Annotated in this window: 46 protein-coding genes and 1 pseudogene (1 of these 47 running past the window's edge); 27 read left to right on the top strand and 20 right to left on the bottom strand. The window is 49.5% G+C overall.

Features of this window, described 5'->3' with window-relative positions:
• On the bottom strand, positions 1 to 622 hold the 5' portion of the coding sequence (locus AC4MRN_RS01375) for a DUF4234 domain-containing protein (protein ID WP_491202279.1). 434 nt of this gene lie to the left of the window's left edge; the window shows 622 of its 1,056 coding nt (coding positions 1-622); it begins with the start codon at positions 620 to 622; its stop codon lies beyond the left edge, outside the window.
• Between the two features lie 144 nt (positions 623 to 766).
• Here AC4MRN_RS01375 and AC4MRN_RS01370 point away from each other — a divergent pair, with 144 nt between their 5' ends.
• Genes AC4MRN_RS01370 through AC4MRN_RS01355 form a run of 4 tightly spaced genes read left to right on the top strand, consistent with a single transcriptional unit; the run spans position 767 to position 3,715 of the window.
• Entirely contained in the window at positions 767 to 1,282 is a 516-nt protein-coding gene (locus tag AC4MRN_RS01370; RefSeq protein WP_491202278.1) for a TlpA family protein disulfide reductase, read from the top strand.
• Positions 1,279 to 1,503 (top strand): DUF4266 domain-containing protein, encoded by a 225-nt coding sequence (locus AC4MRN_RS01365; RefSeq protein ID WP_155015147.1) that lies wholly within the window; start codon positions 1,279 to 1,281, stop codon positions 1,501 to 1,503. The genes AC4MRN_RS01370 and AC4MRN_RS01365 overlap by 4 nt, the downstream gene beginning before the upstream one ends.
• Positions 1,494 to 2,786, top strand: a complete 1,293-nt coding sequence (locus AC4MRN_RS01360) for a DUF3570 domain-containing protein (protein WP_491202277.1) — start codon at positions 1,494 to 1,496, stop codon at positions 2,784 to 2,786. The genes AC4MRN_RS01365 and AC4MRN_RS01360 overlap by 10 nt, the downstream gene beginning before the upstream one ends.
• Positions 2,787 to 2,797: 11 nt before the next feature.
• On the top strand, positions 2,798 to 3,715 hold the full coding sequence (locus AC4MRN_RS01355) for an FAD:protein FMN transferase (RefSeq protein ID WP_491202276.1): 918 nt from the start codon (positions 2,798 to 2,800) through the stop codon (positions 3,713 to 3,715).
• A 15-nt stretch (positions 3,716 to 3,730) separates the two neighbouring features.
• On the opposite strand, the gene AC4MRN_RS01350 is transcribed toward AC4MRN_RS01355, so the two are convergent.
• Positions 3,731 to 4,675 carry a hydrogen peroxide-inducible genes activator gene (locus tag AC4MRN_RS01350; protein WP_073324908.1) on the bottom strand — a complete coding sequence of 315 codons (945 nt, stop codon included), beginning with the start codon at positions 4,673 to 4,675 and terminating at the stop codon, positions 3,731 to 3,733.
• Between the two features lie 138 nt (positions 4,676 to 4,813).
• Between AC4MRN_RS01350 and AC4MRN_RS01345 the strand changes: the two genes are divergently transcribed.
• The 13 genes and pseudogenes from AC4MRN_RS01345 to AC4MRN_RS01285 form a co-directional block, all read left to right on the top strand.
• The gene (locus AC4MRN_RS01345; RefSeq protein ID WP_073324909.1) at positions 4,814 to 5,470 is read left to right on the top strand and encodes a carbonic anhydrase; all 657 of its coding nucleotides are present in this window, start codon (positions 4,814 to 4,816) and stop codon (positions 5,468 to 5,470) included.
• Positions 5,471 to 5,491: 21 nt separating this feature from the next.
• Entirely contained in the window at positions 5,492 to 7,138 is a 1,647-nt protein-coding gene (locus tag AC4MRN_RS01340; protein ID WP_155015149.1) for a SulP family inorganic anion transporter, read from the top strand.
• A 112-nt stretch (positions 7,139 to 7,250) separates the two neighbouring features.
• A complete protein-coding gene (locus AC4MRN_RS01335) occupies positions 7,251 to 8,072 on the top strand; it encodes a MurR/RpiR family transcriptional regulator (protein ID WP_487964543.1) in 822 nt (273 codons plus the stop codon).
• A 101-nt stretch (positions 8,073 to 8,173) separates the two neighbouring features.
• Complete coding sequence (locus tag AC4MRN_RS01330) at positions 8,174 to 9,367, top strand: amidase (RefSeq protein ID WP_491202275.1); 1,194 nt, start codon at positions 8,174 to 8,176, stop codon at positions 9,365 to 9,367.
• 3 nt (positions 9,368 to 9,370) lie between these two features.
• Positions 9,371 to 10,966, top strand: a complete 1,596-nt coding sequence (locus AC4MRN_RS01325; RefSeq protein WP_491202274.1) for a gamma-glutamyltransferase family protein — start codon at positions 9,371 to 9,373, stop codon at positions 10,964 to 10,966.
• Positions 10,967 to 10,969: 3 nt separating this feature from the next.
• Positions 10,970 to 11,788 (top strand): sulfite exporter TauE/SafE family protein, encoded by an 819-nt coding sequence (locus AC4MRN_RS01320; RefSeq protein ID WP_073324914.1) that lies wholly within the window; start codon positions 10,970 to 10,972, stop codon positions 11,786 to 11,788.
• Positions 11,789 to 11,796: 8 nt separating this feature from the next.
• Positions 11,797 to 13,029, top strand: a complete 1,233-nt coding sequence (locus AC4MRN_RS01315) for a pyridoxal-phosphate-dependent aminotransferase family protein (protein WP_491202273.1) — start codon at positions 11,797 to 11,799, stop codon at positions 13,027 to 13,029.
• Positions 13,022 to 14,254, top strand: coding sequence for an allantoate amidohydrolase (locus tag AC4MRN_RS01310; protein ID WP_073324916.1), 1,233 nt, complete (start codon positions 13,022 to 13,024; stop codon positions 14,252 to 14,254). Before AC4MRN_RS01315 ends, AC4MRN_RS01310 begins: the two co-directional genes overlap by 8 nt.
• Before the next feature lie 13 nt (positions 14,255 to 14,267).
• Complete coding sequence (locus AC4MRN_RS01305; protein WP_073324917.1) at positions 14,268 to 14,633, top strand: AraC family ligand binding domain-containing protein; 366 nt, start codon at positions 14,268 to 14,270, stop codon at positions 14,631 to 14,633.
• A 311-nt stretch (positions 14,634 to 14,944) separates the two neighbouring features.
• On the top strand, positions 14,945 to 16,306 hold the full coding sequence (locus AC4MRN_RS01300; RefSeq protein WP_491202272.1) for an adenosine deaminase family protein: 1,362 nt from the start codon (positions 14,945 to 14,947) through the stop codon (positions 16,304 to 16,306).
• A gap of 3 nt (positions 16,307 to 16,309) precedes the next feature.
• Positions 16,310 to 17,665 (top strand): uracil-xanthine permease family protein, encoded by a 1,356-nt coding sequence (locus AC4MRN_RS01295; RefSeq protein ID WP_491202271.1) that lies wholly within the window; start codon positions 16,310 to 16,312, stop codon positions 17,663 to 17,665.
• 364 nt (positions 17,666 to 18,029) lie between these two features.
• Positions 18,030 to 20,510: a TonB-dependent siderophore receptor gene (locus AC4MRN_RS01290; RefSeq protein WP_491202270.1), complete on the top strand. Its 2,481-nt coding sequence runs from the start codon at positions 18,030 to 18,032 to the stop codon at positions 20,508 to 20,510.
• Positions 20,511 to 20,560: 50 nt separating this feature from the next.
• A pseudogene (locus tag AC4MRN_RS01285) lies at positions 20,561 to 21,676 on the top strand (cupin domain-containing protein); the annotation flags it as partial.
• 102 nt (positions 21,677 to 21,778) lie between these two features.
• Here AC4MRN_RS01285 and AC4MRN_RS01280 read toward each other — a convergent pair.
• Positions 21,779 to 22,786, bottom strand: coding sequence for an adenosine deaminase (locus AC4MRN_RS01280; protein WP_491202269.1), 1,008 nt, complete (start codon positions 22,784 to 22,786; stop codon positions 21,779 to 21,781).
• Positions 22,787 to 23,039: 253 nt separating this feature from the next.
• Here AC4MRN_RS01280 and AC4MRN_RS01275 point away from each other — a divergent pair, with 253 nt between their 5' ends.
• Entirely contained in the window at positions 23,040 to 24,368 is a 1,329-nt protein-coding gene (locus AC4MRN_RS01275) for an NCS2 family permease (RefSeq protein WP_370243761.1), read from the top strand.
• Between the two features lie 52 nt (positions 24,369 to 24,420).
• On the opposite strand, the gene puuE is transcribed toward AC4MRN_RS01275, so the two are convergent.
• Positions 24,421 to 25,320, bottom strand: a complete 900-nt coding sequence (gene puuE / locus AC4MRN_RS01270; RefSeq protein ID WP_370245986.1) for an allantoinase PuuE — start codon at positions 25,318 to 25,320, stop codon at positions 24,421 to 24,423.
• Entirely contained in the window at positions 25,317 to 25,970 is a 654-nt protein-coding gene (locus AC4MRN_RS01265; RefSeq protein WP_155015162.1) for a TetR family transcriptional regulator C-terminal domain-containing protein, read from the bottom strand. The genes puuE and AC4MRN_RS01265 overlap by 4 nt, the downstream gene beginning before the upstream one ends.
• Positions 25,971 to 26,270: 300 nt before the next feature.
• On the opposite strand from AC4MRN_RS01265, the gene xdhA reads away from it, so the two are divergent.
• The 7 genes from xdhA to AC4MRN_RS01230 are packed head-to-tail and all read left to right on the top strand — an operon-like array spanning position 26,271 to position 34,285.
• Positions 26,271 to 27,713 carry a xanthine dehydrogenase small subunit gene (xdhA, locus tag AC4MRN_RS01260; RefSeq protein ID WP_491202268.1) on the top strand — a complete coding sequence of 481 codons (1,443 nt, stop codon included), beginning with the start codon at positions 26,271 to 26,273 and terminating at the stop codon, positions 27,711 to 27,713.
• On the top strand, positions 27,706 to 30,045 hold the full coding sequence (xdhB, locus tag AC4MRN_RS01255) for a xanthine dehydrogenase molybdopterin binding subunit (protein ID WP_491202267.1): 2,340 nt from the start codon (positions 27,706 to 27,708) through the stop codon (positions 30,043 to 30,045). The genes xdhA and xdhB overlap by 8 nt, the downstream gene beginning before the upstream one ends.
• Entirely contained in the window at positions 30,029 to 30,907 is an 879-nt protein-coding gene (gene xdhC / locus AC4MRN_RS01250) for a xanthine dehydrogenase accessory protein XdhC (RefSeq protein ID WP_491202266.1), read from the top strand. The genes xdhB and xdhC overlap by 17 nt, the downstream gene beginning before the upstream one ends.
• The gene (gene uraD, locus AC4MRN_RS01245; protein WP_370243749.1) at positions 30,897 to 31,430 is read left to right on the top strand and encodes a 2-oxo-4-hydroxy-4-carboxy-5-ureidoimidazoline decarboxylase; all 534 of its coding nucleotides are present in this window, start codon (positions 30,897 to 30,899) and stop codon (positions 31,428 to 31,430) included. Before xdhC ends, uraD begins: the two co-directional genes overlap by 11 nt.
• A complete protein-coding gene (uraH, locus tag AC4MRN_RS01240; protein WP_073324930.1) occupies positions 31,427 to 31,750 on the top strand; it encodes a hydroxyisourate hydrolase in 324 nt (107 codons plus the stop codon). The genes uraD and uraH overlap by 4 nt, the downstream gene beginning before the upstream one ends.
• Positions 31,750 to 33,066 carry a guanine deaminase gene (guaD, locus tag AC4MRN_RS01235; protein ID WP_491202265.1) on the top strand — a complete coding sequence of 439 codons (1,317 nt, stop codon included), beginning with the start codon at positions 31,750 to 31,752 and terminating at the stop codon, positions 33,064 to 33,066. Before uraH ends, guaD begins: the two co-directional genes overlap by 1 nt.
• On the top strand, positions 33,053 to 34,285 hold the full coding sequence (locus tag AC4MRN_RS01230) for a urate hydroxylase PuuD (protein WP_490402892.1): 1,233 nt from the start codon (positions 33,053 to 33,055) through the stop codon (positions 34,283 to 34,285). The genes guaD and AC4MRN_RS01230 overlap by 14 nt, the downstream gene beginning before the upstream one ends.
• Positions 34,286 to 34,353: 68 nt before the next feature.
• Here AC4MRN_RS01230 and AC4MRN_RS01225 read toward each other — a convergent pair whose 3' ends face one another.
• The 3 genes from AC4MRN_RS01225 to AC4MRN_RS01215 form a co-directional block, all read right to left on the bottom strand.
• The gene (locus AC4MRN_RS01225) at positions 34,354 to 35,649 is read right to left on the bottom strand and encodes a diguanylate cyclase (protein WP_155015166.1); all 1,296 of its coding nucleotides are present in this window, start codon (positions 35,647 to 35,649) and stop codon (positions 34,354 to 34,356) included.
• A gap of 132 nt (positions 35,650 to 35,781) precedes the next feature.
• Positions 35,782 to 37,137, bottom strand: a complete 1,356-nt coding sequence (locus AC4MRN_RS01220; RefSeq protein ID WP_491202264.1) for a sensor histidine kinase — start codon at positions 37,135 to 37,137, stop codon at positions 35,782 to 35,784.
• Between the two features lie 6 nt (positions 37,138 to 37,143).
• Entirely contained in the window at positions 37,144 to 38,307 is a 1,164-nt protein-coding gene (locus tag AC4MRN_RS01215; RefSeq protein WP_491202263.1) for an FIST signal transduction protein, read from the bottom strand.
• A gap of 212 nt (positions 38,308 to 38,519) precedes the next feature.
• Between AC4MRN_RS01215 and AC4MRN_RS01210 the strand changes: the two genes are divergently transcribed.
• Entirely contained in the window at positions 38,520 to 39,647 is a 1,128-nt protein-coding gene (locus AC4MRN_RS01210) for an HDOD domain-containing protein (protein WP_073324936.1), read from the top strand.
• Positions 39,648 to 39,654: 7 nt separating this feature from the next.
• Here AC4MRN_RS01210 and mobA read toward each other — a convergent pair whose 3' ends face one another.
• The 12 genes from mobA to AC4MRN_RS01150 all read right to left on the bottom strand — a co-directional run bounded on the left by mobA (position 39,655) and on the right by AC4MRN_RS01150 (position 55,712).
• On the bottom strand, positions 39,655 to 40,242 hold the full coding sequence (mobA, locus tag AC4MRN_RS01205; protein WP_073324937.1) for a molybdenum cofactor guanylyltransferase: 588 nt from the start codon (positions 40,240 to 40,242) through the stop codon (positions 39,655 to 39,657).
• Between the two features lie 13 nt (positions 40,243 to 40,255).
• On the bottom strand, positions 40,256 to 41,473 hold the full coding sequence (locus tag AC4MRN_RS01200; protein ID WP_491202262.1) for an alginate export family protein: 1,218 nt from the start codon (positions 41,471 to 41,473) through the stop codon (positions 40,256 to 40,258).
• Positions 41,474 to 41,554: 81 nt separating this feature from the next.
• The gene (locus AC4MRN_RS01195) at positions 41,555 to 42,403 is read right to left on the bottom strand and encodes an ABC transporter ATP-binding protein (RefSeq protein ID WP_073324939.1); all 849 of its coding nucleotides are present in this window, start codon (positions 42,401 to 42,403) and stop codon (positions 41,555 to 41,557) included.
• Positions 42,404 to 42,432: 29 nt separating this feature from the next.
• Entirely contained in the window at positions 42,433 to 43,356 is a 924-nt protein-coding gene (locus AC4MRN_RS01190; RefSeq protein WP_370243735.1) for an ABC transporter permease, read from the bottom strand.
• A 97-nt stretch (positions 43,357 to 43,453) separates the two neighbouring features.
• Positions 43,454 to 44,779, bottom strand: coding sequence for a CmpA/NrtA family ABC transporter substrate-binding protein (locus AC4MRN_RS01185; RefSeq protein WP_370243772.1), 1,326 nt, complete (start codon positions 44,777 to 44,779; stop codon positions 43,454 to 43,456).
• A 558-nt stretch (positions 44,780 to 45,337) separates the two neighbouring features.
• Entirely contained in the window at positions 45,338 to 46,330 is a 993-nt protein-coding gene (locus AC4MRN_RS01180; protein ID WP_491202261.1) for a glycosyl transferase family protein, read from the bottom strand.
• Positions 46,311 to 47,225: a uroporphyrinogen-III C-methyltransferase gene (gene cobA, locus AC4MRN_RS01175; protein WP_491202260.1), complete on the bottom strand. Its 915-nt coding sequence runs from the start codon at positions 47,223 to 47,225 to the stop codon at positions 46,311 to 46,313. The genes AC4MRN_RS01180 and cobA overlap by 20 nt, the downstream gene beginning before the upstream one ends.
• On the bottom strand, positions 47,209 to 49,947 hold the full coding sequence (locus tag AC4MRN_RS01170; protein WP_491202259.1) for a nitrate reductase: 2,739 nt from the start codon (positions 49,945 to 49,947) through the stop codon (positions 47,209 to 47,211). The genes cobA and AC4MRN_RS01170 overlap by 17 nt, the downstream gene beginning before the upstream one ends.
• A gap of 15 nt (positions 49,948 to 49,962) precedes the next feature.
• Positions 49,963 to 50,316: a nitrite reductase small subunit NirD gene (gene nirD / locus AC4MRN_RS01165; protein WP_073324945.1), complete on the bottom strand. Its 354-nt coding sequence runs from the start codon at positions 50,314 to 50,316 to the stop codon at positions 49,963 to 49,965.
• 10 nt (positions 50,317 to 50,326) lie between these two features.
• Positions 50,327 to 52,870, bottom strand: coding sequence for a nitrite reductase large subunit NirB (gene nirB, locus AC4MRN_RS01160; RefSeq protein ID WP_491202258.1), 2,544 nt, complete (start codon positions 52,868 to 52,870; stop codon positions 50,327 to 50,329).
• A 272-nt stretch (positions 52,871 to 53,142) separates the two neighbouring features.
• Positions 53,143 to 54,843, bottom strand: coding sequence for a bifunctional protein-serine/threonine kinase/phosphatase (locus tag AC4MRN_RS01155; RefSeq protein ID WP_491202257.1), 1,701 nt, complete (start codon positions 54,841 to 54,843; stop codon positions 53,143 to 53,145).
• Between the two features lie 5 nt (positions 54,844 to 54,848).
• On the bottom strand, positions 54,849 to 55,712 hold the full coding sequence (locus AC4MRN_RS01150; protein ID WP_491202256.1) for a formate/nitrite transporter family protein: 864 nt from the start codon (positions 55,710 to 55,712) through the stop codon (positions 54,849 to 54,851).
• A 476-nt stretch (positions 55,713 to 56,188) separates the two neighbouring features.
• Between AC4MRN_RS01150 and AC4MRN_RS01145 the strand changes: the two genes are divergently transcribed.
• Complete coding sequence (locus tag AC4MRN_RS01145) at positions 56,189 to 57,475, top strand: nitrate regulatory protein (RefSeq protein ID WP_073324949.1); 1,287 nt, start codon at positions 56,189 to 56,191, stop codon at positions 57,473 to 57,475.
• Positions 57,476 to 57,671 lie beyond the last annotated feature (196 nt).

Genomic DNA, 57,671 nt, shown 5'->3' with positions numbered 1-57,671 from the left:
GTTCATCTGTGATCACCGTATTGGTAGCTAATGGCGCCACCTTTGCAAGAAACGGGGTTAATACCATGTTGTAACTTAAAAACACCATAAAAGGCACACCCAATACAACAAACGGCCATTGCCACCAGGCATAGCCACCGAAGTATCTGCGCCGAGGATTAGCCACTGCGTCTCGCAGGCTATCCATGCGCTTATTCAGCAACGCAAAACACCCTGCCCAAAGCAATAATCCGAACAAAACCCAACCAACTGAAATATCGATTTTGCTGGTGATGGCAAAAAACAAACCAATGCCACAAGTTAGAATTAGCCACAAACGGTTTGTCCAGTCACTCCACCCCTTCAGGTTTTGCGCTTGCTCCGCCTCTTCAATGGCGCTCAGTAAACGGGGCAACATAAAAACCTGGGCTAAAAATACCAAAGGCACCAAGAACCAGGCCAACGGGGTAAATTCTTTGTTGAAGGCCCGTTTTAAGTCTCGGGTGGCGGTAACGCACCAAAAGCAGGTGTAAATCCCAAATGTGCAAAAATGCAGTAGAAATTCCAGCGCAATATGGCGACCGGGTTTTAGCGCAGGCAGGCTTTCAGTCTCCGTCACCGGGGGCAAAACTGTGTCAGTCACGTCTGACATCCTTATCATTATTAACCACTTATCGAGTTATACCAGATGCCCGTTGCGATGAAAACACAAATCACCTCAAGCTAAGTTTTCCTTAAGTTTCGCCCTTTACACTGCAACACAGTGTGAAATTCGAGGAACTACTTAATGCGTCATTTCCCCCGCATTACCCGAAAACTGTGTTTACCTGTGCTTATTGTCGCAACACTCCTGACCCAGGGTGTCATGGCCAAACAACCAGCGCCTGATCTTCTGCTCACCACCGCAACTGGGCAACATAAACTGTCTGATTATCAGGGACAGGTCGTCTATCTGGATTTCTGGGCCAGCTGGTGTAAGCCCTGTCAGCGCTCTTTCCCGTGGATGAATGCCATGCAGCAAAAATACGCTGGTCGTGGCTTTACCGTTGTGGCCATTAATGTCGATACCGACCGTAAACTTGCAGACCAATTCCTTTCAATGTTGCCTGCCACTTTTCCCGTGGCGTTTGATCCCGAAGGGACCGCCCCTGCACTTTACAAAGTGCCGGGTATGCCCACCAGCTATCTCATTGACCACACAGGCCAGTTACGACTGGCCCATCAGGGTTTCCACATACAGAAACAAGATCAGTATGAGCAGGAAATCGTTGCCCTTTTAGAAGAAATGGAGTCATCACAATGAAGCGTAAAACATTATATGTTTCGGTGTTAATTGCACTTAGCCAACTCGGTGGTTGTGCCTCATTGGGCGTGCAGCCCTGGGAGCGGGACCTGTTGGCCAAAGACGAAATGGCGCTGGGAGCCGAAGGCATCGACCTTGGGTTAGATGACCATATTTATTTCAGTAAGGAAGCAACCAGCGGTGGTCGTTCCTTTGCGGGAGGTGGCTGCGGATGCAACTAAATCATAAAGGCTCAATTGCTACTGCACTGGCGGGCGCAACATGTGCGCTGCTTGGACAATCTCCGGCACACGCAGACACCGATTCCTCCGTGTTAAAAGACTGGAAGTTCGACACTGCGATTTTATATTACGGTGAAACGGATCGCGTGAGCCTGGCAGAAGGCGTGATCAGCGCAACGAAAACGAATAATGATGACAGTATCTTCAACGTAAAACTGGTACTCGACACCCTGACCGGCGCGTCTGCTAACGGCGCAGTTCCCCAACCTACAGTCCAGACCTTCTCACGGCCATCCGGTAAAGACTCGTATCAGGTAGCAGCGGGCGAAACCCCTTTGGATGATACTTTCAGGGATACCCGCGTTCAGGTCGCTTCGTCATGGATGCAGCCTTTTGCTAAAACCTGGCGCGGTACCGCCGGTATCAATGTTTCTCGCGAGTACGATTACATGTCACTGGGCGTAAATGGCTTATTGGAAAAAGACTTATTCCAGCGCAATACCACGCTATCGGCCGGTTTGTCTTATCAGTTCGACAGCATTGACCCCGTTGGTGGCAAACCCACGCCATTGTCGAGCATGCTTATCCCCAGTGACAATTCAGATTCTGACGAGGATACGGGTCAGTACAGCAAAAATGGCAGTGACAACAAAACAACAATGGATTTGCTGTTTGGTGTCACCCAGGTGATTAACCGGCGCATGCTAATGCAATTCAACTTCGGTCTGAGTGTTGTTGACGGTTATACCACAGACCCCTACAAAGTGCTGAGCGTCATCGATGCTAATGGGGTAACACAGGACATAATCTATGAAAACCGTCCCGATACGCGCACCAGGCATTCATTTTTCTGGCAGACCAAATACGCACTGGATAGTGGCGTGGCAGACGTGTCGTACCGTTTTGCAACGGATGACTGGGACATAAACTCCCATACCATCGACTCGAGACTGCGCTTCAATTTATCGGATCGCAGCTACATTCAGCCCCACTTTCGCTATTACCAACAATCGGCTGCGGACTTTTATCAACCGTTTGTGAATCAGTCGGCTCCGTTGCCAATGTACGCCAGTGCAGATTACCGAGTTGGCGAAATGACTGCATATACGGTGGGTCTGAAGTACGGTCGCAAACTCGACAACGGACATGAATGGGCTGTTAGGGCTGAGTATTACCAGCAGGACCCGAAAAATGCCGGATTCGACCAACCCGGTGTCCTCGCTGATTTGGACCTCTACCCCAGCGTAAAAGCCGTTATACTGCAGTTTAACTATCATTTTTAGTGACAACAATAATGGCTGAACAACTGCATCCGGCGGCATTACCGCCGGTCACTATTTCACCAAAAGAGGGCTTTTTCCTGGGTGAATTTGACGCTATGGCCAGCCCCTGCGAGCTGCTCATAGAGACGCAAGACACACATATCGCCCGCTCAATCGCAGCACTGGCGGCACGGGAAGCCAAACGCATTGAACACAAATTCAGCCGTTATCGCCCGGACAGTGTGGTTTCACATATCAACTGTGCTGACGGAGCGGCAGTTGAGATAGATGACGAAACTTACCGGCTGCTTAACTTTGCTAATACCTGTTTTTCATTGAGCAACGGCCTGTTTGACGTGACCGCCGGCGTGCTGCGTAAGGCCTGGCGATTTGATGGCAGCGATAACGTGCCGGAAGAGGACACGGTCACGCCGTTACTGGCGAACATAGGGTGGCAACGCACACAACTAACGGAAACCCACTTCACCCTGCCGCCTGGCATGGAAATCGATTTGGGCGGTATTGGCAAAGAATACGCTGTAGACAAGGTTGCAGGCAGCATTAAAGCCAGCTACCCGGGTATTTCGACTGTGGTTAACTTTGGTGGAGACATTCAGGTCACCGAACGTCGCAGACTGGATAAACCCTGGTTGATTGGCATCGAAAATCCAGTATTAGCCAGTGATGCATCTACCATAGTCAAAATCTATCAGGGAGGGTTGGCAACCAGCGGTGATGCTCGCCGCTTCCTACTTAAAAACGGCAAACGCTACAGCCATATTCTGAATCCGTTTACGGGCTTTCCGTTAGAGAACCCGCCGCGCTCTGTTACCGTCGCTGCTGACAACTGCACGCAAGCGGGCCTGATAGCTACCCTGTCAATGTTACAGGGAGCCCAGGCCAAATCATTTTTAACCTCGCAGCGCGTGACCCACTGGATATACGACTGACGGTTTACACGCACCTCAGTCTTCAGATACCTGTACCGCATGGCCGAGAGTCTGCGTAATAATCTGGCGAATATGATTGCCCAATTCTCGAAAAAATATGCGTCCGGGGGCCGTATTCCGCCATATCAAATTATGCTGCCGTTCGATGGGTTTATCTTTCAGCTCGCACACGTGCAGTTCATCAGGTCTGTGCAATTCTGAGTGCACATAAAGCCCGGGTAGAAAAGATACGCCCATGCCCATCACCACCATCTGACGCAAGGTATCCAGACTGGTACCCTCGTAGTCGCGTGCTAGCTGCGCGCCGATTTCACCGCAGATGTCTTGTACCTGGTGATGAAAATGGTGGGTATCTTCCAAGGCCAGCACGGTTTCTCCACGTATTTGCTCAGCATCCACAAACTTTGTGCCCGCCAATGGATGGTCACTGGGCATAACGAACTTTAGGGGCTCAACAAACAGCTTAGAAACGATGAGTTGCGATGACTCCTGAGAGGACGGTGATATAATTAAGTCGTAGTCACCATTAAACAAACCTTGTATAAGCTGCGAGGGTGCCGCTTCACGCACGTAAAACTTTAACTTCGCGTAGCGTTGGTGCAGCTCCGGCAGAATATAAGGCAGCAAATACGGTCCCAGTGTGGGAGGAATGCCCAGGCGATAAGTGGTTTGCGCGCCACCGGCCAGATCTTTGGCTTTCTCCTCAAAACGCACAGAGGCCTGCAGCGTTTCTTCAGCGAAGGGCAGCAACACACGCCCTTCCGGCGATAACAAGGTGCCACTTCGCGATCGTTCAAACAACGCGATCCCCAGTGACTTCTCCAACGCATTGATTTGCGCCGTCAGGGTTGGCTGGCTAATGCCTAACACCTGAGCGGTACGCCGATAACTGAGATTTCGCGCCAATGCCACGAAATAACGCAGTTGTGTATTGGTTGCGCCTTTTGAACTGGATGCCATATCTAACCAAACATGTATAAAAATAAATCCACTTATAGAATTAGACTATCACGAAGTAAGGTATTTTTCTATTAGCCTATCAGGTAAAACTAAGATGTTGTTTTAAAAATGTGAATAAAATTATTTAGGAGTGACAAAATGGAACACGTAATTTCTGGTGTCGCTAAATTTCAGAAAGAAGTTTTCCCCAATAAAAAAGCCGCTTTCCAAAAATTAGCTAACGGCCAAAATCCGGAAGTCTTATTCATTACTTGCGCGGATTCTCGCATCGACCCAAACCTGGTTACACAAACCGAGCCGGGTGATCTGTTTATTTGCCGTAATGCCGGTAACGTTGTACCGCCTCACAGTAACCAAACAGGCGGCATGACGGCTTCTATCGAGTTTGCTGTTGCGGCATTAGGCGTAAGCCACATCGTTGTATGTGGTCACTCTGACTGTGGTGCAATGAAAGGCGCTATCAACACAGAAGCCCTGTCTGCCCTGCCTCATGTTAAAGAATGGCTTGGTCACTGCCGCGTAGCAACCGAAGTGGTTAAAGAGCGTTGCGGTTGCAGTGAATTAAACGCCCAGGAACACTTACAACTGGTTACCGAAGAAAACGTAGTCCAGCAAATGCAGCATCTGCGCACTCATCCTGCAGTTGCGGCAAAAATTGCTACTGGCCATGTAAAACTACACGGCTGGTTCTACAACATCGAAACCGCGGCCGTTACTTGCTACGACGAAGAGTCAGGTAAGTTTGCGCCAATGAGTGAAACCTACGCAGAAGAAATGCTGGCGACCAGCGAATAACGAAATCAGTAGGGAACAATTATGAAAAATTTACTAACCAATGTTAGAGGCGACCTTACCGGCGGTTTAACCGCTGGTATTGTTGCCTTGCCGTTGGCCCTTGCCCTCGGCGTAGCCTCGGGCGTTGGCCCGATGGCGGGTTTGTACGGTGCCATTGCCGTGGGCTTCTTCGCTGCCCTGTTTGGTGGCACACCGTCACAAATCTCCGGGCCTACTGGCCCAATGGTCGTTGTTCTGGCCGGCTTGTTTGCCAGCTTGTCCGGCGACGTCGAACTTATTTTTACGGCCGTCATGCTGGCTGGTATTTTCCAGATAGTGTTTGGCTTTTTGGGTGTGGGTAATTACATCCGCCTGGTGCCCTACCCGGTTATTTCCGGATTCATGACCGGCATCGGTGCCATCATTATTATACTGCAAATCGGGCGTCTGCTGGGCCACGAGCCACCGGGCGGCACCTTGGGTGCGCTGGGTTATTTACCTACAGCACTGGCCGACATTAATTTCTCTACCCTGATTTTAGGTGTAGGTACACTGGTTATTGCTTACAAATGGCCTGCCAGCCTGGGTAAATATATCCCAGGTGCTCTGGCTGCGCTGATCATTGGTACGCTGGTAAGCCTGTTTGCCTTCGAAGTGCCGGTTCTGGGTAACATTCCTACGGGTCTGCCAAGCCTTCATTTACCTGTGTACAACCAGGAAAAACTGCTGCTTGTACTTGAAGCTGCATTTATTCTGGCCGTGCTGGGCGCTATCGACAGCCTGTTAACATCACTGGTTGCCGATAACATGACACGTACACGTCACGACAGCAGCCAGGAGCTGATTGGTCAGGGTATCGGTAACACGGTATCGGGTCTGATTGGCGGTATTGCAGGCGCAGGTGCAACCATGCGTACGGTTGTAAACATCCGTAGCGGCGGTAAAGAGCGTCTTTCAGGAATGATCCACGCGCTGGTTCTGTTAGCTATCGTATTGGGATTAAGCCCGCTGGCAAGTGTGATCCCTCACGCTGTACTGGCTGGTATTCTGGTAAAAGTAGGTCTGGACATTGTTGACTGGAGCTACATCAAACGTGCTCACACGGGTCCACGCTGGGACTTTGCTCTGATGCTGCTGGTATTGGGCCTGACCGTATTTGTTGACCTGATCACGGCGGTAGGTGTGGGTGTTGTACTTGCAGCGCTGGCCTACGTTCGTCAAATTGCACAGCTGCAAATCGATGAACTGCGCAAGATCCCTGACACCCTTAACGATCCGAAAGAAAATGCCTTACTTGAAAAAGCGAAAGGCAAAGTGAGCATTTTCAGTTTTGGCGGTCCGTTGAGCTTTGGTGCAGCAGCTGACCTAGGTCACCATGTGCGTGAGCACGTGAAGCCAGGCTCACAGGTACTCATACTGGACTTTTCGCGCGTGCCTACTATGGACGTTTCAGCGGCGATGGCTGTTGAAACCGTGACGTCCGATGCGAAAGCATCTGGCCGAAAACTGTATGTTAGCGGTGCCAGCGAAGAAATCCTCACGGTATTACACAAAATTAATGCCTCATGGCCTGAAGTTGATACCTATCCATCATTAACGGAGGCGCTTGAAGCGGCGACGACATTGTTGGAGGAATCAGGCTCAAAGGAAGACAAGCGTCTGAATAAGCAGGCGCTATCTCACGCATAATCGCAACACCTGTATTAGGCGCATCATAATGATGCGCCTAAATGTCTTGACACATTCCCCTCTCCGTCCGCTACACTAACTACGTGTCTTTTTTACGTTTATTGGCTTATAAGTGTCTGAAAACAACGGTGTGCTAGCCAGAATCAAAGATAAATACGCAGAACTGTCTCCCTCTGCCCGAACCATTGCAAATTACCTGCAACAGTTCCCGCTGACCATTATTAGCGACTCCACGTCAGAAATTGCCGCTAAAACCAATACGTCAAAGGCCACGGTGAGCCGCTTGTTCAGACAGCTTGGCTATGCCTCGCATCAGGATGCCAAACAGGACGTGGTACTGCAGCGAGACGCGGGTATCCCGGTGAAACAAATCCTTGATCAGCACGATTACGTTGCTGCTGAGCTGGGCAATTTACAACGCACCCTTGAGGCTATTCCAGCGGAACAAATCAATCAGGTTGCCGAGTTACTGGCTAACGCTCCCAGGATCACGCTGATTGGCTATCGCAACAGTTATCCGGTAGCCCTGCACTGCCGCCAGCAGCTCAAACAGATTCGCCCGAACGTACGTTTGCTGCCTCAACCGGGTCAAAGCCTGAGTGAAGACATCATGGACCTGTCAGCCGATGAAATCATACTGGTATTTGGCTTTCGCCGACGTCCACGTATTTTTGCCCGCATGATGGAAGCCCTGCCCCCGGAGCGAACGCTATTATTCACGGACCCCACCGGCCAGGTATACCAGGACAGAGTAAAACACTTATTATTGTGTCAGTTGGGTAACCAGTTTGCCTTTGACAGTTATGCTGCCCCAATGAGTCTGGTATCGGTTATTTGCAATCAGGCTTACACCTTATTAGGCGATGAAGGTGATCGTCGTGTCTCTACCATTACGTCACTCTATGCTCAAATGGGTGAACTGGATCCCGAATAACCCACTTGTTAACGAAATCACATAAATTTAACAAACGTTTCACTTGACTTAACCTTGAAACGATTGTTTCATAGAGCTATCCCCCTGCAACATTTCAGCTCATGAAACACCATAGCGTAGAATCGCCATTTGTTTGGGTGCCTGACACTCAGTACAACAGTCAAACCAGCGTGCCATCGACCCACGATAAGGCAGGTCAACCCTTGTCTGGTCAACGCCTCGCCGTTAAAGATCTGTTTCATATTGCAGGTCTACAAACTACCGCCGGCAATCCGGATTGGGCGGCAAGTCACGACATAGCCAAAGAAACCGCTTCTGCTGTTAGCTTATTATGTAATGACGGAGCAACGCTGGTTGGCAAAACCATTACCGATGAACTGGCTTACAGCCTGAATGGCCAGAATATCCATTACGGCACGCCCGTCAATCCGGTCACACCAGACCGTTTGCCAGGCGGCTCGTCCAGCGGTTCAGCGACGGCGGTGAGTGCCGGATTAGCGGATATTGGCTTAGGCACAGATACCGGTGGCTCTATTCGTGTCCCTGCCAGCTACAACGGCTTGTTCGGATTACGTCCTACACACGGGCTGGTTGACACTGACGGTTTGGTCGCGCTTGCGCCCGGATTTGATACTGTAGGCATCATGACGAGGGATCTGAACACACTGGCGACGTCAATGCAGAGTTTTCTGGCAACGAAACCCCAGATCGCGCTTACTTCACCTGCGCTGCGTCCATTAAACGCCGCCATTCAACGGGCTGAACATGGTGCTCAAATTAACGCCTGGCTGAAAACGTGCTCCCTTGAACAGCAGGCTGCTGAAGACGCAGAGCTTGAATCACTCGCGTTATCTGAAGCGTTTCGCGTGCTCCAGGGGAACGAGATTTGGCAACAACACGGCGAATGGATAACCCGCCATGCACCGGTTTTCGCCAGTGACATTGCCGAACGGTTCAACGCGTGTGCTCAAATCACAACGCATGACGTAACCGAAGCAAAAAGCGTACAACAACGCGTGAAGCAGTGGGCCGAACACACCATTACTTCAAACGCTATTGTTGTATTACCCACAACACCCGGTTGCGCACCGTTACTCAGTACACCAGCGCCAGCCTTGGGTGAATATCGAAAACAACTATTAAATTTAACAGCCATTGCCGGCCTGGCCGGTTTGCCGCAACTACACCTGCCGTTATTCTCCCTGAATGGCGCACCTTGCGGTTTATCGTTCATTGGGCCAGTCAACAGCGACTTAGCGCTGATAGCTTTGGCACAAACCCTACTGGAAAAGTAAAGCATGACAACAACACAATATACTGCATTTACTGCCCCCCACTACGCAGCGTCGACGGTGGGCAACGAAATCCTACAACGCGGTGGCACAGCCATCGAGGCCATGGTTGCCGCAGCAGCCTCTATCGCCGTGGAATATCCTCATATGAATGGCCTTGGCGGTGACGGCTTCTGGCTGATTAGCGAACCCGGTAAAGCGCCCGTTGCAATCGATGCCTGTGGCACCGCTGCCGCACTGGCAACCCCTGCATTTTATGAGGGCAAAACAGCGATTCCCTCTCGAGGCGGACAAGCGGCACTGACCATGGCCGGTGCCGTAGCAGGTTGGCAAAAAGCGCTCGATATCAGTGCTGGATGGCAATCCGCTATGCCACTATCTGAATTGTTGGAAACCGCTATTAGTCAGGCGAGCTGGGGAATCGAAGTGACACAAAGCATGTCAGACGCCAGCTTTAAAACCTATGACGAACTGGCCCACGACGAACACTTTGCTCCTTTTCTGATCAAAGGCAAGGCACTCAAAAAAGGCAAGATTGTGAAGCTGACACAGCTCTCAGCAACCTTGCAACACCTGGCCGACAAAGGTCTGAATGATTTTTACCAGGGTGATATCGCCCATCAGTTGGCCGCAGATTTAGAAGACGCAGGTTCACCCATCCGTCTGGCCGATTTCCAGCAATATCAGGCTCTGCAAGTGTCGCCGCTGTCTGTTACCACAAAACTGGGCAAACTGTATAACCTCCCCGCCCCTACTCAGGGGATTGCGTCTTTGATTATTCTGGCCCTGTACGACCGCGTTGTACACAAAGGTAAAACCGACGCCGATATGGTGCATTTGCTGATTGAATGCACCAAGCAAGCGTTTATCAAACGCAACCAGTTTGTGACCGATCCAAGTCGTCTTTCCGCTGACTTTGACAGCCTGTTAACCGATGACGCGCTGGATGAGATGGCTGCAAACATAGAACTTGAGAGCGCTTTGCCATGGCCTCATGAGGCGAAAACCGGTGACACCATCTGGATGGGCGCCTGTGACAACCAGGGCCGTATGGTGAGCTACATTCAAAGCCTGTACTGGGAGTTCGGCAGTGGCGTAGTAAGCCCGCAAACCGGCATTGTATGGAACAACCGGGGCACGTCATTCAGTCTTGAGCCCGGCCACCTGCAATATCTGCAACCCGGTATGAAGCCATTCCATACGCTGAACCCGGCGTTTGCGGAATTACACGATGGCCGCCGAATCAGTTACGGCACCATGGGCGGTGAAGGTCAACCCCAAACCCAGGCTGCGCTGTTTAGCCGGTATGCCTATCACAATCAGCCGCTGGACAAAGCAATTTCCCTTGGCCGTTGGTTATTAGGGCGTACCTGGGGTGACCAGTCTCACAACCTTAAAGTTGAACGTGATGTGGCTGAATATGTCGGCGATGACCTGATCGGCCGCGGGCATGACATGGTTGTAGTCGACGCCTGTAATGAACTAATGGGCCACGCCGGCGCGGTAGTATTACACCCGGATCACCGCACCGAAGCAGCCACCGATCCACGCAGCGATGGCAAGGCCTTCGCACAACGTTTTCAGCCAGCAGCAGAGGCTTAATTAATGCAAGTGTTATTCGATTTACTCCCCACTATTTTAGCCCTGTTAGCCACAGGTGTTTTCGCAGGCCTGTTAGCCGGTTTACTGGGTGTCGGTGGTGGCATAGTCATTGTGCCTGTCCTGTATTTTCTGTTTCAGGCTCTAGGGGTAAGCGCCGATTCAGCTATGTTGATTGCAACGGCAACCTCGCTGGCAACCATCATTCCAACGTCGGTAAGTTCAATCAAGGCGCACCGGGCCAAGGGCAATGTAGATGTCGAACTACTCAAACGCTGGGGGCCGTTTATATTATTAGGCGTATTGCTGGGAAGCTACGCCGTTACTCAAATCGACGGCGAAGTCCTGACCCTGATGTTTGGTATTATCGCCAGCCTGTCTGCGGTAAACATGTTTGTAGGCAGCAAATCAGCCTGGTTTAACGACCTGCCCGGTGCCATTGGCCAGCGAATCATTGCGGCGTGCATTGGCCTGTTCAGCGCAATGGTCGGTATTGGTGGCGGTACCCTGACGGTGCCGACACTGACGTTTTGTAATTACCCTGCTCACCGTGCGGTGGGTACGGCAGCTGCAGTAGGATTGATTATTTCGCTTCCTGCCGCAATCACCATGTTAGCGCTTGGTCAAACACCCGCTGACGCCCCAACCGGTACGTTTGGTTTAGTTAACCTGATAGGGTTCGCCGCCATTGTGCCGCTAACTGTGCTATTTGCGCCTGTCGGCGCGGGCCTGGCCAGCAAGCTGGATGCCGCCAAACTGAAAAAAGTGTTTGCGGTCGTGTTGCTGATCACCGGCGTGCGCATGCTTGCCCAAAGCTTACTTTAGGAGCAACGATGAAGCCTTTAACTCTTCCTCCACGTTTATTGATGGGCCCCGGCCCGATTAACTGTTACCCACGCGTTCTGCAAGCCATGTCTCATCAGTTGGTCGGTCAGTACGACCCGGCTATGACCGGTTGCATGAATGAAGTCATGTCTCTTTATCGCGATGTGTTTGACACTCAAAACCAGCACACGGTGCTGGTTGATGGGACGTCCCGTGCAGGTATCGAAGCCGTATTAGTGTCGTGCATTGAACCCGGCGATAAAGTGCTGGTGCCTATATTTGGACGTTTTGGTCACCTGTTATGTGAAATTGCCGAGCGAGCCGGTGCCGATGTCCACAGTATTGAAGTGCCCTGGGGTGAAGTATTCGAGCCTGAGCAAATTGAAGCAGCTATAAAGCAAGTGCAACCCAAGGTACTGGCAGTGGTTCAGGGCGATACCTCTACCACCATGTTACAACCGTTGGAACACCTGGGCGAAATCTGTCGCCGCTATGACGTATTGTTTTACTCCGATGCTACCGCATCAATTGGCGGTAACCCGTTCCACACGGATGACTGGGGTCTCGACGCCGTGTCGGTGGGCTTGCAAAAATGCCTCGGCGGCCCGTCTGGTAGTGCCCCAATTACATTGAGCGAGCGCTATGTTGACCTCGTTCGTACCCGCCACCACATCGAAGCCGGTATTCGCGAAGACAGCCACCAGGCAGCAAGAGGCAGCCGCATTCGCTCTAACTATTTCGACATTCCCATGATCCTCGATTACTGGGGAGAGTCACGCCTTAACCACCACACTGAAGCCGCCTCCATGCTGTTTTGTGCGCGTGAATGTGCCATAAATCTGCTGGAAGAAGGTATCGAAGCTAGCATCAAACGCCATAAAACAGCCGGTGATGCCATGCTGGCAGGTATCCAGGCAATGGATTTAATGCCGTTTGGTAACCTGAGCCACAAAATGAATAACGTGGTAGGTGTAGAGATTCCTGACTGCGTTGATGGTGAAGCCATTCGCCAGCAGTTGTTACTGGATTTCAACATAGAAATTGGCACCAGCTTTGGCCCGCTGAAAGGTCGTATCTGGCGCATTGGTACCATGGGTTATAACGCGCGTCAGGACGCCGTTCTGCACACCTTACAATCTCTGGAGACTGTATTGCGTCGCGCCGGACACAAAATGGCACTGGGCGAAGGGGTCGACGCTGCACTGGGTGTATACGCCAGTGCGGGAGCCAGCTATGAATGAGTTTGCTGAGCTGGCCCATGAGGTGCTCAACCGTTGTGACCAACTTGGGCTTATCAGCCAATCTCCGGGTATGGTTGACCGCCGGTATCTGACGCCTCAACACAGACAAGCCAATGACCTGGTAGCGCAGTGGATGCAACAGGCGGGCATGCAAACCTGGCAGGATGCTGCTGGGAATCAATGGGGCCGCTACCAAAGCCACAATGCCGACGCCAAGGCATTTGTGTTTGGTAGCCACCTTGATACGGTACCAAATGGCGGAAAATACGACGGTATGCTGGGTGTAATTGCCCCCCTGGCCGTTATTCAGTTTTGCCACGATCAGGGAATTCGCTTCCCTTTTCACATTGACATTGTTGGTTTCGGTGACGAGGAAGGTACACGCTTTGGCTCTACTCTGCTGGGCAGCCGGGCGCTTACAGGTCGGTGGCAGGAAACCTGGCGTGACCTGCGCGACAAAGATCAGGTTTCACTGCCGGATGCCCTGAAGAACTTTGGTTCGTCATTTGAAAACATCAGCCAGGCCAAACTGGATCCGGCCACATTGCTCGGTTACCTCGAAGTTCACATTGAACAAGGCCCAGTGCTTGAAAACCAATCGCTGCCAGTAGGCTGGGTAACGGCTATTGCTGGCGCCAAACGCTACGACATAAAAGTGAATGGCATGGCTGGTCACGCGGGTACCGTACCCATGCCCCTGCGACAAGACGCCATGACCGCCTGCAGCGAAATGGTGCTGGCCATTGAATCTATTGCGACCGAACACGCAGTGGTGGCCACCGTAGGGCGCATGGATGTAAAACCGGGCGCGGTTAATGTGATTCCCGGAGAGGTGGCGTTTTCACTCGATATACGCAGTGAATATGACGACATGCGCGACAAAGCCCTGGATGCAATTTTGCTTAAACTTCGCGATATTGCTAACCGTCGTCGGGTAGATCTTAACTGGCAGATGACGCACCAGGCCAATGCCGTACATTGTAACCCTGCCTTGTCTCAGACTCTGGCGCAGGCCATAGAGCTAACCGGCATTAAACCGCTGAGCCTCCCGTCGGGTGCAGGCCATGACGCCATGGCAATGGATGCTATTTGCCCGGTGAGCATGCTGTTTGTAAGGTGCAAAGGCGGAATTAGCCACCATCCTGGCGAATCAGTCACCCATGCCGATGTGCAAGCCACGTTGCAAGTACTACAGCGATTTTTGGATTCTTATTCTCAACACTAACAAGGAAAAACACGTGAAAATACCTCGAATTTATCATGATGAGCACGGCAAGAGTCACTTTGGTGAAGCAGATATCCCTCTGACTGATGGAGGCCCAATAGGCTTACTTTCGGAGAAGATACCCGCAGGTTCGATTATTTTTCGCGAAACACCCGCAGATTATAATTTCAAATGGCACCCTGCACCGGCCCGTCAGTTACTGTTTATTTTGAAAGGTCGCGCAGAATTTACTGTGTCATCGGGTGAGCGTCATGTGTTTGGCGCGGGCGACGTTTTGCTGCTTGAGGATACAGAGGGTGAAGGTCATTGCAGTCGCGCTATGTACAATGAAGTGCGCCACTCAATCTTTGTTACCCTACCGGATGGTTTCCCTTATTAATTCCCAACGTCCTCATTGAGAATACCCGGCTGATTCGATATGAATCAGCCTCGCCCTCATATGGTGCACAGCTGAATTTCAGTTGTTGAAACCTGCTATCACCATCTCGTTAATATTTATATATTTCAGACTGTTACGACCAAATACAACAAATAGACCAAGTGGTCAGGTTTTTGCTTCATTGTGGTATCCGGTTAAGTTGTTGTGGGAAGTGGTAAAACATGTGGGGCAAAAAGGTATGTCATTGGGGCGTTCGGCTTTGTTTAGGGCTGGGCCTGATTAGCTGTGCGTGCGTTGCAGCACCTGATGACATGAATAAGTGGTTCCGGGGCTTTAAACAACAGGCATCACACAAACAGCTCTACCAGTTATTGTGGGCACTGCCAAAAGGCGGTGACTTGCATCATCATCTAAGTGGCGCTGGCTTTAGTGAATGGTGGTATGACATTGCCACGTCACCCCAGCGCAATGGCGGCTACGAATACTTCACCAAAACCCGCATCCTGCACTGCAGGGGCTACGGTACCAACGAATTTGGTCCGAATCCGCAGTACCTTTTGTTTCGCACTATTCAGGCATCGTCTTACCAGGCGTTGTCTGATTGTGAAAAGCAGGAATATCAGCCACTCAGTGCGCTGTCGGCAGAACAGAAACAGGCGTTTCTCAACAGTATTCGGCTCGACAAAGCGCACGAAGGCCGCAATGAGTTTTTTGAAACTCACTGGCAGCGACTTAACGAACTGGTGGCCAATCCCCACATTGGTGCCCATATTCTGCTGAAAAATATGCAGGCCTTTGCCAGTGAGGGACTTCAGTACCTGGAAACTCAGGTCAATGTTGACCGTGCGCAAGACAATAAAGGCAACCAGCTATCTCCGGAACAAACACTATCGATTTACTTAGATATGCTGGCAAGTCCCCAAGCCAAAGCCACCGGCGTCACCGTACGTTTTCAATATGCGCTCTTGCGATTTTTACCCAATGCCGAGTCACATCTGGCCTGGATGTACGATTTTGTCGATCAGCACCGTGACATTTACGTAGGCATTAACATGGTGGGTCGCGAAGACAACGACAAAGGCTACCCGTTGCGATTTCTTCCGGCCCTGCGAAGTCTACGCCAACGTTACCCGGCAATTAATCTGGCAATTCACGCTGGTGAAGTCGATGAACCAAACCAGCACGTTAAAGACACCTTGCTACTTGGCGCTCAGCGTATTGGCCACGGCCTGAATACCATTACTGATCCCGACACCCTGCTACTGATGCGGCATGGCCCCTACCTGATCGAAATTAACCTGATCAGTAACAAACTGCTGGAATACACGCCCGACTTGTCAACTCACCCGTTCCCTGAATATTTGCGCACCGATATTCCTGTTGCCCTTACCACTGACGACAGAGGCATGTGGGACAGTACTTTAACCGACGAGTATTTTGTTGCCGTGCATCATTTCAATTTGTCCTGGACAGAATTGGTGTCGTTAGGGGAAAACTCGCTCAAATACAGCTTTTTGTCTTCTGAAGACAAGCGTAAAGCCCTTGAGCAATACCGTCACCGAGTCGCCGAATTCGAAACAGCCATACTGTCGGGGAGCACCGCATTGCCTTCACTTCCGCCTATCAAGGGCTTTATGTGCAACCACTACCCGACACTGTGTGAAAAAGGATAACCCATGTCACAATCTCAGGTTTTATATGGTCTGGAAGACCGCCCCGGCTTTGCAATCAGCCTGACGGCAGCAATCCAGCATGTACTGGCAAGCTTCATTGGCGTGGTCACGCCTACGCTTATAATATCGTCGGTATTAGGTTTACAGACAGAGGTGCCCTACCTCATCAGTATGGCGTTATTGGCCACAGGACTCGGGACATTCATCCAGACCAAAGGTATCGGGCCGGTAGGCAGTGGACTAGTGGCCGTACAAGGTACCAGCTTTGCCTTTCTGAGTGCGCTGATCCTGGTGGGGAGCACGGTAAAAGAACGCGGTGGCAGCAACGACGATATATTAGCTATGATGCTGGGCGTGTGTTTTTTTGGCGCGTTTGTTGAAATAATCCTGAGCCAGTTTATTAATCAGATCAAACGTGTGATTACCCCGGTTACCACTGGCGTAGTCATCATTGCTATAGGCATCTCACTAATAAAAGTGGGCATGACGGACCTGGCTGGCGGGTTTAATGCCGATGCGTTTGGCAGCGTGGAGAATTTATCGCTGGGTCTGGGCGTATTATTAGTGATCATTTATTTTAACGCCTGTAAAAATCACTGGCTGAGGTTATCAGCTATTTTTATCGGCATGGCCATAGGTACTATAGTTGCCTTTTTTATGGGCATGACAAATTTCTCCGGCCTGGTAGATTTGCCCTGGTTCAGCGTCCCTCACCCGTTTAAATACGGCATTAATTTCGAGTGGGACTTGTTTTTACCCATTGCGCTGATTTACTTCTTTACTGCTATTGAAACCGCAGGCGACCTGACTGCCAACAGTTTGTTCTGTAAGCTGCCCATCACAGGTGAGCGCTACCTCAAACGGATCCGTGCAGGCATTTTGGGTGATGGTGTCAACTCGCTGATTGCAGCAATATTGTGCACGTTTCCCAACACCACTTTCGGGCAAAACAACGGCGTGATCCAAATGACTGGCATTGCCAGTCGTAAAGTAGGTTGCTTTGTCGCCGGCGTCTTTATGGTTCTGGGCCTGTTCCCCTTTATCGGTGCATTACTGCAGGTGATCCCGAAACCAGTTCTGGGCGGAGCAACACTCGTTATGTTTGCCATGGTTGCTGTTGGCGGTGTAAAAATCCTCACCAGCGAACCTCTCAATCAGCGAAACAGCCTGATCACCGCCTGCTCTCTGGGTATGGGATTAGGTGTAATGATGGTAGGCAATGTCGTATCTCAATTACCCAGCTGGCTCGGCAACTTGCTCACCTCCCCCGTTACCACAGCCGGACTGACTGCAATTATTTTATCCATTATTCTGCCAAATCAGGCCTCGGCACCTACGCCTGTAACCTCTGAATCGTAAAAAAACACAGTCTTAGCCTGATGCTGCGCGGAGCAGTATCAGGCCATTAACCCTCACCTTCCAGGCTTAAATCGTAAAGAAATAATGACACTGTTGAAGAACTAAACACTGGTCTTACGTTTATGGTGCATTTAGAATCCGCGCCTCACCGCATTGGTGCATTCAGGCATGGATATTAGAAGCTTTAACATTTCGCTTACAATCCCATTCTTTGCCATTGATTTTTTATTCCAAAATATCAATCACTTACACTTAACTCAAATCCTGACCACATGGACAGGATTCTGGCATCAAATCTGCAACACCGCAGCCGTAAAGCTAGAACGTTTATTACTCACAAGAACTCTTATACTCGAGGAACACCATGAAAACCACTAACTTCAGTGTGGCGCCTATCGCGCGTGCCGTCACGACCGGGTTATTGCTTCTCGCCCCTGTAGCGGCTTTCGCACAGGAAACACCCAGTGACGCAGAGATCGAAAAGATCGAAGTCAAAGGCTCACTAGGCAGCTTGCCTGGACAGGACGTTGAAGCCGTTTTCGGATTTGGAAAATCTATTTTAGAAACGCCTCGCTCAGCATCAACAATCAGTGACGAGCAAATGGAGCGTTTCAACGTATCAGATATCGACGAACTGGTTGCATTTGCACCTGGTACGTTTACCCAATCGTTCTTCGGCGTAGCGGGCTCACTTGATATCCGTGGTAATCCTGGTGAGGCTTATTTTCGAGGAGTTAAACGTCTGGATAACCCAGGTAACTACCCTACGCCAATTGGCGCATCAAGCCGAGTTGATATCGTACGCGGTCCAGCATCACCCATTTACGGACCAGCAAAAATAGGCGGTTACTTAAATTTTAATCCCAAATCTGCAAAGGTAAGCCGTGGTAAATACATAGAAGAACCTCAAGGTGCAATTTCCTATACAGCAGGCTCTTGGGATAAAAGCGTATTAACCGCAGAAGTTGGAGGCCCCGGTAAGATAGCTGATAAAGAAATGGGCTACTACATTTATGGTGAGCTTGAAAATTCCGGAAGTTATTACGATAACACCTCAACAGATCAAACTGTGATCCAGGCGTCATTCGATGTCGATTTGAGTGATGAACTAAACATTGAATTTGGTGGTATGTATCATGACTATGCGGGCAACCAAGTCGCAGGCTGGAACCGTCTTACTCAAGACTTAATTGACAATGGTACTTATATCACAGGTACAGCAAAACCATTGGATACCGACGGGGATGGCTCTATTTCTCATCAGGAATACGACGCCGTTGAAGCTCTCATAAATCCATTTATATTCCCAAACACGTCGGGTTGGACTGCGGATGACTTTGATGACCTGATGGCACTGGATAATCCTGGTACCGCCAAACTAAGAGGCAACCAGGTGCTGGTTGCTCCTGATGATCGACTTGAAAACACTGTAACGACATTATATTTCGATGTTGTTTATTACTCTGATTCAAATTGGGAAATCAAAAACCAGTTATTTTACGAAGCCTATGAAAACATCAATGAAAATGCGTACGGATTTTCACAGTTTCATGATAGTTGGGTAGTCGAAGATAAAGTTGTTTTCAGTGCAGATTATGAAATTGATGACTTGTATGCTCAGGTTCAGATTTCACCGTCACTTCGTTATACCGACTTTGAACACGGCGACGATTTTCACCACGAGTTCTTCGACCGTAGAGACCTGACGATGCCATCTTCTGCGCTGGACAGAAGATTACTTTCCACTCGAATTGATGACGACTACACTGATTACTATATTGGTAATTATCTGGATCTTGGTTTTGCAGTAATGACAGACCTGACTTGGGAATGGGGTTTAAACGTCGTATTAGGCGCACGTTACGATTCAATCGACTTAGAAAGTCGCATTCCTACAGACAAATTATTGTTTGGCAACGGCTCAAACTCTTTTATAAGTTTGTCTGAGGATGGTCAATATATTTATGGTTTCGGTGGAGAAACAGATATCACGGCACCAGTTTCAGCATCCAATACCTTGGATGGTGTATCGTGGAATGCGAGTATTTCCTACAAAACGCCAATCGGTTTAATTCCCTACGTAACAGCTGCAGAGCAAACTACGCTCGTTGCCGGACAAGGTGCCGAAATTTGGACCGGTAATATCGAATCAGGTGCAGCAATGGATACATCAGACTTGTTTGAGTTTGGTCTGAAAGGCTCTTTCATTGATGACACTTTGTATTTTGCTCTTGCAATATATGAGCAAGAAAGAACCGACTTTAACGCTCAAATGGTCGTTACTAACAACGTGACCAAAAACGAAGGGGCTGAGTTTGAACTACGCTGGGTAGTAAATGAAAGTCTCGTAGTTACTGCCGGTTATAGCAAAACCGAAGTGACGAACATCACAGCTTTGGAAAATGGCTTCCAGTTCGGTTTCCTGGGCGCAGATGATTTCCCTGACCTTGAAGATCCATCAGCAATTTACGGTGGCCTGCCAATTGGTAACTTCTCCGTTGGCGAAGGTTCATCTAATCCAAACGCTCGCAAAGCCGGTATTCCAGAAAATATTTATTCACTTACTGCGACATATGATTTTCAAAATGGTTATGCAACCAGCTTGAGTGTCATAGACGCTGACTCAACGAAGTCAGGCTTCTCTGGTGCTGTAACATTACCGGCATATACTTTAGTAAACGCTGGTTTATCTTACCAAGATGAAAACTTTGGCGTTAACTTGACAGTGAAGAACCTGACGGATGAGCGCTATTTCCGTTCTAACTTCCCGGACTTGTTCGGTAGCCAAATCGTACTACCAGAACTACCTCGTCACTTTAATGTGAAGTTCTCTTACAAGTTCTAATAAGTTGTGAACAAGTAAATCGTAAAGGCATGCTCTGGCATGCCTTTTTTATGGAGTACAGTATGCGATTATTATCAATTTTAGCCACGTTATTTCTGCTAACCGCGTGCCAGCCGCCGGGACCAGGCCCAGGTGAACACGGCCCCGGTTTCGAGGGCGGTATGCCGCCTCCTATGCCCGCACCGTTAAAAATAAAAGCGGTTGTGGTTACCATGTTCGAAATGGGCGAAGACACCGGCGACAAGCCTGGCGAATTCCAGTTTTGGCGCGAGCGCTATGGGTTAAGCGAGCGATTTGCTTTTCCTCAGTCTTTCCACGATATCTACTTCAACCGGGATAAAGGCGTATTAGGCATCGTGACGGGTATGGGTATAAGCCGGGCGTCATCTGCCATTATGGCACTGGGTCTGGACCCTCGCTTCGACCTGACCCAGGCCTACTGGCTGGTTGCCGGTATTGCAGGTATTGACCCGGAAGACGGATCAATTGGCTCAGCGGTGTGGGCTGACTATCTAATTGACGGCGATCTCGCGCATCAGATTGATGCCAGGGAAATCCCGGAAGACTGGAAAACCGGTTACTTTCCATTATTCGCTAACGCGCCCTACCCTGACAACGGCGGCGAAAATGTCGCCCGCAATGGCGAAATGTTTCAGCTTAACACCCGCCTGATTGACTGGGCGTTTGATCTGACAAAAGACATCAGCTTAAGCGATACACCCGCTATGCAAGCCTTACGTGGGCAGTATATCAGTATGCCGAATGCACAATTGCCGCCTAAAGTAATGCGCGGCGATCACATGGCCGCGTCGACATTCTGGCATGGCAAACTCTTTAACGACTGGGCAAATGACTGGACACGTTTTTGGACCAACGGCAAAGGTAATTTTGTGACCTCGGGCATGGAAGATACCGGTGCCTATCAGTCGATGGTGTATTTAGAGCAGGCCGGGAAAGTGGATAAGTCCCGCTTTATGGTGCTCCGTACCGCCAGTAATTTCACCATGCAGCCTGACGGTTTAACCGCTGCGGAAAACCTGGCAGCTGAGAGCACGGGTGCGGGTTACGCGGGCATGAGGCCATCACTGGAAGCGGCTTTTGTGGTTGGTAGTACCGTGATTGACGACATCGTCTCTAACTGGGATACCTATCAGTCAACACTTCCGGGCAATACTGACTAGCTTCGCCATTAAGCGTCTCTGAGGTTTCAACAAGAAAAAGGCCTGCTTCGCGCAGGCCTTTGCATTTATTGAGCAGTTATTTCGCCGCTATAGCGCGGCTAGCTCATCTATTTTCCTGAGCCAGTGATTTTTCTCATCAGTAGGTAAAAAAGACGCAACAAAACTGTTTTTTACTAATTTAACTAACTGAGATTCGTTCATAGAAAGATGCGTCATAAGTGCGCGATAATTGTCGTTCAGGTAACCGCCAAAATAGCTCGGATCATCCGCATTCACGGTCACACACAGGTCATCGTCGAGCAGTGACAGAATATTGTGATCCTTCATATGGTCGAACACACACAGTTTAATGTTACTTTGCGGGCAAACCGTCAAAGGCATACCTTCATCTTTCAGGCGCTGCATTAACGAAGCGTCTTCAACGCACCGTACGCCGTGGTCAATACGATCAACATGCAGTAAATCCAAAGCCTGCCAGATGTACTCCGGAGGCCCCTCCTCACCCGCATGCGCTACGCATTTAAAACCCAGCGCGCGCGCCGCAGCAAACACCTTAACGAATTTTTCCGGTGGGTTACCCAGCTCCGAACTGTCCAGTCCTACCGCTTTGATCATGGGGTAATACGCTCTCGCCTGATTCAGGGTGTCGATGGCGTCTTTCTCAGAAAGGTGACGCAGGAATGACATGATCAGATAAACCGAGATTCCCCATTTCTGTTTGGCGTCCTGAATAGCCCGTTCAAAGCCGGGCATAAAGACATCAAAGCCAATCCCTCGGCTGGTATGCGTTTGCGGATCAAACATGATTTCAGCGTGTACCACATTGTCATCGTGACAACGGGTCAGGTAGGCCATCATTAACTGATAAAAATCGTCTTCATCCCTCAGGACATCAGCGCCCTGATAATATAAGTCTAAAAAGCTCTGCAAATCCTCGAACTGATATGCCGCTTCAATGTCGGCAATCGAATCATAAGGTAGCGAGACCCCGTGTTTGCTTGCCAGATTCCACATCATTGCAGGTTCTAACGATCCCTCTATATGCAGATGTAATTCCGTTTTTGGCAATGCATGTATTAATTTAATTAAATTCATGAGTTCCTTAATGGCTAACGAGCGCACACATAGTTAGCAATATCACCATTTTGGTGCAATCCTACCCGCTTCTGTGCCAAAATACGCAACAATAAACGGGTTTATTATGACGTTCATCTCGATGAATGAACGCTTTTTGTTATTACTTACGGAGTCTAGCAGATCTCGCACCAACTCATTGACTAAATGGTCAGTTTTTTGCTTGTGTTCCGATAATACCGATTCATAAACAACTACTATAAAGAGAATATCTATGTCTTCCCCGCTGATTGAGCGCCTTTTCAAACTCCAGGCCCATGGCACAACCATAAAAACAGAGGTGATTGCCGGTTTAACTACCTTCGCCGCCATGTCATACATATTGGTAGTGAACCCAGGCATTCTTGGCCTCAGCGGAATGCCAGCTGCAGGGTTGATTACCGTTACCGCACTGGCAGCCTGCCTGGGTACACTGCTGATGGCCTTTATGACAAACTACCCTATCGCGCTAGCGCCGGGTATGGGTCTGAATGCCTTCTTTGCCTTTACTATTTGCATGACACGGGAAGTGCCTTGGGAAGCAGCCCTCGGTATCGTATTCTGGAACGGCATTTTATTTTTGTTACTCACCCTCACCGGGGTACGTACGCTGATAGCAGAGGCTATTCCGCCATCGCTGAAAATTGGTGTGCAGTGCGGTATTGGCTTGTTTATCGCGTTCATTGGTCTGAAAAATGCGGGATTGATTGTCGCCAACCCGGCCACGTTCGTGACTATTGGTGATTTATCAGACCCAGCTGTCATGCTGGCATTGGCGGGTATATTACTTACCGTTGTGCTGGTAATGAAACGCGTCACAGGTGGCATTTTGTTGTCTATCGTATTACTGACCCTGATTGGTACGCTGATCCCCACTGAAACTGGCACGCTTACCGCTACGCCTGATGCCATTGTCGGCATGCCCGAACCAATTAGTGATACCTGGTTTGCAATGGATATTATGTATCCCATTGAACATTTTGCAGAAACCTGGGATCTGATTTTTGCCCTGATGTTCGTCAACATGTTCGATACCATTGGCACGCTGATTGGCGTATCACGTCGCGCAAACCTGTTAAATAAAGAGGGTAAACTGCCCAAAATCGGTAGCGCTATGACAGCCGATGCGACGGCCAGTGTTGTCGGTGCTGCACTCGGCACCTCACCGGTTACCAGTTACGTTGAATCAGCCGCCGGCGCATCAGCGGGCGGCCGAACCGGTCTAACCGCAGTAGTCGTGGCTATTTGCTTTTTATTAGCCCTGTTTCTGACGCCATTGATGAAGGTCATCCCGTTAATGGCCACAACACCGGCACTGGTTATGGTGGGTATTTTAATGATGGAATCTATTCGTCACCTGGAGTTCGATGATCTGGGCGCGACAGCGACCGCCGTCGTTGCATTAATGGCGATGCCACTAACGTTCAGTATCAGTGAAGGTATTGCGCTGGGCTTTATCACTTATGTAGGTGTAAAACTGGGTGCCGGCAAATACAAGGAAATCAGTGTCATCACTTACCTGTTGGCCGGTGTGTTTATACTGCGGTACCTGCTCGGGTTATAAATCGGAATTTACACAAACGGGGCGAAAGCCCCGTTTTTCTTAGCCCTGAGAATTATAGAGGATAGTATGTTTGCCAGTGACGGGCAATCTCTTCCCGGGTACACAGCCACACGTTGTCGTGTCCCTGTACATACTCAACAAAGCGCTTGAGCGCAGCAAACCTTGCCGGGCGACCCACGATACGATTGTGCAAACCAATCGACAACATTTTCGGTTGTGAAGCCCCTTCCTCGTAAAGTACATCAAAGGCATCTTTCAGGTAGGTGTAAAACTGGTCTCCGCTATTAAACCCTTGCGGGGTACCAAATCGCATATCGTTGGTATCCAGCGTGTAAGGCACCATCAGCAACGGTTTGCTGTAATGTTTGTCATAATATGGCAGGTCATCGGCGTAGGAGTCAGCGCAATACAAAATATCATCACGCTCAGCCAGTAACGCCAGTGTATTGGGGCTGGTGCGACCGGTATACCAGCCAGCAGGTTTTTTCCCGGTCAGTGACTCGTGGATGGCAATGGAAGCCTCCATTTGCGCACGCTCTTCCTCAATAGGCATTGACTGATAATGAATCCAACGCATTGCATGACTGGCAATTTCCCAGTTTGCATCGAGCATGGCTTTCAGCGCTTCGGGATGACGCTGCAGCGCCATGGTAACGGCAAAGACGGTGACGGGTATGTTCGCTTCGGTAAACAATTTATGCAGGCGCCAAAATCCGGCACGGCTGCCGTATTCGTAAATCGACTCCATGCTTAAATGGCGATCCGGATAAGGCTGTGCGCCAATAATCTCAGACAGAAAAATTTCAGAGTGGCTGTCGCCGTGCAACACACAGTTTTCTCCGCCCTCTTCATAATTTAAAACAAATTGCACTGCAATGCGTGCGTTCCCCGGCCATTTTGGATGCGGTGGATTAGCGCCATAACCGACTAAATCACGTGGATATTCGCTCATTCCGGTGCCTCCAGGTATTTTTGCGGAACCGCCAACCCACAACCAGTCAGAACCAAATGCACTAGTTGTCGGGTCGCTTCATCAAAATCAACGCGTTTCATGGCTTTGCCACGCAAGCTGCTGATCTGCGCTGAGAAGTCTGCATAATGCTGAGTACAGGCCCAGATATGAAACAGCAGGTAGGTGGGATCGACCGCTTGCATTCTGCCCTGCTCAATCCAACTGTTGAGAATAGCCACGCGGCCATTCATCCACGCCACGTGTTCGTTGCGGAAAAACTTATTCAGGTATGGCGCACCATTCAGCACTTCCATGGCAAAAATTTTGGATGCCAGCGGATGCGTACGGGACATCGTCATTTTCTCAGCAATGTAATCAGCCAGTGATATCGCCGGGTCGTCTTCACTGGTCACCTTGTCGAAGCGGGAGTTCCAGGTCGACATGATGTCCTGTAGCAAAGCGACGTACAAACCTTGCTTAGACTTAAAGTAATAAAGAATATTGGTTTTGGGCAACCCTGCCTCGTCAGCAATTTGTTGCACCGATGTTCCCTTAAAGCCATGTGTTGCGAAGGCTTTTTCAGCAGCGGCCAGAATCTTACGTTTATTCTTGGCACCAATGCTGCCTTCCATTTTTGATTTGCTTACCATCGATACCACTTTTTTTAATTAAACTCGTTCACACCCAGCAAAATCCTGACCAATTAGTCATCATTTTTGCATAATTCAGTTTAAGAGCTGAAAACTGCTCAGAAAGAGATTTTTTATGTCGCGTGAATCGTACCACAAATTTTGAATATGTTTAGCGATATAAACAGACGTGCAGCACGCGTCTGACCAGTAATTCTTTTAAAAAATCTGACCACTTGGTCTACTTTTTGAATGTATTATGCTTATAATGTTAGACAACTCCCGGGGGCGAGCCCCCTACTAGCTGGCTCGGAGCCAACAATGATTGAATTTTTACTTAATAATGAACCGGTTAGCTTAGAAGAATGCGACACAGGGATATCCGTACAGCAATTTCTTCGTCAGCAAAAGCAGCTGACCGGCACCAAAGAAGGCTGTGCCGCGGGCGATTGTGGTGCATGCACGATCGTTCTTGGTGAAATGACTGCAGATGAAAGCGGCTTGCAGTACCGAACCGTGAACAGCTGTATAACACTATTGGCGAATTTACATGGCAAGCAAGTGATCACCGTTGAGCACCTGTCTGATGGAAAGCAGCTACATCCTGTACAGCAGGCATTGGTTGACCATCACGGCAGTCAGTGCGGCTTTTGTACGCCGGGTATCATAATGTCAATGTTTTCGCTGTATCAGAGCGACGCTGAGCCTACCCGCGAGACGGTGAACAAGTCACTGTCGGGAAACTTATGTCGTTGTACGGGCTACCGCCCTATTATTGATGCAACCACAGAGGTGTGCGAGCGTCGCCAGCCAGATGCTTTCTCACAAAAACAGCAACAGACTCTGTCCCAGCTCAAAGACATTCACGCAAAGCACACCGAGGTTTTCGCAAATGGCGTTCATCTGCCTGAAACCCGTGAAGCCATGGCTGGTCTGCTGGCGGCTTACCCGGATGCCCGTCTGGTCGGCGGCAGCACCGACCTGGCGTTAGAGTCAACGCAACAACTGAAGTCACTGCCAGAACTCATCAGTACTCAGCGGATGAAGGATTGTAAACAGATCACTGTAACAGACGAACAGGTATCTGTTGGCGCTGCGTTACCGCTCAGCGATATCGACCCGGTATTGGTTGCGCATTTTCCAGCCCTGCACGAGTTGATAGAGCGCTTTGCTTCCTTGCCGATCCGCAATCAGGCTACATTGGGGGGGAATGTTGCCAATGCTTCGCCGATTGGCGATATGCCCCCTGTTTTACTGGCATTGAACGCCACTATCGAAGCCGACGATGGCCATGAGACCCGCCTGCTACCGGCAAGCACATTTTTTACCGGTTACCGTCAAACCCAACTGCGCAAAGGCGAATGGATCAAAGCAATTCATTTTCCACGCTTGCAGGCGAACACGCAGTTACGTGCCTACAAAGTCTCCAAGCGACACGAAGACGACATTTCTGCTGTCTGTGCAGTGTTTGCTGTTACCTTGGAAAATGGCATGGTCGCGGCGATTAACTCTGGCTTTGGCGGCGTGGCCGCAACGCCAGTAAGTTGTGATGCGCTGGCCGAGCAGTTAATTGGCCAACCCTGGCAGGCTGAAGCCACTCGCCAGCTCGGCAAACGTATTCTTACCTCAGCGTTTAATCCCATTGACGATGTGCGTGCCAGTGCCGCCTATCGCAATCAGGTACTGGGCAATTTATGGCAGCGTTTCTGGTTTGAAACCCAATCAGCATTGCTGGTAACAACACGGGTGCCTCATTATGCGTAAACTAATCGAACAACCACAGCGCCAGGACAATGAATCTCCCCTGTTAAAACCCACGAAGCATGAGAGTGCGATCCGTCAGGTAATGGGCAGTGCGCGCTACGTAGATGACATCCCGGTGCCGGCAGATATTGCCTATGCTTGTGTGGGCGTTACCGATGTAGCCAGCGGTACATTGACGTCTCTTGACCTGACTAACGTAAAGCAGGCCCCTGGGGTAATTGATGTCATCACGGTTGCAGACATCTCTGGTCATACTGACATTGGACCGGTATTCGAAGGTGACCCAATATTAGTAGACAGTGAAGTTAAATTTCACGGTCAGCCCCTATTCGCAGTACTGGCGGCAACAGAAGAGCAGGCACGTGTAGCGGCGACGCTCGCCACATTTACCATTCAGCCGTCAGCTGCAATCCTGACCGCTGAAGACGCGCTGTCTGCCAACAGCACCGTGCGCCCACAACACCAATTTGGTCAGGGTGACGCAGAGCAAGCCCTGAAACAAGCGCCATTGACCGCTGAGGGCACCCTGAGTGTCGGTGGCCAGGAGCATCTCTATCTGGAAGGTCAGGCAAGTCTGGCCTTACCCGAGGAAGATGATCGGGTCATGATTTACACCTCCAGTCAGCACCCCAGTGAAGTTCAGAAGCTCGTCGCTGAAGTGCTCGGCATTAAACTGCATAAAGTGACAGTGGATATGCGACGTATGGGAGGAGGCTTTGGCGGTAAAGAATCTCAGGCCGCACAATGGGCGTGTCTGGCCGCGGTGTTTGCCATGCGTCAACGCAGAGCGGTGAAAATGCGGCTGCCTCGTATGTTGGACATGCAGGTAACTGGCAAGCGCCACCCTTTCGAAAACACCTTTAAAATCGGCTTCGATAACGACGGCAATATGTTGGGCGCAGACATTACTGTTAATGGCATTTGTGGTCACTCTCCAGACCTGTCTGACGCCATTGTTGACCGTGCGATGTTTCACGTCGACAACGCTTATCAGCTAGGCGAAACCGCTATTACCGGAAACCGGTTGAAGACCCACATGGTTTCTCATACTGCCTTTCGTGGTTTTGGTGGTCCGCAAGGCATGATCATGGCCGAGTTAATGATGGATGTCGTTGCCAGGCAAACCGGGCTTGATCCATTAACCGTGCGTATGCAGAATCTGTATAGCGAGTCAAAAGGCCTGACTACCCCCTATGGCATGACGCTAGAGCAGAACATTCTGCCTGCACTGATGACCCAATTAACGGAATCCAGTCAGTATTGGCAGCGCAGAGAGAAAATAACTGCGTTTAATCAGCAAAGCCCGATCATTAAAAAGGGCCTTGCACTGACACCCGTTAAATTCGGTATCTCTTTTACCGCCAAACACCTTAATCAGGCGGGTGCACTGATACACATTTACACCGATGGCAGCATTCAGGTCAATCATGGTGGTACCGAGATGGGTCAGGGCCTCCACACGAAGATAGGTCAGATTGTCGCCCATGAGTTCGGTGTTGAGCTAGACAATATCGAGGTGACTGCCACGCGCACTGATAAAGTACCCAACACCTCGCCTACCGCTGCTTCAAGCGGTACAGACCTGAACGGTAAAGCAGCGCAAAACGCCTGTTTAACCCTGAAGTCTCGTCTGGCTGCGCTATTTGCCGACACACATGGCGTGGCTGAGGAAGACGTCATATTTGCCAATGGTTATGTCACTGCAGGCGCGCACAACATCGCTTTTGCAGAGCTGATTCAACAGGCCTACATGGCGCGTATTTCACTGTCGGCCACCGGTTACTACCGCACCCCCAAGATTTATTATGACCGCGAACAAGGCACGGGCCGCCCGTTCTTTTATTTCGCCAACGGCGCAGCGGTGTCAGAAGTCAGTGTTGACACCCTGACAGGTGAATACACAGTAGATGCCGTGGATATATTGCACGATGTCGGTACCAGTCTGAACCCGGCTATTGATCGCGGGCAAATAGAGGGCGGCTTTATTCAGGGAATGGGTTGGCTGACAACCGAAGATCTGCGCTGGAACCAAGACGGCAAACTGATCAGCAATAATCTTGCTACGTATAAGATACCGGCCGTAGGCGATACCCCGCAACACTTTAACGTGTCGCTGTTTGATCGTCCCAATGCCGAGGATAGCATCTACCACTCCAAAGCGGTCGGCGAACCGCCGTTTATGCTCGCTATATCCGTGTGGTGTGCCATAAAAGATGCGGTGGCCAGCCTGGCAGATTACCAGAATGATCCGGACATCGCGGTGCCGGCGACCCCAGAGCGCGTGCTGTCGGCAATTACGGCATTAACGGAGAACAATGATGCATCAGCCTGAACACACTGTAGCGCCACCTCACTGGCAAATTCAGCGCTGGTTTGAAGCGGTGACTCACTGTGAGCGCACCGCTGAACCCTATGCGCTTATTACAGTATTGACTACCGCAGGCTCTACCCCGCGGGAACAAGGCACCAAGATGGTTGTCACCCCCGACCGACAATTTGACACCATTGGCGGTGGTCACCTGGAATTCAAAGCAATAGCATTGGCGCGTGAGGCGTTGGCAAACGCGGCGCAACAGCGTACCAATCATCAACAATTACACGCGTTTCCACTGGCCAGCGCGCTGGGGCAATGTTGCGGTGGTGCCGTTAAGCTATTAATTGAGACCCATGTCAGCCACCAGCAGGTCGTCGCCCTGTTTGGCGCAGGTCATGTTGCTCAGGCACTTATCCCCATTATTGCTCAACTTCCGGTACAGGTTCGGTGGATAGACAATCGCGAGTCGCTTGTCCCTCAGCATGCGCTGCCAGCCAACGTACAGTTTGTGCTGGACGACTCCCCTACCGGCGAAATTGCCTTATTACCGGCTGACAGCTGGGTAATCATTATGACCCACGACCATCAGCTCGATTTTGAACTTGCTGAGAAAGCCCTTAAACGTCCTGACCTGCCGTATATTGGCATGATAGGCTCTGACACTAAAACTCGTCGTTTCCAACAACGGCTTATGGCGAAAGGCATAGCAGAAAGTCGACTTGGTGATTTTTATTCTCCCATTGGCGAGTCCGCTGTCCCCGGGAAATTACCCATTGAAGTGGCGGTGTCGGTAAGCGCTCAACTGATTCAACGCTTACACAACCCGTCAACCAATTCGACCTCCAGTCAGCAAACGCAACAGGAATATCATGACGCTTGAACAACTCAATAGCATGACATCGCAAGAAGCCTATCAGTGGTTTGAAACCACCTGTAGCGCTTCCAACTGGTGTCATAAAATGGTGGCCAACCGCCCATACGACAGCGTAGAAGCGGTGAAAGAAACGGCTCAGACAATCTGGGCGACTATGGACACCAAGGACTACCTGGAGGCATTTGACGGACACCCGATGATTGGCGATGTAAACAGTTTACGCGCTAAGTATGCCAATACGCAAGCCACCGCCGCTTCTGAACAACAAGGCGCTCAGCATGCCAGCGAAGCGACGCTGCAACAGTTGCATGAACTCAATCACGCATACAAAGACAAACACGGCTTTATTTTCATCATTTGTGCAACTGGCCTGAGCGCAGACACGATGTTGCAAGCCCTTAAAGCAAGACTGCCAAACCAAACGCAAATCGAATTGCAAAACGCGGCCGAACAACAGATTAATATTACGCTACTGCGCATTGGTAAAGGCCTTACTCCAGCGCAGCACAACAGTGGGACTACTTCATGATCACATTATCCAGTCATGTACTCGACACGACTGCTGGCAAGCCTGTAGCAGGACTGCCCGTTACACTCACCTGCCCTGACGGCCGTCAGGTTACCGCTGAAACCGACGCCGATGGCCGTTGCAAGCAGTGGGCTGACATCCAGTTTGAAGACGGGACTTATCAGTTGCGCTTTCATTGCAAGGATTACCTGGTAAGCACGCATGGTGAGTCGTTTTACCCGTTTGTTGACATCCATTTCACCATGGCATCTTCGGGCAATCACTATCATGTGCCCCTGTTGATCTCGCCATTCGGTTTTAGCAGTTACCGGGGTAGCTAGTGTCAGACAAGCAGTTAATTCGCGGTGCCGTTCACCACTTCCCCGTGGCAACGAACGACTACCACACAGATATCGAGCAGTTTCGCGACGGTGCGTTGCTTATTGAGGCAGGTAAAATTGCCGCAACCGGCGAATACCAGGCGCTTCGCGTGCTACACCCTGATGCGTCCGTAACCGATTATCGGGACTGCCTGATCTTACCCGGCTTTATAGACACGCATCTGCACTTTCCGCAGACCGAGATCATCGCTAAGTACGGTGAACAATTGCTGACCTGGCTGGACAATTACACCTTCCCCGCCGAGCAACAGTTCAGCGATGAGGACTACGCAACCAAAATGGCCGATGTGTTTCTGACCGAGTGCTTAAAGAACGGTACGACCACAGGCATGGTGTATACCAGTGTTCACAACGCCTCTGCAGAAGCCCTGTTCCGCGCAGCCAGTGAACGCAATATGCTTACCATTGCAGGTAAAGTCTGTATGGATCGACACTGCCCGGACTGGCTGCAGGATACCGCAGCATCGGCGCAGGCCGACAGTGCAGCCCTGATTGATGCCTGGCATGGTAAGGGGCGTAATTACTATGCGTTGACGCCGCGTTTTGCCCCCACCAGCACACCGGCCCAAATGGCGGCGCTGGGTGAACTGGCTCAACAGTACGACGACGTATTTATTCAAACGCACCTGTCTGAAAACCACGACGAAATCGCCTGGGTAAACACCCTGTATCCGGATTGCGAGGATTACCTGGCGGTGTACGAGAAATACCATATGGTGCGCAAACGCGCGGTGTTTGGCCACTGCATTCATTTGTCGGACAGTGAGTGGCAGCGCATGGGTGCTCAGGGTGCTATTGCCGCATTTTGCCCGACCTCAAACTTATTCCTGGGCAGTGGTCTGTTTGATATGGCCAAAGCTAACCAGTTTAACGTGCCGGTGACTCTGGCTACCGATGTTGGCGGCGGCACCAGTTTCAGTATGCTCAAGACCCTCGGCGAGGCCTATAAAATCTGTCAGCTAAAACAGTATAAGTTGTCAGCGCTGGAAGGCCTTTACAAGCTCACCCAGGGCGCAGCAGTCAGCCTGGGATTAAGCGATAAAATTGGTAACTTTAATACCGGCAGTGATGCCGACTTCGTTGTATTGAATCCGCGTTTCGATACGCTTACTTCACTGCGAGTTGACGACCCGACTTCGGCAGAAGATGCGCTCTTTGCGTTGACCATGCTGGGTGACGATCGGGCAACTGTCGCAACCTGGGTTGCAGGAAAACCCGTTTACCAAAAACAGGAGTGTTCAGATGCCTTGGCTTGATTGGCTATCTTTGTTTGTTCGCTGGTTTCACGTTATTGCCGGGGTAGCCTGGATAGGCGCATCATTTTATTTTATATGGCTCGACAACAGTTTAGAGACCCCGCCTGAATGGAAGAAAAAGCAGGGGATCAAGGGTGATCTGTGGGCCGTGCACGGCGGTGGCTTTTATGAAGTAGCCAAATACGCTTACGGGCCGCAGACCATGCCCAAAACCCTGCATTGGTTTAAGTGGGAAGCTTACTCAACCTGGCTCAGTGGTATCGCATTGCTGATCATTGTGTACTACTTTGCTGCCGCGGCTTACTTAATCGACCCTGCAGTAAAGAGTATGAGTGAGGCGGAAGCTATATTGCGTGGCATCGCCTTAATTGCAGGCGGCGCCATTATCTATGAAACAGCGTGCCGGACCAAACTGGGCAACTACCCAAAGGTGTTTGCCATTGCGTTAGTGGTAATGCTGGTTGTAGTGAGCTATCTGGCGACCCATTGGTTTAGTGGACGCGGTGCCTATATTCACGTGGGTGCGCTGATCGGTACCATCATGGTTGCCAACGTGTGGCTAAATATCATGCCCGCCCAGCGCAAAATGGTGAATGCCGTCGCCAATCAACAGCCGATAGATCCTGCCTGGGGCGCGGGAGCAAAGCTTCGCTCAGTACACAATAACTATCTGACGCTGCCCATACTATTTATCATGATCAGCAACCATTACCCTATGACATACCAGCATCCGCAAAACTGGCTGGTATTAGTTGCTCTCATGGCGGTGGCAGCCTGGATTCGTCACTTTTTTAACTTACGTCACGTGGGTAAAGTGAAGCCGTCAATTCTGATTTCAGGTGCGATTGGTATGCTGGCCATTGCGCTTTGGGTGTCGTGGCCGCGAACTGCGCCGGTAGTTACTGCACATAGCGAGTCTAACGCTGCGGCGGAAACAACCGAACCGACCAATGCCCAGCCACAACCTGTAACCGAATTGGACAAGCAGGTTATGGCTTTGGTAGAAACACATTGTCAGGGGTGCCACGCGAGTAGCCCTACCGATGATATTTTTCGCGTTGCACCATTAGGTGTGAAGTTTGATAACTGGGAGCAAGTCACCAGACAAGCGCCGCAAATCATACATCGCACTACAGTGACCCGCGATATGCCGTTTCTGAACAAATCCAATATGACGGATGAAGAACGGGCGGTAATTGCCAGTTGGGCACAGCAATAGTAACAACAGCCATTTTACTGTAGTTTGCGGAGCATAAACGCCCGCAAACTGCAGCCTGAAGCTGTTAATTACTCACAAGTCATGGGCTTTTTCACGCCCTTGACCTGGTACATGCTCTGATCCGCCTGCTCTATCCAGCTTTGGATATCTTCAAATTGCGGTAACCACTGAGATATACCAATTGAACAATAAATCGCAACGCTTTCGTTTTGATCACTTTTCACCTCAAGCGGCGTTTCGAATAAGCGGTTTAGCACCACCTGTGCTTCGTGTTCTTCGGTATCTCTTAGCAGCAACAAGAATTCATCACCACCGTAGCGCCCGACAGTATCATTTGAACGCATGGTCGACGTAAGCCGCTCTGCCAACGCTTTTAACGCCAAATCACCCACATGATGTCCGTATTTATCGTTAATGGTTTTAAAGTCGTCCAGGTCAATAAACGCGAGTGTGGAAGTGGTTTTACCATTGACCCGTGATAGTCGTTTGAGTTCATCTTCTACCTGACTCAAGCATTCCCGACGGTTGTCTATCCCCGTCAGGCCATCTGTTCGAGACAGCACATTGAGTTTATGGTTTGCCGACTTGAGGGCTTCCTGAAGGTGTTTATCTTTGCTGATGTCATCGGCTGTGATAACGACGCTGGTTGTTTTGCCTTCCAAATCGCGAATTAACTGACCTCGCTCTCGAATATACCGCAATGAGCCATCGTCGCGCATAACCCTGTATTCATGAACCCAGGGCTCGTCAATGTGGTTGGCGTAGTGTTGCTTTATACGGTCGCGATCGGCGACGTGAATGTGTCGAATAAAACTGGCCGGGTCGTCATACATTTCCTTACCCGCACGTCCCCAAATTTGGGAGTAGCCTTCATTCAGATAGATTAATTGCTTTAAGTCAGGCGTTGTAACCCAAACAACCATGCGATCTGACAATGCGCTGACGATCAATCGAAAGGTTTCCTGGGACTGCTGGTACCGGGCTTCAAAGCGTTTTTTCTCATCGATGTCTTCGACCACAGACACAAAATACTGGGGTTCACCCTGTTCGTCCCGCACAAGCGTAACGGTGAGCTTTCCCCATATCGTCTGACCATCCTTATGCACATAGAGCTTTTCCATTTGATAGGAATCATAAAACCCATCAATCAGTTCGCTGACGTGTTGTAAGTCGTTGTCTAAAAAATCGGGGTGGGTAATATCCTGAAAATCGAGTTTTACCAACTCCTCCTGGCTGTATCCCAGAAAACTACTCAGGGCTTTATTCACGCGTATAAAATCGCCTGCCGGGCTTACATGCGCTAACCCGATACCACATTGTTCAAACGTTGACTGAAATACATCTGATTGAACCACTTCTGCCATGAATTCCTCCGCTCTGTTGAGCTATTGCAAAAAACTAAAGACCTATCTTCAATTTCTTGACATCCTTTTTTAGTAATCGATCCCGTTTTGTATTCAATACTGCTTGTTAGATATACGCTTGCCCCAAAGCATTTAAGCTTCATTAATAAGTGGCAACCGAATTAAAAAACATGTACCGGTTGGCCCGGTTGACTCTAGCAATAACTCGCCACTGTACTGCTCGATAATGGCCCTTGAAATAGATAACCCCAGCCCGGTACCCAAACCGACAGCTTTGGTCGTGAAAAAGGGATCAAAGATACTGGCCTGGACCTTTTCATCGATACCTGTGCCATTGTCTTTGATTCTGCATTCAATGTGCGCCGAATCTTCGGTCACTGCAATATTTATCTGACCAGAGCCCTGATTCACGGCCTGAATAGCATTCGTCACAATGTTAATTATGACCTGTGCCAGCTGATTGGCATTGGCGTTAACGGTTGCCGACTCCAAATCAGTATCAAAGTAGATATCAACAATATTTTTGGCCTGAGTTCGGACAATTGTGAGTGCCTGTCGAATGACGGCAAGGAAGTCCAGTGATTTTGTGGTCTTCTCGTCCGGGTGTGAGAAAGCTTTCAGGTTTTGAATGATATCAGTGGCCCGACGCATACCATCCAGAGACTCATCAACCAAATCCACGGTATCGGTCAGAATGTAGTCCAAATCCGCTGATTTAAATTGCGATTCCAGCTCAGAAGTTGCACTGCTAGCTTGTCTGGCGAATTGCTCAATGCGGGACACGTAATCATGTAAACTCGACAAATTGCTGTTAATAAAGCCCAGAGGATTGTTGAGCTCATGGGCAACGCCAGCCGCAAGTTGCCCGAGCGCCGCCATCTTTTCCTGATGGATCATACTTCGCTCGATTCTGGCACGTTCAGCCAAAAGCGCTTCTTTTTCGGTCATCAGACGCCGTTTTTCGAACTGGGACAAGGTGTTGGCAACGAAAGCACTGAATGAAACAAACACTTCTTCGTATTGCTTTGAAAAAGCACCAATCTGACATTCAGAAATAAGCCAGATGTATTCGGCTTGTGCCGTATTAATAGGGTGAATTAGTACTGATTTGGCTTCAGGCAACCATTTCCCTATCTGAGACTGCCAATCCGGAACAAGATTTACATTCGACAGATTCACCGTATGGTCAAAGAAGTTGGTCAAATCACAAAATCGCAGGGGCCCGGACTCACCTTTATTGTGCCGTCGACACACTGGTACAACGGTACTTTGCTGCACGTCGTGTTGGGCAATAAGTATCTGATCACAAGGCAGGATGTTACTTATCACATCAAATAACCTGGCGAATACTTCGTCATGGTTTTCAGAACACAGTATTGCGTCCAACCCTTCCAGCATCAGCCGATTGATTTTCTTGAAGCGGCTTAACTGAGCGTTCTCATAACTGAGTTGTTGAATGGTTTCGTGGAGTCTTTCTATATCTGTCACGTGACTTTATCCAAACACCGTAGCCGAAATCATCAAATTTCCATGCCGACTCTTGCCATCGGGGAAACACCCTTGCTCACCAAACGTAAAGGCAACCAAAAACGGCAGACCTTGTGCTTTTTTAAGTATAGACGCGTGAATCGTTTCCAGCTGATCTTTTACAGCCAACATGCAGCCACCACAGAACACCAACAGTAACCCTTTCGGTCGGGTTTCGTAATTCAGTTCGTGAGTCCGCAATACCACTTCAGTCACTTCAGCTGCCCGGGAAATTAAATTGTGCTGTTCCCCCTGCATGAGGGTAAGTATGTCACCTTGTTTTACCGTTGCGAACAGTTCCAGACTGTTGTCATCGTTCAACTTTGAAGGATGACTCAGAAGCGGGATAGGATCTGACTTACAGCCCTTATGCCGGCCTAACGGGAAATAAGTACTGTCCGACAGAATACTGCCAGGTTTAAGCGGTGGATGGCCGTATTCTTGCAGCCAATGATTATACACCTCGCCTGCAGGCTTGTTGTCTAAGGTGTAAATAACTCGCCCTTCAACAGCTGTAACCTCAGCCTGGGTTTGCGTAGAGGTATACCCTGAGCTGAAATAACAGGATATCGGCTCCTCGGTATACATGGCGGCAATGACAAGCCCGTTGCTATACAAATGCTCACCATCAAACTGCACCCATTTACCTTCGATAGCGTTGTCTGCACTCGAACCACCAAAAATAGGAACCGAGTTACCCAGCACAGTTTGTACCCCGTCCAGTACGGCTTCTTCCTGTCCGGGAGCCTGAATGATCCAAACCAGACTGGGCATTTCTCCGAGTCGATTAGCCCGCTGCATCGCAGTGACAATGGTTGCTCCTGCTAACTCAGTTGCATTGCCATTGCTAATATCACACGACGCAACGCCAATTGCCCCCTGAGTATTTTGCAATGACATAACGTGGACAAAGCTGTCGCCCAGATCGGTTCCCAAATGGCTCATGGCCCCTAAACAACTGGAAGACGCAATCCAGTTAGTTTTATCTGATACTGCATCTGATAACGCAGTAATTGCATTGACATCACCAAAGGCTATATTTAAGTCAGCGCTGTTAACATCATTATTGTGTAGTTCATCGGCAAATTGCTCTGTGTCAATCAATCCAATGCGCCTAACATTTATTTGCATACTGCAGACTCCACATCACGTCACAAATGTCGCATTTGACACCTTAATAACATGCAATTTTCAATTTATATTGATTTATATAGGTTAATGTCGGTAAACTTGCAATATAATTTGGTATATATATTTATAACTTAAAAAGCCAGAAGCAGTAAGTCAGGACGAATAGTTTGGCCGGATGCCATCACAGATTCTGGGCAGGCAGAGCAATTGTGATGAATAAAAATTATGCAGTATTCATTGATGATGACGATTTAATGCTGAAAGCCATTCGGCGGACGGCAAAGCGATTGTTTCCTGACTGGCAGGTTTCTTTAATAGAAGCACCAAAAGAGTGGCAAGCGAAAATTGATACAGCCCCATCTCCCGATATTGTTTTCTGCGATTATCGCATGCCACAAATTACAGGCGCTGAAATCCTGAAAAGCGTCGCCAAAAACTATCCCTTGGCAATTCGTGTGTTAGTTACTGGCGATACCAGTGATGAGGCCATCGTAACCTGCAATCAGGTAGCACACACGTTGCTGGCTAAACCGTTTACCGACGAGCAGCTTATCGAATTCCTGGAACACGTTGCGACACTGAAGGCACTCAACCTGTCGACGGATGAACGACGTCTGATATGCCAGTCCAGCCAGATACCAGTATTACCTGATGTAGTAACACGCTTGCGAGAAGCATTGGCAAATGATCAGAGCGATCTCCCTCACCTTGCCGATATTGTTAGTAAAGAGCCCATTATCGCTGCCCGATTACTACAGATGGCAAATTCTGCTTATTTGGGTTACCACCGGGCCACCGATTCACTCGAAGAAGCCATAGCCAGAATTGGCACACAATTGCTGCACGCCATGACAATGAGTTTTTCAATTGAAAAGGCCACTGAGCATCTGCTTACCGCTAACGCCCACCAACAAATTTGCCAGTATACGGAGCAATACGCGCAAGTGACTCGACGTGTTTTTATGAGGCTGTCGAACAACAAAGCTCAGACTGAACGCGCATTTATCTGTGCGGTGCTGAGTGGCATTGGCAGATTAGTCATGGCAGCACTGGCTGAGTCTGATCGCTCTGCTTACGACGAGTTTTGCAACACCCACAAGCAACCCGCCATGTTAATCAGCGCCTTTTTACTTACGCTATGGTGTTATCCGGATAATTTGCATGAAGAGTTATTGCAGGTACAAGCTAGCCCAGTAAATCCTGACATCAGCATTGCTCAAACGTTATTGTTAACACAACAATATCTTTGTCATAGAGATGACAATGAAGCGATGGAAGAGTGGTTGTCCACCCTGCCTGCTGTTTATGCCGAGGCGTTTAGTGCTGAGGGAGAAAAGTAACCTTTTACTACGCTGACAAGCTTTCAGCTACGGCGCGGGTATTCACATTAATCAACTCTTTGTTGTGTCCGGTAAACGGTATTGAACGTGCATTACAACACGCCAATACAGCACGCAAAGCGACACTGGGTTTGTCGTTAATTAATGTCTTAAGTCTAGGTGTGAATTGACGGGAAATAGGAATGGCAACCGGAAAATAAGCGTTGTCATAAAAACATGCTCGTTGAGTGTGTTTAGCCGTTTCCAACAATTTCTCAAGGCTTTTGACTTCCAGGCATGGCATGTCGACAGGCAAAAATAACGCGGTTCCCGTAAAAGATTCCGCTAACTGCAACAGCACATCGGCGATGGCCCGCCCGGGACCGTGAAGCGTTGTTTGTTCCTCAAAGGTGCCATACGGTCCTCCCAGCACATAGTGCGCGTGAAGGGGCGCTGTATCCAGTAGTTGCCGGGCGATATCGAGCATGGCACGCCCGTTTATGCTGACAGTGGATTTGTCCTGTCCCATTCGGGAAGACAATCCCCCTGCCAGAATAAAGCCCAGCTGTCTGTACTGCAGTGTCGACGTGTCCTGAACACCAGATACAGCGCACATGATGACCCCTAAATTAGAACTTGGTACCAATCCATACCCACAGTTTATCAGTATCGACCTTACTTGCTAAGTCACCTTGTGAGTAGTTTGCATATTTGGCACCGAAGCTATACTTATCTGCGAATTTCGTCGTGTACTGAATGTTAATTTCGCTCCCCAGATCGTCAACCGTGCTGGTTGATTCATCGGCACTGAAATCGTGGTAAACGAATAACCAGTTACCACCGGCAAATTTCGTTGCTGCACTCACGTAGAGATCTTGCAGACCCTGGCCTGGTGTACCTAACCATTGATCAGACCAACCGTTGAATTTATGCAAGGTTGCCAGTGGTGTAGCAAAACCATACATGCCGTCGTCTGAGCCAAGTACTTCATATCCCAGTTTTGCAGTAATACCTGAAAAGCTCGCGCCGCCTTCCAGCATTAGGTAAGAAGCTGAGTAGTCGGTTGCTGCCGTTTCACTTGATTGGGTAGCAAATTCCGCGCTGTACAACCACTTCATAGAGTCAGCCTGATAAGCACCACTGTAGCTCACACCATAGGTATCCAGGCTGTTGTCTGTGTCGTTATCTACTTCCAGCAGGTAAGCATAAGCAGTCAATTTGCCCATATCTGACTTGTAGCTTACGTTTAACAGGTGATCGCTTGAATCAATGTCAGCCGCTTCACCGAAGATGCGATTGCGCTTAGTCAGGTAAGCGTAAAACGCGTTTAGTTTTTCGCTCGCTTTGTAGTTAACCGAGATGGCATCATAGGTCTGCCAATCCTGACGCCAGCCTACGTGACCAACAAAACGGTGACCGTCTAAGGCAATAATCTGGCGACCCGCCTTAACTGTTACGCCGTCGCCTTTATACTGCAAATATCCCTGGTTCAGTTCTGTGGTTTCCGGATCAGCAATCACTGAGTACTGACCAGGGTTATAACCTGCCGGACCTACAGTGTAGTCGCCCTGACCCATTACGATGGTCACATCTTCTAAATCAGCTTTAAAAGAGAATCCTTTGTAGCTGCCAGACTCATAGCTCAGCAAAGTACGCAGTGTCAGCGCACTTGCATCTTTTAAGGCGTTGTCTTGTGAAACACCTTCATAGCGAAGATTAAAACTGGCAGATGCCTTAGAATCAGACCATGCATCATGCAAGCTTTCAGCTGATGCGACTGGCGACAACGCAGACGCAATAACCAGGGAGAGTACTGCGCGTTTAGTTGAAAAAAGTGTCGTGTTCATAGTGTTTTCCTAAATTTAGAGTGAGATTGCCTAACCCAGCCCCGCGGGGCCGAGCTAACTCAATGTTTTTATTAAAATTCTTTACGCAGCGTTAGATTTCTTGGAATCGCTGCTTTTTTTATCCGATTTGCGGCTGGAAACAGTTTCCACCTTCTTCTGTTTTTCGTACAGGAAGGTCAGAACCTCATGTCGGTAATGGTTGTATTCCGGATTATCAGCCAGCGCCAGACGGTCGCGAGGTCGCTCAAGTTTCACATCCAGCACCTCACCCACCGTAGCAGCAGGCCCGTTGGTCATCATGACTATCCGGTCAGACAGCAGTACCGCTTCATCCACATCGTGGGTGATCATGATCACGGTATTACCCAAATCAGCGTGAATTTCCATTAATGAGTCTTGCAGGTGAGCACGTGTCAGCGCGTCCAGTGCACCAAAAGGTTCATCCATCAGAAGTACTTTTGGTTCCATGGCCAACGCACGGGCTATACCCACACGTTGCTTCATACCACCTGAGATCTCAGAAGGAAGCTTGTCCAGTGCGTGGGTCATATGCACCAGTTCAAGGTTGTGTAAAACCCAGTCGCGGATTTCTTTTTTGGACTTATTTTTCTGAGTTTGCTTAACCGCCAACTCAACGTTTTTATACACCGATAACCAGGGCAGCAAAGAGTGGTTCTGAAATACCACTGCGCGCTCAGGCCCAGGCTCTCTTACTTCTGCGCCGTCCAAAATTACCCCGCCAGTTGTCGCGGTATGGAGTCCGGCGACAATATTCAGCACCGTAGACTTACCACAACCAGAGTGGCCGATAAGTGAAATGAACTCCCCTTTCGCGATTTTCAAATTCACGTCAGTTAATGCGGTAAACGGGCCTTTTGGGGTAGGAAAATCAATTCCAACCTGACTCAATTCCAAATGTCTAGATTGCATGGTTATATCCTCTCAATACCAAGCGCGGCTTAACGAAGCACCGCATTTTTATCCCAACTCACCAAGCGCTGAACTGAAAGCATCAGGCGGTCAAGCAGGAAACCGATAATTCCGATCGTGATAACAGCGACCATGATTCTGGCCAGTGATTCAGAACTACCATTTTGAAATTCATCCCACACAAACTTGCCAAGTCCGGGGTTTTGCGCCAACATTTCAGCCGCAATCAATACCATCCAGCCTATGCCCAGAGAAAGACGCAGACCGGTGAATATCATTGGGATTGAAGCAGGTAGCACAATTTTTTGTACATGGCTTAACGGTTTCAAACGAAGAACTTTACTCACGTTCACCAGGTCCGAGTCAATGTTTGACACCCCTACTGCCGTGTTGATCAGGGTTGGCCACAAGCAACACAATGACACGGTAAACGCAGAGGTGATAAACGACTTGGAGAACATGGGGTCTTCGCTCACATAGACGGCACTGACCACCATCGTCACCAATGGCAGCCAGGCCAACGGAGAAACCGGTTTAAAGATTTGAATCAGAGGGTTCATTGCCGAGTAAGCAGAACGGCTTAGACCGCACAAAATACCCACAGGAACCGCGACAATACTTGCAATAACAAACCCTACCATCACGGTATACAAACTTGTCCAAATCTGGTCAAAGAATGTGGGAGCACCTGTGAATGGGCGAATTTTAGGCTCGTAGCTCGGATCTTTAGCAATCCGGGCGGCATTGCGCTCCTCCTGACGGGCGTAAAAAGCATCTGCTTTCTCACGCTGTGCAGAATGTTCGTCGATGAGCGTCATAGACTGTTCCCATACCTGCGCCGGGCCAGGGAACTGGCCCAGTGAAGTATCGATGGTCTTAGCAACGCCATTCCATAGGGCCAGGAACAGGAGTAATCCTACTACCGGCATTAATAATTTCGGTACGTTAGACATAACACTCCCAAGTACATTTTTGCTTCGAATCTGGCCAATTTGACTAACAACGCTTGCTGATTTACTCATCAATGTAACCCTCTTTCATGGACACGGCTTATAGAACCGTGTCGCCTTTCAGACCGATGCTGAACTGTTCCAGGTACGCATTAGGTTTGGTACCGTCGAACGTTACGTCATCGATAAATTCAGTTTGCGGTGGCTTAAAGCCGGTTTCGGTTGCAAACTCAGGGAAGTCCGCCAGTGAGGCTTTGCCTTCAGCAATCAACGCTTTCGCAGCCTGGGCATAAATGTCAGGGCGATAAACTTTCTTGGCAGTTTCTTTGTACCAGTCATCAGACTTCGCTTCTGAGATCTGACCCCAGCGGCGCATTTGCGTCAGGTACCAGATTGCATCGCTGTAGTACGGATAAGTCGCGTTGTGACGGAAGAACACGTTAAAGTCAGGCACTTCGCGCTTGTCGCCTTTTTCGTACTCAAAGGTACCGGTCATGCTGTTTGCAATAACGTCTTCATCCGCACCAACATAGCTGCTCTTAGCCAGGATTTTCACGGCTTCAGGACGGTTTGCATTGTTGTTCGCATCCAGCCACATTGCAGCCCGGATCATCGCTTTTACCACGCGAATGTGTGTGTTCGGGTTTTCGTCAGCCCAGGCTTTGCTTACACCAAATACTTTTTCCGGGTTGTTTTTCCAGATTTCATAGTCAGTGATAACCGGTACACCAATACCTTTGAATACCGCTTGTTGGTTCCAAGGCTCACCTACGCAGTAGCCATAAATGGTACCGGCTTCCATAGTCGCGGGCATTTGTGGTGGAGGCGTTACAGACAACAGAGCCTGTGCGTCAATCTGACCAGACGTATCACCTTTGTGAGGCGCATAGTAACCAGGGTGAATACCACCAGCAGCTAACCAGTAACGGAGTTCGTAGTTATGGGTAGAAACCGGGAATACCATACCCATTTTGAAAGGCTTACCCGCACTGGCGTAGCTGTCTACAACCGGCTTCAGGTAATCAGCTTTAATTGGGTGAACAGGCTTGCCATCCTTTTGCGGAATGTGCTTTTCCATTTCTGCCCAGATATCATTCGAAACAGTAATACCGTTACCGTTCAGGTCCATACTGAACGCTGTGATAATGTGAGACTGCGTACCAAAACCAATTGTTGCACCCAATGGCTGACCTGCCAGCATGTGCGCGCCGTCCAGCTGACCGTCGATGACACGGTCAAGCAACACTTTCCAGTTCGCTTGCGCTTCCAGTGTTACATACAGGCCTTCGTCTTCGAAGTAACCTTTTTCATAAGCAATAGCCAGAGGTGCCATATCGGTCAGTTTGATGAAACCGAACTTCAGCTCTTCTTTTTCCGGCCAGCCAATGTCTTCCGCATTTGCGACACCAGACACTGAAGAAGCCATTACTGACGCAGCAATTACCAGTGAAGAGGTAATTTGTTTAAGCCTGGTTTTTAGTTGTTTGTGTAACATGTGCGTTCCTTAAACCAAAAAAAAAGCCCACCAGTAATGACTCATCATTACTGGCGGGCTTCGTTGCCTGTTTTCTGCTCTCTCATAAAGCAGAAACGAAAATAAGTTGTGTGCTTTAGCGTGCTAGCATTCGCTGACTTTACTAATACATAATTGGTGCCAAAATTTATAAATCAAACAAAGTCATAGACTTAACATTTTATCAACATATTTTGATTGACATTATTTGTGTCACGACGGTGCGTTTTGTACAAAAGCTGTGCAAAAAGACCAGCGCAAAGCAGAGGCAATGGATCAACATGGGGCGTGAGTTTGCACCGCGATCGCACGATCAACGTGCAAAAAATCGCGATGAACGTCCAGAATATCATCAAACCGTAGCGGGAACAGTCGCCAGGCAGGTTAAATTTGATGACGAATTTAGCACGGGATACAAAGCAAACTGCCGCAGTAAGCGGCAGTCAATTTATGGGATAAAGAATAAAGAAACTAACGTGCTTCGAATGGCAACCGTTGAGTATTGCGGCCTGCCCACATATCGCTGGCTCTGGTCGTCGCCTCAGGCAGTGCTATGTTTTCCAGTAACATCAGATAAGCCGACAAACTGGCGATGACCGCTTGTTCAGCGTAGTGGTGGTCTTGCTCTCCACGCCAAACAGCCAACATGGTTGATGTACTTACATCGCGCTCTTTCATCGACCAACCCGGTGAAGCAGGATAGATCACTTCACGGGTTTTACCGTCCCGGGTAAAATAGAGGTGAGTATCTCGCTCAGTGTTCACTTCTGGATCCCCGCCATCCCCCCGAAACACCAAAGATGCCTGCTCGAACGCTTCATTCACCACGGCATGACGTTCATCCAGATGCAGATGATAAACCCCCTGAACTGCAAATGGCGCATGGCTAGGGTTAAGTAAACGTGCCAAGGTATTAGCACAGGAACGCAAACCAAACAGTTCACGCAGCTTTATCAAACGGTCTAATTCAGGTAAGGCAATGCCTAAATCCAGATAACTAACGTTATAAACGGCCTGATGATTAACAGCTTGCTCGATGGATTGTGCAAGTGATAATCCCAGGTCAGGCAAAGCATGACTCGCGTAGAAACGTTTGGAACCGGGTTCAGATGCACCATGCAAACAAATATTCACGCCTTCCGATGCCAGTAACGCCGCACTGAACAAATACCAGGGGAGTTGTCTGCGCTTACCGGCATAGCAGCCGATATCAAGCTGCACCTGTAACCGGGATAAGTCTTTGGGTAAACGCTCGCGGCAAGCGCGAATGAAGGCAGTGAGTTCTTCGACAGATTCTTCTTGCATACGCAACAACATTAAGAACGCACCGGCTTGTTCCGGTGCAATGCTGTTGTCCAGTACGCGTCCCATGGCGTCATAGGCTTCGTCGAACGTCAGATGACGCGCACCCTTTTGCCCTTTGCCAAGGGCCTTAATATATTCGCTAAATGGCAAGCTTCTCATAAGATTGGTTAAGCAGCTCTAAAGAAACAGATTGGCGAGCATTGACCACATGCCCTATCACTACCAGTGCAGGGCCTGTCATGTTTGCTTGCGCAACGTGTTGAACTATATCGCTAATCGTCGCAGCGATGACCTGTTGTTGATTACAACACGCGTTTTCAATCACCGCAACTGGCATATTCGCATCTACGCCATTTTCTTTTAATCGCTGGCATAAAAGCGCTAAGCGCTTAAAGCCCATATAGATAACCGTGGTTTCACGTTCCGCGCTACGCGCTATTGACGCCCAGTCAGCTTCTTTTTCAGGGTTTTGAAACTGTGCAGTCATCAGTCTGACGGACTGAGCCACACTGCGGTCCGTTAGTGGAATGCCAGTGTAGGCCGAGGCCCCTGAAGCAGCGGTAATACCAGGCACAATGGCAAACGGGATATTCGCTTCAGTTAATGCTGTCGTTTCTTCGCAAGTGCGAGCAAATACTGCCGGGTCGCCGCCTTTCAGCCGCACAACTCGCTTACCCGCCTGCCCTAGCGCCACCAAACGCTGGCAAATTTCCTGTTGTGGCACACTGTGTTTACCACAACGTTTTCCTACGAAGACTTTTTCGATATGACGTGGAATGCAGTCCAGGACAGATTGATCTACCAACCAGTCAAACAGCACAATATCCGCCGTTTGCAGTAAGCGATAGGCTTTGACTGTTAGCAATTCGGCATCACCGGGGCCGGCCCCCACAATAAACACTTCTCCGGCTTTTTCAGACCGACCGCGTGCAGACAGAGCATTGTTGCCAAGTCCGGAAGCACCATCACGTCGGGTGATATTGCGCAACCGGCTTTGAATACGAAGCGCCCCTTGGATCAGTGGCGCGGTAACAGGGTTAAATAATACGCTCATAAGGGGTAGATTCCGTGTCAGTTGAAGATTCAGCCTCAGCAGTGAGTAAGGCCGCCAGCTCGGTTTTGCACGAGCCACAATTTGTGCCGCATTTGAGGTTTTTACCCAATGCTTCGACACTGTTACAACCGTCCTGGATAGCCTGCTTGATGGTGTTTTCACGCACACCAAAACAGCTACAGACCAGTTTCCCTAATAAAAATGCGTCATCCGGCTGTTGATTCAACATAGCAGATACCTGCTCCGCGGACAGCGCCGTTTCAGTGAACAGACTATCAAGCCAATCTGAAGGCAGATTCAGCGCATTTGCACTAATCAATACAGCCAACACCAGCTTGTCGTCCCGAGTGGCCACAACACTCACGGCGTCTGCCGATTGCCTTGTTACCCATTGTGTATCCTTGGGTAACAGCGCAAATACACTGTCTAACACTGCCTGAGGCGCTTTAACATCCGCAACAGAAGCACTGTGTGCCACCTCAGTGGGGCAAGCCAGCCAATAACTGAAGCTCTCCCTCACCGGCCCGACATACTCGGCATTGCCGTACACCAGACCATAAGAGGCCATGTCAGCTTTTTTGGCTTTGACTGCACCGTGTTTGAGTTCAGGCTGCCCCGACAAGGGGTCATTGGCACCGTTGAGTAAGGCACCCACTTTACAATGTGATCCCCAGGTCGCAGACCAGTGAAACGGCGCGAACATGTCGCCTTTTCGCTGTTTGTCGTCAATGGTTACGGGCAGAATCACCGTGGTGTCGGTCGCGCAGGCAGCATTTAATGCCAGGAGATCGCCGTTTTCCACACCCAGTGTTTTTGCATCTGCGCTATTCACGCTTAGCCACGGACGATCCATGTGTTTAAGTAACCGCGCCGTGTTGCCGGTTCGGGTCATGGTATGCCATTGGTCCCTTACCCGCCCAGTATTCAATACATAGGGATAATCCGCTGAAGTAGCCTGGGTAGGCAATGCCGGGGTAACCGCAATCATGCGGGCTTTACCGGTTGGGGTATAGAAAGTACCGTCCGCAAACAGTCTGTCTGCACCTGCACGATGAGCCTCACTGAACGGCCATTGCTGTGGACGCATGGCATCGTATTGCTGTTCAGTCAGGTCTTGTAATGGTGATAAGTCCAGCGCACGGCTCCCACCATTTTCAGTACCGGTTAATGCGCAGTGTTCGCGAAAAATCTCGGCCGGATGCTGATAACTAAATGCCTCATCAAAGCCTAACGCACACGCCACTTCACTGATGATTTGCCAGTCGTGCTTTGCTTCACCACTTGGCGGCACCAAGCCACGTTGGCGCGAAATGCGGCGCTCTGAATTTGTTACTGTGCCATTTTTTTCTGACCAGCCCGTTGCGGGAAACACCACATCAGCAAATTTAAGTGTGTCGGTTTGTGCCGCAGTATCGGACACGATCACCATTTCACAGCGCGAGAGTGCTGCTTCAATTAATTCGCGATTTGGCATACTGGCAACAGGATTGGTTGCCATAATCCATAAACACTTAATTTTTCCGTCAGCCGCGGCCTGAAACGTATCAACGGCTTTCAATCCATTTTTTGTTGCCAGATTCGGCGCCTGCCAGAAATCGCGCACAATACGCTGATGCTCAGTATTATCAATATCCATATGCGCGGCCAGCATGGTAGACAAGCCACCTACTTCGCGTCCGCCCATGGCATTAGGTTGACCGGTGATCGAAAAAGGGCCACTGCCGGTTTTGGCAATCTTTCCACTCGCCAAATGACAGTTAATGATGGCATTCCCTTTGTCTACACCGGTAGTGGACTGATTGATGCCCATAGAGAAAAAGCTGATCACCCGAGGAAGTTGGGTAAACCATCGGAAAAACGTTTCAACGACAGACTGAGGTAGTTTACAAACGTCCGCTACTCTGGCCAAATCCCATTCACTCGCAATCTGCATGGCTTCTTCCAGCCCTGACACGGATTGTTCAATGTATGCGTTGTCCAGCCCATCGTGTTGTGACAAATAGTTCAACAAGCCGCAATACAATACGGCGTCCGTACCGGGAGCCAACGGCAAATGTAAATCGGCAAGCGTACAGGAATCCGTTTGGCGAGGGTCAACCACCACGACTTTCATATCGGGGTTTTGTAACTTGGCGCGCTCAATACGCTGGAACAACACCGGGTGAGTCCAGGCAGCATTACTACCTACTAGTACCAGCAAATCTGTGTGCTCTAAATCTTCGTAGTCACACGGCACAATATCTTCACCAAACGCTCGTTTGTGCGCGACAACAGCCGATGACATGCACAGGCGTGAGTTGGTATCGATATTGGCGCTGCCAATAAAGCCTTTCATCAGTTTATTGGCAACGTAGTAATCTTCGGTCAGCAGCTGACCAGAGCCGTAAATTGCGATGGCTTCCGGACCGTCCGTTTCCAGAATGCTGCGCATTTTATCGGCCACCGTTTGGATGGCTGTTTGCCAATCGCTGCGTTGGCCATTCACCATGGGAAACAACAGGCGGCTGTCCTGACCTAATGTTTCCAATAAATGGGTACCTTTAATGCAAAGGCGTCCAAAGTTAGCCGGATGTTCCCGGCTACCTTGCAGGTCACTGAGTTGTGGCCCTGCAGCCCCCTGGCGTACTACATCCACGCCACAACCCACACCGCAGTACGGACAGGTTGTTTGCAGTAGTCGTTTACTGCTTTGGGGATTCGCTGTTGGGGGTAATGAAGTCATTGCAAGTCCTGGCTGTTACAGTTCAATCAATACACGTTGTGCGTCAACACGAACAGGGTAAGCATTAACGCTCACATCATCGCGCTCCAGACACGTGCCGGTAGCCAGTTCGTAGTGCTCTTTATACAGCGGTGATGCCACCACTGTCTTTCCGCCCAATGAACCGACAATACCGCGATAAAGGACGTTGGCTTCGCCAATAGGATCCCAGTTGCTAATCGCAAAATACTGTGTGCCTTCGCCGTTCACAATCCGGAAGATAGCAACCTGTTCCTCACCGATCAGCGCGCAAACGCCACTGTTGGTAACCAGGTCATCTTCATGGCACACATCATGCCATTGTGGGGTATAACTTTCTTGTGCTTGCATGATTGTTCTCCTAAACGATTTCTACCGGAATGGCTTTTTCACCTGAAAACTTTTCGGCTTTGGTAGCCGGACGAATCTGATCGCGCTCTGTCACGAACTGAATGTTACTGTCGGTGGCGTCACTGTTCACAAACTGGCGGAAACGCTTGAGGGCTTCCGGCGATTCAATGGTGGTTTTCCACTCACACTGATACGTATCAGTAATTAACTGCATTTGCGCTTCAAGTTCGTCGCCAATGCCCAACGAGTCTTCAATCACAACCTGTTGCAGGTATTCCAGACCGCCTTCCAGGTTTTCCATCCAAACAGAGGTCCGCTGTAAACGGTCTGCGGTTTTGGTGTAGAACATCAACACGCGGTCGATGTACTTAACCAGAGTTTCATCGTCCAGGTCTGTTGCAAATAAATCTGCATGGCGAGGCTTCATACCGCCGTTTCCGCATACATATAAGTTCCAGCCGTTTTCAGTGGCAATAACACCGATATCTTTACCTTGTGCCTCGGCACATTCACGGGTACAGCCCGATACCGCAAATTTAATTTTGTGCGGCGCACGCAGGCCTTTGTAGCGGTTTTCCAGGTCAATGGCCATCGTAACCGAGTCTTGCACACCGTAGCGGCACCAGGTGCTCCCTACACAAGACTTCACCGTACGCAGTGCTTTGGCATAGGCATGACCTGTTTCAAAGCCACCAGCAACCAAAGCTTCCCAAATAGCCGGAAGTTGTTCGACACGCGCACCGAATAAATCAATACGCTGACCACCGGTGATTTTGGTGTACAGATTGTACTGTTTAGCCACTTCACCCAGCAGAATCAGTTTGTCAGGGGTAATTTCACCACCGGCTACACGCGGTACAATCGAATAAGTACCGTCTTTTTGCATGTTACCTAAATAAGTATCATTGGTGTCCTGCAGTGGTTGATGCTGCTGTTGCAGAATGTAGTCGTTCCACACCGACGCAAAAATAGAACCGGCAGCAGGCTTACAAATGTCACAGCCCATGCCCGTACCGTGTTTTTCCAGTAATTCGTTGAAGCTCTTGATGCCTTCAACCTGAATCAGGTGGTACAGCTCCTGACGCGTGTAATTAAAGTGTTCACAAATGGCTTTCGATACTTCAACGCCGCGTTTTTCTAACTCACTGTCGACAACGTTTTTCAATAAGGCTGCACAACCACCACAACCTGTGCTTGCACTGGTTGCGCCTTTCACGTCTCCTACAGAGCAACAGCCGCCGTCGATAGCTTCAATAATGTCGCCTTTTGACACGTTGTAGCACGAACAGATTGTTGCTGCGTCACCCAAGGCATCTGCACCCAATGTTGGTGCTTCACCGGCCGAAGGCAGAATGAGCGACTCTGGCGCTTCTGGTACGGCAATTTCGTTTAACGCGTATTGCAACAAAGTATCGTAGTCGCTGGTGTCACCCACCAGTACCGCGCCGATTACATGCGTTTTGCTTGGATCAACGACGAGTTTCTTGTAAATGCCATCAGGCTGATTGTGATAGGTATACACCAACGCGCCCGGTGTTTTTGCATGGGCATCACCAATTGAGCCTACTTCTACGCCCATTAATTTGAGTTTGGTACTCATATCGGCACCGGCAAATTCACCTTCGCCACCCGTCAGGTGGGCTACCGCTGCGCGTGCCATGGCATAACCCGGCGCAACCAGGCCATATATGCGGTTGTCCCACAATGCACATTCACCAATGGCGTAAATATCCGGATCAGAAGTCTGGCACTGGTTGTTAATAACAATACCGCCGCGCTCACCCATTGCCAGCTCGCTGCTGCGACCTAACTGGTCACTTGGGCGGATCCCGGCAGAGAACAGAATCAAATCAGTTTCTAAAAAGCTGCCATCAGAGAAATTCATGCGGTAACGACAATGTTCGCCGGCCACGATTTCCTGTGTGGCTTTTTGCGTGTGCACCTGAACGCCCAGGTCTTCAATTTTCGTTCTGAGCTGGTCACCGCCCATCAGGTCCAGTTGCACCGCCATCAATTGAGGGGCAAATTCGACCACATGGGTTTCAAGGCCGGCTTGTTTTAATGCGTTTGCTGCCTCAAGGCCTAACAAACCGCCACCAACAACAACACCAACTTTACTTTGCGCAGAGGATGCACTGATAGCTTCCAAATCTTCAATAGTACGATACACCAGGCAATGGGGTTGGTCGTTACCCGGAATCGGTGGTACAAACGGGTATGAACCTGTTGCCAGTACCAACTTGTCGTATTCAAAGGTTTCACCACTTTCCAGTGTAACCACTTTGGCAGAGCGATCGATGTCACTTACCCGAGCATTGACTCGTGCGTCAACCCCCCACTCCTGATACGTTTCAGGTGTCGTCATGGCTAAATCTTCAGCCGTTTTACCTGCAAAGTACGACGACAAATAAACCCGGTCGTAGGCCAAACGGCCTTCACCGCTTAAAACCGTAATGTGGCAATCATGCTGGCTGTTGATCAACTGCTCTACAAAATGATGGCCTACCATGCCATTACCGACAATGACGATGCGTTGTTGTGAAGAAGAAGTCATTTTGTTCACCTTTCTTGGGGACAAAAAAAAGCCCACGACCTTTAAGGGTCATGGGCTCCGTTGCCTGTTTAGCGTTAGCTTTTAAATTGTGTGATGGCTCAGTACGGCTGAGTCTACATCGTATTAAGTTACTATCAAGATCAATGCCAACAGTAAGAAATGTTAGTTTTCATAGAGTTATAAAAATTGATTACCGGGGCTTATCGACCTATTGCACCAAAATAATGCAAAAAACACGTTTCCCGGTGCACCACACTGATGAATGCACCACCTTATCGAATAAGAGACAATGCCAATAACGCGGCCAACACCGCAGATATCCCCTGCCAGAATTTAACCGGATTACGTTCTGCAAGGGGCAGTGTTTGCTGATAGGCTGGATTCGGATGCTGTAAGTCATACAGCAACTCAGACAAACTTGGATACCGTTTCGCCGCTTGCGGGTGACAGCCTCGTTTCACTGTCTCATCTAACCACACAGGAACAGACACATCTCGCTGTAATAATCGCTGATACCGCAGCTTGTGCAGTGCGCTGTAGCTGGTCGTTTTAGCGACTGCCGTTCCATATGGATGTGCGCCAGACAAGGCATAATAAAGAATCGATGTTAATGAAAACTGATCAGCCTGTTCATTTGCCCACAACCCCACAAAATACTCAGGCGCACTGTAGAGCAGATCGCCAGGGATCATTAATTGATTGGGATCTTCCAGAAAATTATGACCGTGGATACTGGCACTGCCAAAGTCAATAATAATCACCCGGTCCGAAGACGTGAGTAATAGGTTTTCCGGACGCAAATCCTGGTGTAACACCCCTTTGCGATGCAAAGCGGTTAACCCGGCAACCAGTTGCGATGCCCAGTCCCTGACCTGTTGGACACTCGCCTGGCCATTGTCCAGCAAATGTTGCTGCAGTGTTTGCCCTTCGAGATACTCGGTTAGGGTATAAAATGCCGACCTGGGTGTGTCATGACTCACCGCTTTCATTAAATGCGGATTGTCGACCATACGTGCCACCCACTCTTCTTTTGCCATGTCATCTAAGAAACCGGCATTATCAATGTGAGTGGTCGCAGGCACTTTTAAAATAGCCATTTGCTGAGACGTTTGATGTTGAGCAACGAAAACCTCGCTGCGATCTGACCGATGCAAACATTTGGTCAAATGCCAATCATCAATATTTGTCCCAATGGTCGGCTGAGTGACTCTGGGCAAGAATCCATTGTCATCAAACGCAATGGTTGAATCCGAAGTCACACCCGTTACTGCCAGGACCTGAATGGTGAGATTGTCTGAACTGCCTGCCGCCAGGGCTTGTTCTATAACTTCCTCACAATATTCCGTTAGCTGCGCCTCGCTAGCCGGCATCTGATCAAATAACGTTTGCGCATCAACAAACTCGCTAACCCCGTCGGTCATTAAAATAAATTTATCACCGGGTTGCACTGCCATGCTGTGAATATCGACATCCAGCTCGGGTTTTATACCCAAAGCATTGGCGAGGTATGTTTGCCCTGACTCAGACTCACCGGTGTGTGCGCGTGTTAAAGTGGTAATCACCTCATCACGGCAGTGCAAGATGGTACTGTCACCGCAATGTACAACCGTTGCACAATCCTGATGAAGAATAAGACTGGAAAACGTACACACATAGCCCCTATCCGGATTCCCCTGATAAGGACTTTGTGCGGTTTTGACGTATAAAGCCGTATTGATCGTCTTTAATACGTTTTGTGCGGCTCTGGCAGCCGACCAGTTATCACTGGTTAACAGGTAATCACGATTAAACTGCGTAACAGCCAGCTCGCTGGCGTACTGGCTCACCTGGCTGCTACTAATACCATCAGCGATACAGGCGACTATCCCGCGTCGCTGTAAAACGGCAAAATCAGGCACTGTCAGTTTCTGACAGTCCTGATTTATTGGTTTGATACCGCTGCTGGAGCAAGCTCCCCAGCGGACAGCTAACATGTACCTTATGCCTTATCGTTGACCTTTGCTGCAGGTACAGCTTTTGGTGCAGCGCCACCTACCAGTGTGCGCTTAGGCGCAGTTTTGTAGTGCGTTGAGTACAGTGTCAGGCCAGTAAATGCCAGACCACCAACCAGGTTGCCCAGTGCTGTTGGAATTTCGTTCCAGATAAAGTAATCCAGGATTGAGAAATCACCACCCATGATCAGACCAAATGGGAACAGGAACATGTTTACAACAGAGTGTTCGAAGCCCATGAAGAAGAACAGCATGATTGGCATCCACATGGCCAGAACTTTACCGCTCACGTTAGTCGAAATCATCGCGCCAACTACGCCCAGTGACACCATCCAGTTACACAGCATGCCGCGGATAAAGATAGTGAACCAACCCGCTACACCATACTCAGCATAACCGAGTGTACGAGACTCACCGATGCTGGCAACTTTGGTTGCAATAGCGCCACCGTCCGTGTTGTAACCCATAGTGAAGATAAATGACATCATGAATGCCACCGTCAACGCACCGGCAAAGTTACCCACGAACACCAATCCCCAGTTGCGGAGAATCTGTGGCCAGGTTACACCAGGCCGCTTAGCCAGCCAGGCTAAGGGGGCAAGTACGAATACACCCGTTAACAGGTCAAAGCCCATTAGATACAACATACAGAAACCAACCGGGAACAATACAGCCCCAATCAGAAAAACACCGGTCTGAACAGCAATGGTTACTGCAAATACCGCTGCAAGGGCCAGAATCGCACCCGCCATATATGCCCGAATTAAAGTATCGCGGGTAGACATATATATTTTTGATTCACCCGCGTCGACCATCTTGGTCACAAACTCCGAAGGAAGTAGATACGCCATAATCAATCACCTTACTGTTTTAAAAGAGTGCACAGCGTTCACTGCTACGTTCGCTGCCGTTTTTCACGCACAAAAAAGCGCCCGCACCACCTTCCAAGGAAGGTAGTCGCGGACGCCTTTGTCCAATTCTGTGCTGTCGTCAAATCCCTAAGACTTGCCCTTCACCCGTTCCAATTTTCTTGCCAACTTGCAAAATTAAATTTAAATCAATGAAAATCAACAATTTAAACAAAAATACAGAATTTGGTCGAATATTCATCAACTGAACGCATTGCGCCAAATTGGCGCAAATTCACCAAAACAGTGCTCCGCAATAGACACTTACCTGAACAAAAAGCATTCAACTAAAGGTGTATTTTGCTACAACTGCTCAAAACCCCATCGTTTCTGATGGTATTCCAACAAAATAGCTCTGTATCGTTAAACAGGAACGTCTTTTGCTTTAAAGTTTTATCAATAAGCTGTTTGAGGCCACTATGGGAAAACACAGCGAAATAACTAAACGCTTTTTGCTGGCGGCAAAGTACCAGGAAATCCAGGCACTTCATCACTTGTCGTCCAACTGTCGTACCGTTGAAGCCATTAAAGACATGATTCACCAGCTTCAGCGAGAGCGTGGGATGTCGAATGTATTTCTGGGCTCAAAGGGCGATCGCTTCACCGCGCAGCGCGACCATCAAATAGAAAGCAGTCAGGAATGCGAGCAAGACCTCCGCAGCCTGTTGAAATCACTCTATTTGGGCAATCACGACAATGGCCAGTCGATGCGCCTGCTCAGTAGCATCACCTTCGCGTTACAAGGCATGGATCACCTGCCCAACCTGCGGGAAAAAGTATCGGCACTGCAAGTCAACACACTGGAATCCACCAACGCCTATTGCCGGTTAATCGCCGGTTTGCTGGATGTGATTTTCGAAGCTGCCGATGTGGCCAGTGATCCTGAAATGACCCGCTTACTGGTTGCCCTGTTTAATTTTATGCAAGGCAAAGAATACGCGGGACAAGAGCGAGCCTGGGGGGCCATTGGCTTTGCTGAAAGCCAGTTTGACAGTGAACTGTGTGATCGCATCACGGCACTTACCGAGTCACAGCAGCAGTGTTTTGAAACCTTTAGCAATTTTGCCGACGCCGAAGAACAAGCTATGTGGGCCGAGCTCGCCAATAGTGATATTGCCAATAACATTCAAAGACTGCGTGAAATGATTTGTGCACTGGCCAAAGGCGGCGATTGCTCGCCAGAGCTAAGCGAAGTTTGGTATGACATTGCGACAAACCGCATTGATGCCATGCAGCTCATTGAAGAGCATTTGACCGCGCGCCTGAACAAACAGGCGGAATTGCGAATTAAACAAGCCGAAGATGAGCTGCGAAATCACGAATTGCTGGTCGCTTCGTTAAACAATACACCAGCGCATTCTGGTTCACCGTTCACTATGTTGTTCGATGCGTCAGTAAGAGGTTTACGCGGCGCCGATATTCGCGAGGAAGAATTGAGTGAATCAGCGACGCTGTCTGCTCATAAATCGTTTTATGAATTGATTCGCGGGCAGTCTCAGCGAATCGAGGAAATGGCAGGCCAACTGACAGCGGCCAAACAAGCACTGAACGAACAGAAAGTCATCGACAGAGCTAAACTTTTGTTAATGCAGCAAGGAAAAATCTCGGAGCAGCAGGCCTACAGAAAACTGCAAACATCGGCCATGGAACAGAATATCCGCATTGCAGAATTGGCCCAACGAGTTGTTCAACGCGTCGAAAAATAACCCACACAAGAAAGCACCTGAGGGCAATACCTGTATTGCCCTTGGGTCTGTTTAACGCCAAGTTTCACATTTCACACAAAAATCCATTAACCATAGCCCGGTTCAGTAAGCTGTGGTTTTCTTGTTTTGTTCAATCACAACAACAATGAGAAAACTATGTGGAAGCCTACTATTCGAAAGCAACTCGTCGGTGTGT

Source organism: Marisediminitalea sp., from assembly GCF_984433645.1.
Note: the sequence above shows the minus strand (reverse complement) of the source record. Positions and strands in the feature narration are given on the sequence as shown.

What these genes read in the sequence shown, in the direction of transcription:
- AC4MRN_RS01370 (WP_491202278.1), top strand. Translation starts at nt 767, where the DNA reads ATGCGTCATTTCCCCCGCATTACCCGAAAACTGTGTTTACCTGTGCTT.
- AC4MRN_RS01365 (WP_155015147.1), top strand. Translation starts at nt 1,279, where the DNA reads ATGAAGCGTAAAACATTATATGTTTCGGTGTTAATTGCACTTAGCCAA.
- AC4MRN_RS01360 (WP_491202277.1), top strand. Translation starts at nt 1,494, where the DNA reads ATGCAACTAAATCATAAAGGCTCAATTGCTACTGCACTGGCGGGCGCA.
- AC4MRN_RS01355 (WP_491202276.1), top strand. Translation starts at nt 2,798, where the DNA reads ATGGCTGAACAACTGCATCCGGCGGCATTACCGCCGGTCACTATTTCA.
- AC4MRN_RS01350 (WP_073324908.1), bottom strand. Translation starts at nt 4,675, where the DNA reads ATGGCATCCAGTTCAAAAGGCGCAACCAATACACAACTGCGTTATTTC.
- AC4MRN_RS01345 (WP_073324909.1), top strand. Translation starts at nt 4,814, where the DNA reads ATGGAACACGTAATTTCTGGTGTCGCTAAATTTCAGAAAGAAGTTTTC.
- AC4MRN_RS01340 (WP_155015149.1), top strand. Translation starts at nt 5,492, where the DNA reads ATGAAAAATTTACTAACCAATGTTAGAGGCGACCTTACCGGCGGTTTA.
- AC4MRN_RS01330 (WP_491202275.1), top strand. Translation starts at nt 8,174, where the DNA reads ATGAAACACCATAGCGTAGAATCGCCATTTGTTTGGGTGCCTGACACT.
- AC4MRN_RS01325 (WP_491202274.1), top strand. Translation starts at nt 9,371, where the DNA reads ATGACAACAACACAATATACTGCATTTACTGCCCCCCACTACGCAGCG.
- AC4MRN_RS01320 (WP_073324914.1), top strand. Translation starts at nt 10,970, where the DNA reads ATGCAAGTGTTATTCGATTTACTCCCCACTATTTTAGCCCTGTTAGCC.
- AC4MRN_RS01315 (WP_491202273.1), top strand. Translation starts at nt 11,797, where the DNA reads ATGAAGCCTTTAACTCTTCCTCCACGTTTATTGATGGGCCCCGGCCCG.
- AC4MRN_RS01310 (WP_073324916.1), top strand. Translation starts at nt 13,022, where the DNA reads ATGAATGAGTTTGCTGAGCTGGCCCATGAGGTGCTCAACCGTTGTGAC.
- AC4MRN_RS01300 (WP_491202272.1), top strand. Translation starts at nt 14,945, where the DNA reads ATGAATAAGTGGTTCCGGGGCTTTAAACAACAGGCATCACACAAACAG.
- AC4MRN_RS01295 (WP_491202271.1), top strand. Translation starts at nt 16,310, where the DNA reads ATGTCACAATCTCAGGTTTTATATGGTCTGGAAGACCGCCCCGGCTTT.
- AC4MRN_RS01290 (WP_491202270.1), top strand. Translation starts at nt 18,030, where the DNA reads ATGAAAACCACTAACTTCAGTGTGGCGCCTATCGCGCGTGCCGTCACG.
- AC4MRN_RS01280 (WP_491202269.1), bottom strand. Translation starts at nt 22,786, where the DNA reads ATGAATTTAATTAAATTAATACATGCATTGCCAAAAACGGAATTACAT.
- AC4MRN_RS01275 (WP_370243761.1), top strand. Translation starts at nt 23,040, where the DNA reads ATGTCTTCCCCGCTGATTGAGCGCCTTTTCAAACTCCAGGCCCATGGC.
- puuE (WP_370245986.1), bottom strand. Translation starts at nt 25,320, where the DNA reads ATGAGCGAATATCCACGTGATTTAGTCGGTTATGGCGCTAATCCACCG.
- AC4MRN_RS01265 (WP_155015162.1), bottom strand. Translation starts at nt 25,970, where the DNA reads ATGGTAAGCAAATCAAAAATGGAAGGCAGCATTGGTGCCAAGAATAAA.
- xdhA (WP_491202268.1), top strand. Translation starts at nt 26,271, where the DNA reads ATGATTGAATTTTTACTTAATAATGAACCGGTTAGCTTAGAAGAATGC.
- xdhB (WP_491202267.1), top strand. Translation starts at nt 27,706, where the DNA reads ATGCGTAAACTAATCGAACAACCACAGCGCCAGGACAATGAATCTCCC.
- xdhC (WP_491202266.1), top strand. Translation starts at nt 30,029, where the DNA reads ATGATGCATCAGCCTGAACACACTGTAGCGCCACCTCACTGGCAAATT.
- uraD (WP_370243749.1), top strand. Translation starts at nt 30,897, where the DNA reads ATGACGCTTGAACAACTCAATAGCATGACATCGCAAGAAGCCTATCAG.
- uraH (WP_073324930.1), top strand. Translation starts at nt 31,427, where the DNA reads ATGATCACATTATCCAGTCATGTACTCGACACGACTGCTGGCAAGCCT.
- AC4MRN_RS01230 (WP_490402892.1), top strand. Translation starts at nt 33,053, where the DNA reads ATGCCTTGGCTTGATTGGCTATCTTTGTTTGTTCGCTGGTTTCACGTT.
- AC4MRN_RS01225 (WP_155015166.1), bottom strand. Translation starts at nt 35,649, where the DNA reads ATGGCAGAAGTGGTTCAATCAGATGTATTTCAGTCAACGTTTGAACAA.
- AC4MRN_RS01215 (WP_491202263.1), bottom strand. Translation starts at nt 38,307, where the DNA reads ATGCAAATAAATGTTAGGCGCATTGGATTGATTGACACAGAGCAATTT.
- AC4MRN_RS01210 (WP_073324936.1), top strand. Translation starts at nt 38,520, where the DNA reads ATGAATAAAAATTATGCAGTATTCATTGATGATGACGATTTAATGCTG.
- mobA (WP_073324937.1), bottom strand. Translation starts at nt 40,242, where the DNA reads ATGTGCGCTGTATCTGGTGTTCAGGACACGTCGACACTGCAGTACAGA.
- AC4MRN_RS01200 (WP_491202262.1), bottom strand. Translation starts at nt 41,473, where the DNA reads ATGAACACGACACTTTTTTCAACTAAACGCGCAGTACTCTCCCTGGTT.
- AC4MRN_RS01195 (WP_073324939.1), bottom strand. Translation starts at nt 42,403, where the DNA reads ATGCAATCTAGACATTTGGAATTGAGTCAGGTTGGAATTGATTTTCCT.
- AC4MRN_RS01190 (WP_370243735.1), bottom strand. Translation starts at nt 43,356, where the DNA reads ATGTCTAACGTACCGAAATTATTAATGCCGGTAGTAGGATTACTCCTG.
- AC4MRN_RS01185 (WP_370243772.1), bottom strand. Translation starts at nt 44,779, where the DNA reads ATGGCTTCTTCAGTGTCTGGTGTCGCAAATGCGGAAGACATTGGCTGG.
- AC4MRN_RS01180 (WP_491202261.1), bottom strand. Translation starts at nt 46,330, where the DNA reads ATGAGAAGCTTGCCATTTAGCGAATATATTAAGGCCCTTGGCAAAGGG.
- cobA (WP_491202260.1), bottom strand. Translation starts at nt 47,225, where the DNA reads ATGAGCGTATTATTTAACCCTGTTACCGCGCCACTGATCCAAGGGGCG.
- AC4MRN_RS01170 (WP_491202259.1), bottom strand. Translation starts at nt 49,947, where the DNA reads ATGACTTCATTACCCCCAACAGCGAATCCCCAAAGCAGTAAACGACTA.
- nirD (WP_073324945.1), bottom strand. Translation starts at nt 50,316, where the DNA reads ATGCAAGCACAAGAAAGTTATACCCCACAATGGCATGATGTGTGCCAT.
- nirB (WP_491202258.1), bottom strand. Translation starts at nt 52,870, where the DNA reads ATGACTTCTTCTTCACAACAACGCATCGTCATTGTCGGTAATGGCATG.
- AC4MRN_RS01155 (WP_491202257.1), bottom strand. Translation starts at nt 54,843, where the DNA reads ATGTTAGCTGTCCGCTGGGGAGCTTGCTCCAGCAGCGGTATCAAACCA.
- AC4MRN_RS01150 (WP_491202256.1), bottom strand. Translation starts at nt 55,712, where the DNA reads ATGGCGTATCTACTTCCTTCGGAGTTTGTGACCAAGATGGTCGACGCG.
- AC4MRN_RS01145 (WP_073324949.1), top strand. Translation starts at nt 56,189, where the DNA reads ATGGGAAAACACAGCGAAATAACTAAACGCTTTTTGCTGGCGGCAAAG.